The following is a 50,664-nucleotide window of genomic DNA, read 5'->3' on the forward strand; positions in this document are numbered from 1 at the left end:
TCCTGGACACCGCTGACGAGCTCCAGGCAGAAGCGCCGACCACGCGGGTGGGCGAGCAGGTCCGAGGCATCGATCACCGAACCAGGCTAGTGACGGCCGCTAACGCACCCGTCGCACCCGCCGATAGTCCTCCGTGCAGGCCCACGGACGGGCCCGCATCCCGCCCCACGGACGGCGGCGGGACGATCGAGAACCAGGACGGGCCATGATCGTCGTCACACGACTGAACGGCAGCGGATTCGCTGTGAACCCCGATCTCGTGGAGCGCATCCAGGAGACGCCGGACACGACGCTCATCATGGTCGACGGCGCGAAGTACATCGTGCGGGAGTCGATGGCCGACGTCATCGACCTGATCGCCGCGTACCGCGCACGCATCGTCGGCATGGCCTACGGCACCGACCAGGCCCCCCGCACGAACACCGGCCCGCAGCCGACGCTCGCCCCGGTCGCCGCGCTCCGCTCCACGCAGCACGGCCGCGCGCTGGACGGGGGTCGCTGACGTGGACATCGCAACGATCGTCGGCATCCTGCTCGCCTTCGGCGCCCTGTTCGGCATGGTCCAGATGGAGCACGTCGAGCTCGGGGGACTCTTCCTGCCCGCCCCGATGCTGCTCGTGTTCGGTGCCACCATCGGCTGCGGCATCGCCAGCACCACGCTGAAGGACGCGATCGCCAGCTTCAAGGCCGTGCCGAAGGCGTTCACCGGCAAGGTCACCCCGCCGGCGTCGGTCATCGACGACGTCGTCGGGCTCGCCGAGACCGCCCGCGCCAACGGCCTGCTCGCCCTCGAACAGGAAGCCGACAAGCACGACGACCCGTTCATGAAGAAGGCGCTGCAGAACATCGCGGACGGCACCGACGGCGACGAGCTGCGGATCCTGCTCGAGGACGAGATCGAGTCGAACGCGGCCCCGACCCGGAGCGCGAGCGCGTTCTTCATGGGCCTCGGCGGCTTCGCCCCGACCGTCGGCATCATCGGCACCGTGGTCTCGCTGACCCACGTGCTCGCGAACCTCGGCAAGCCCGACGAGCTCGGACCGCTGATCGCCAGCGCGTTCGTCGCCACCCTGTGGGGCCTGCTGACCGCGAACTTCATGTGGCTGCCGATCGGCGGCAAGCTCCGCAAGCTCGCCCAGCTCGAGTCGGACCGCCAGACGCTCCTCATGGAGGGGCTGCTCGCGGTGCAGGCCGGCAGCCAGCCCCGTCTGCTCGGTGAGCGGCTGAAGGCCATGGTCCCGCCCGCTGCACGCGCCGACACGGGCGGCAAGGGCGGCAAGGCCGGCAAGAAGGCCGACGCGGCCGACGACCAGCAGCTGGCGGCCTGACCGTGAGCGCCAACCCCCGGGGCCGCGGCCGCGGCCGCGCGAAGAAGTCCCACGACGAGGCCGAGCACCCCGACGAGCGTTGGATGGCGTCGTACATGGACATGATCACGGTGCTGATGTGCATGTTCCTCGTGCTCTTCGCGATGTCCACCGTCGACCAGGAGAAGTACATCCAGCTGAAGCAGTCGCTCGCCACCGGCTTCGGCGAGGTCGACTCGCAGAAGATCGACACCGCGAGCGGCACCGTCGTGACGAAGGACCAGGTCGAGGACGGCTCCGGCTACTCGACGGACGAGTCCCAGGCCGACCACTCGACCGCGTCGTCGGGCACGAAGGACACCAACGTCGACCCCGCGTCGACGGTGGTGCCGACGACGGCGAGCAAGCAGGACCTCGCCGAGGCGAAGCGCGAGCTCGACGACCTGACGAAGCTCGAGCGTGCGATCCAGCGCAACCTGGCGAAGGCGGGTCAGACCGAGAACGTCCAGTTCACCGTGGACGCCCGCGGTCTGATCGTCCGGCTGATCGGCAGCGAGACGTACTTCGGCACGAACAGCGCGGACCTGTCCGACCAGGCGCGGTCGATCATGGACGCCATCGCGCCGGTGCTGAAGACCTCCGACCACGACGTCAGCGTCGAGGGCCACGCCGACCAGCGGAACTCGACCGCGCCGTACGCCACCAACTGGGAGCTCAGCGCAGCACGGGCGACCGGGGTCCTGCGCGATCTGGTCGAGCGGGGCGGGATGCCCGGCGACCACGTGCAGAGCGTCGGGTTCGGGTCGAGCCGACCGCTGGCGAAGGGCGGCACCGAGCAGGACCTCGCCCTGAACCGGCGGGTCGACATCGTGGTCCTGTCGAACGCCGACCAGGACGTCAGCGCCCTCATGCCGGCGCTGGCGAAGGCGCAGGACGGAGCACAGCAGGGCTGAGACACGGAGCGCAGCAGGGCTGAGACACGCACCGTGCGGAGCGCACGAGCGCTGCCGCCACCGCCCCACTACGGGGTACAGCACTGACGGGTGCCCCACAGGTGACCGATAGACGCACCCGTGACCGAGACCCTGCCAGCGCCCGAGGTGTACGACTTCGCGCGCCCGTCGACGCTGGCCCGTGAGCACGCCCGGGTCCTCGAGCTCGCCTTCGAGACGTTCGCGCGCCAGTGGGGCACGCAGCTGACGGCGAAGGTCCGCGCGGTCAGCCAGGTCACCTGCGAGCAGGTGGAGATGACGACGTACGACGAGTACGCCGCGTCGCTGCCCGCGCTCACCGGCATGGTGCTGCTGCCGATCACCGGCCTGACCCCGAAGGGCGTGCTGCAGGTCCCGCTCGACGCCGCGCTGACGTGGGTGTCCCACGCGCTGGGCGCCTCGAAGCCGCTGCCGACCCCGGACCGCACCTTCACGCCCATCGAGCAGGCCCTGGTCCGCAAGATCGTCGAGGACGCCCTCGACGACCTCCGCTACTCGTTCGGCGGGCTGCTCGCGCAGGACGTCACGGTCGGCGGGTTCCAGTTCAACAGCCAGTTCGCCCAGGCCGCGCAGAAGGGCGACCTGATGATCGTCGCCTCGTTCTCGATCCGGGTCGGCGACCGCATCGCCCCCGGCACGCTGGCCCTGCCGGCCGAGGCCGTCCTGCCGCAGCTCGGCGAGGCCGCCGCGCACGTGTCGCCTGCCGACGCCCGAGCCCTGCTCGACGCGCAGCTCGAGAGCGTGCCCGTGGGCGTCAGCCTGCGCTTCGCCCCGGCCGCGGTCCTGCCGACGCAGGTCCTGCGGCTCGCCGTCGGCGACGTCCTGCCGCTGCCGCACCCGCAGCACCGGCCCCTCACCATCGCGGTCGACGGCGAACCCGTCGGCACCGCCGCGGTCGGCGCGAACGGCTCGCGCCTCGCCGGCATCGTCGTCACCACCACGAGCACGGAGCAGCACTGATGACCGAAACGACCACCCTCCACACCGCAGCGGCCGAGTCGCTCGCGGCGCAGCTCCCGACGGCCGCCCCCTTGACCGCGGTGCTCCTGCCTGGAGGCGCGACACCGGTCGTGCTCGACGCGGCGACGGACGCCGTGGTCGCCTCGTTCGTCGGCGGCCTGTCGGCCGACCTGGCGCTCGTGCTCACCGACCTCGAGTCGATCACGGCCGCCGGAGGCACCGACCACGGCATCGTGGCCGTCACGGACGTCCTGCGTCCGTCGCTCGAGGCCGCGGCCGGGGTCCTCGGCGTCGGGGTGCTCGGCGAGGCGAACCGCGAGTCGGCCGCGTCGCTGCTGGCCGACCCGGACACGGTCGTGTTCGAACTCACCGCCGGTGGCCTGCCCGCCGGGTGGTTCGGCATCCGGATCCGCGAGAACGGCACGGTGTCGGCGCCCGTCGTGGCGAACCTGCCCGCCGGCAACCTCGGCCGGATCAACAACGTCGAGATGACCCTGACGGTCGAGATCGGCCGCACCCGGATGTCGGTCCGCGACGTGCTCGGCATGGAGCCCGGCGCCGTCGTCGAGCTCGACCGCAGTGCCGGTGCCCCCGCCGACGTCCTGCTGAACGGCCGCCTCATCGCGCACGGCGAGGTCGTCGTCGTCGACCAGGACTACGCGGTCCGGATCACCCGCATCCTCGACGTCGCCGAAACGGTCTGACCCGCGCGTGGACACCCTCGTCGTCACCCTCCGCGTCGCGCTCTCGCTCGGCGTCGTGCTCGCCCTCATGTGGGTGCTGCACCGCGCGAGCCGCAAGCGCTTCTCGGGCAACCCGTCGGGCCGTCGTGCCGCGACCGTCGAGGTCGTCGGTCGGCAGGGCATCGGCGGCAAGGCGAGCGTCGTCGTGGTCGACGTCGAGGGGGAGCGGCTCGTGCTCGGCGTGTCCGAGCACGGGGTCAACCTGCTCACCAGCGGGCAGGCGCCCGCGCCGGAACTCACCATCGTGACCGGACCGGTGGCGCTGCCCGTGCGTCCCGCCCCGTCGGCCGACGCGTTCGGTCGGGAACTCGCGCAGCAGTCGGACGCCACCACGGGCCTCCCGGCAGACACGGACGACGTGACCCGCACGACCGACGCGACCAGCGCCGTCGCGCCGCTGCCGATGCGCCCGCGCAACCGTCGCCCGCAGCGCGCCGTGCCGAGCGCCCAGCAGCTGCAGGGCTCGATCCTGTCGGTCGACACCTGGCGCCAGGCCGCCGCCGCGCTGCGGAACCGGCGGGCCGGGTGACCGCGGCAGGGCCGCACCGGCTGGCACGGTCGGGTCGACTCGTCGCCCTCGTCCTGCTCGGCCTGGCGGTCGTGGCCGGGTTCCTGATGCTCACGACGACCGGTGCGCACGCCGCCGGTGTCGTCGAACCCACCGCCCCGGCGACCCCGACCGCCCCCGCGACCGGTGACTTCAGCGTCAGCGTGAACGGCCCGGACGGCACCCCGTCGTCGGCCGTGGTGACGCTCATCGGCATCACGCTGCTGAGCGTCGCACCCGCGCTGATGCTCATGATGACGTCGTTCACGAAGATCTTCGTCGTGCTCGCGATGACCCGGAACGCGCTCGGGCTGCAGTCCATCCCGCCGAACCAGGTGATCGCCGGACTGGCGCTGTTCCTGTCGCTGTTCGTGATGGCACCGGTGCTCGGGCACATCAACGACGACGCCCTGCAGCCCTACCTGGCCGGCCACCTCGACTTCAACCAGGCCGTCGAGATCGGCACGAAGCCCCTGCGGACCTTCATGCTCCACCAGACCCGCGACGAGGACGTCGCCCTGATCACCCGCGCCGCCGGGCTGGACAACCCGAAGTCGATGGCGGACGTGCCGATGACGACGGTGATCCCGGCGTTCATCATCTCTGAGCTCCGCAGCGCGTTCATCATCGGGTTCGTCATCTTCATCCCGTTCCTGGTGATCGACCTCGTCGTCTCCGCGGCCCTGATGTCGATGGGCATGATGATGCTCCCGCCGGTCATGATCTCGCTGCCGTTCAAGATCCTGCTCTTCGTGCTGGTCGACGGCTGGGGCCTCATCATCACGTCGCTCATCGAGAGCTACCACGTTGTCTAGGGGGCACGCATGAACCAGCAGGCCGTCATCGACCTCGTGCTCCAGGCGCTCCTGGTGTCCGGCAAGCTCGCCGCCCCGGTGCTCGTCACCTCGCTCGTCGTCGGCTTCGCGATCTCGCTGTTCCAGTCGGTGACGCAGATCCAGGAGGTCACGCTCTCGTTCGTGCCGAAGGCCGTCGCCGTCGCGATCGCCCTGGTGGTCTGCGGCAACTGGATGATCTCGGAGATGATCGCGTTCACGCACGTCGCTTTCGACATGATCCCGAAGCTGCTCGGGGCCGGTTGATGGAGCTCAGCATCGACGCCGACCGTCTGGAGGCGACCATGCTCGCCGGCGTCCGGCTCGTCGCGTTCTTCGTCATCGCGCCGCCGTTCTCGTACCGGGCGTTCCCCGGCACCGTCAAGGTGATCCTCGGGCTGGGGCTCGCCATCGGCGTCGCCCCGCGCGTCGCCGTCGGCTACGAGTCGCTCGAGACGGGGCCGTTCCTGCTCGCCCTGCTCACCCAGCTCGTCGTCGGGCTGTCCCTCGGGTTCCTGGTGTTCCTGGTGTTCGCCGCCGTGCAGTCCGCGGGTGCGCTCATCGACCTGTTCGGCGGGTTCACGCTCGCGCAGGCGTTCGACCCGCAGTCCCAGGTCAACGGCGCCCAGTTCACCCGCCTGTTCCAGATGACCGCGCTCGCGCTGCTCTTCACCTCGGGCGGCTACCAGCTCATCGTCGGCGGCCTGGTGCGGTCGTTCGACGCCGTGCCGCTCACCGGCACCTTCGCGGTGGACGGGCTCGCGTCGATGCTCGTGACCGCGATGTCGCAGATGTTCCTCGCCACCCTGCAGATCGCCGGACCGCTCGTCGTCGTGCTGTTCCTGGCCGACGTCGGCCTCGGGCTGCTGACCCGCGTGGCACCGGCGCTCAACGCGTTCCAGATGGGCTTCCCGATCAAGATCGGCCTGACCGTCCTGTTCGCCGGCGCGCTCTTCATGGCCCTGCCCTCGGTGGTGTCCTCGCTGACCGGCGACGCCGTCGAGGCGATCACGGGACGGGGGTGACGACGTGTCCGACAGCGGAGAACGTTCCGAACAGGCAACCCAGCAGCGGATGCGCGAGGTCCATGAGAAGGGCCAGATCGGTCGCTCGCAGGACCTCGGCGCGTGGATCGGGATCGCCGTCGCGGCGCTCATGATCCCGGCCGCGATCGGCAACGCCGCGGCCGCCGGACAGGACCAGCTGCTCGCCGTGCAGCGGGTCATCGAGGACCCCGAGCTCGGTGCCGTGCAGGCCCTGCTCGCCGACGCCCTCGGTTCGATGGGCGCGACCCTCGGCCCGATGCTCGCGGTCGTCGCGGTCGCGGTGCTCGCCGCCGCCGTCACCCAGGGCGGGGTGCACTTCCGCAAGATGACGCCGCAGCCCGACCACTTCGATCCCGTCGCCGGACTGAAGCGCGTGTTCGGCACCCAGGCGCTCTGGAACGGCGCGAAGGCGCTGCTCAAGACCGCCGTCGTCGGACTCGTCCTCTGGTTCGCGGTGCAGGGGCTCATGCCGGTCCTGATGACGAGCGGCTCCCTGCCGCTGTCGGCCGTGCTCGAGGCCGCCGCCGCCGGGTCCGGCACCCTGCTGCGCGCCGCGATCGTCGCCGGGCTCGTCCTCGCAGCCCTCGACGTGTTCGTGGTGATCCGCCGCAACCGGAAGCGCACGATGATGACCAAGCGCGAGGTCAAGGACGAGAACAAGCGGAGCGACGGCGACCCGCTGGTGAAGTCGCAGCGACGCTCCCGTCAGCTCGCGATGAGCCGCAACCGGATGATCCAGGCCATCGGCACCGCGGACGTCGTGATGACGAACCCGACCCACTACGCCGTCGCGATCAAGTACGAGCCGGGGAAGTCCGCGCCCCGGGTGGTGGCGAAGGGGGCCGGTCCGGTCGCCGACGTGATCCGCGCCCGTGCCGAAGAAGAACGCGTGCCGATCGTCCGCGACGTCCCGCTCACCCGGGCCCTGCACGCCGCGTGCGAGCTCGGGCACGAGATCCCCGTCGACCTGTACACGCCGGTGGCCCGCGTCCTGTCCTTCGTGATGGCGCTCAAGGCCCGTGGCACCGCTGCCGGCACGCACGCGCCGCCACGGCCGACCACCCCGGACGAGGTCGCGAGCGTCGTCGACCCCGCCACCCTGACCGGTGACCTCCGCCCCCGCAGGCTCCGCACACCGCGCACCGCAGAGAACCAGACCGAAGGACTCCCCGCATGAACCGCAAGGACCTGCCGAAGCTCGTCGTCCCGGTGTTCATCGTCGGCATCATTCTGCTGCTGATCCTGCCGGTGCCGTCGTTCCTGCTCGACTTCCTGATCATCATCAACATCCTGCTGGCGCTGGTGATCCTGCTCACGACGCTCTTCGTGAAGAAGCCGCTCGACTTCTCGGTGTTCCCGTCCCTGCTGCTCGTCGCGACGCTGTTCCGGCTCGGCCTCAACGTGGCGTCCACCCGGCTGGTGCTCGGCGAGGGCTTCGCCGGTGACGTCATCCAGGCGTTCGGCCACGTCGCCGTCTCCGGGTCGATCATCATCGGCGCGGTCATCTTCCTGATCCTCATCGTCATCCAGTTCGTCGTCGTGACGAAGGGTGCCGAGCGCGTCGCCGAGGTCGGGGCACGCTTCACCCTCGACGCGATGCCGGGCAAGCAGATGGCGATCGACGCCGACCTGAACGCCGGGCTGATCACCGACCAGGAAGCCAAGGAGCGCCGCGCCGCGGTGTCCGCCGAGGCCGACTTCTACGGCGCGATGGACGGTGCGTCGAAGTTCGTCAAGGGCGACGCGATCGCCGGCATCCTGATCATCATCATCAACCTGATCGGCGGCATCGCGATCGGCATGCTGCAGAACGGACTGTCCGCCACCGACGCTCTGTCGAAGTACGGCATCCTGACGATCGGCGACGGCCTGGTCACGCAGATCCCGGCGCTGTTGATGGCGGTGTCGACGGGCATGATCGTCACCCGGTCCGGCGCCGAGTCCGAGATGGGGTCTTCGGCCGCGACCCAGCTGTCGCAGTCGCGGAACGCCCTGATGATCGCCGGTGTCGCCGCGATCGCGATGGGCTTCATCCCCGGCATGCCGATCCTGCCCTTCCTGCTCGTCGGCGCGACCCTGCTCTTCACGGGCTGGCGCATCGGCCGGAACGCCGCCCGGGCCGAGGCCGACGCCGCCCAGCAGCAGGCACTCGCGGCCGCGGCACCGACCGGCGACACCCCGGAGGACCTGCTCGAGCAGATGCGCGTGCACGCCCTCGAGATCCTGCTCGCCCCCGACCTGGTCGACATGGTGTCCGGCGCCTCCGACGACCTGCTCGGCCGGGTGCGTGCGCTCCGCCGCAAGATCGCGATCGACATGGGGATCGTCGTCCCGCCGGTCCGCACCCGCGACTCGATCGACCTGCCGCCGTCGACGTACGCCATCCGGATCGCCGGGGTCGAGGCTGGTCGGGGCACCGCGCCCGCCCGCAGCGTCCTGGCGCTCGGCGACCACCTGGACGGCCTGCCCGGCACCTCGACCGTCGAGCCGGTGTTCGGCCTGACCGGCAAGTGGGTGCCCGCCGAACTCCGGCACGCCGCCGAGATGACCGGCGCGACCGTGATCGACCGGGTCTCCGTGCTCGTCACCCACCTGCAGGCGGTCATCGGCGACAACGCCGCGCGCCTGCTCACCCGCGAGGACGTCAAGGTCCTGACCGAGGGGGTCAAGCAGGTCAACCCCGCCGCGGTCGAGGAGCTCGTCCCCGGCATGCTCTCGATGGCCGAACTGCAGCGGGTGCTGCAGGGCCTGCTCGCCGAGCGCGTGCCGATCAACGACCTCGGCCGGATCTGCGAGGCCCTCACGCTCCGCGCCAAGGTGTCGACCGACCCCGAGGGGCTCGTCGAGTCCGCCCGTGCAGCCCTCGGACCGGCCCTCGCCGCCCGGCACACCGATGCCGGCACCCTCCGCGTCATCATGATCGACCCGATGCTCGAGCAGTCGATGCTCGAGGGGCTCCGGCCGTCCGAGCAGGGCAGCCAGATCGTGCTCGACGCGCACCGCATCGAGCAGGTCCTCGGCTCCGTCCGCGACGCCGTGCGCTCCGTGGAGGACCAGGGGCTCTCCGCCGTCCTGGTCTGCGCCCCGCAGCTCCGCCCGGCCGTGCACCGCATGGTCGCCGCCCAGTCGAACGGGCTCCCGGTGCTGTCGTACCAGGAGGCCACCGCCGCGGGCTCCACCATCGAGACCGTGGGAGTGGTCCGTGCCGCCGACCCGATTGCAGCGTAGCGGCGCCACGCTCGAGTCCGTCCGCGACGCGGTCCGGACCGAGTTCGGTGCGGGTGCGCGGATCGTCGCGGCCGAACGCGTGACCACCCCGGGCTTCGGCGGACTGTTCCGCAAGGCGCACGTCGAGGCCACCGTCGAGGTGCCGGAACCGGGGGACCAGCCCACCGCCCGGGTCGTCATCGCCGACTCGCCCGTGCAGCGCGTCGGCATCGCCGCGCTGCTCGCCGACGCCGAGGCGGCCGAGGCCCGCATCGCCGGCACCGACGGCACCGCGACGACGCGGGCCGACGCCTTCGCGTCGGTGCTCGACGGGTTCCAGGCGGACGGGATCACGCCGAGCGCCCCGCGCCCGACGCGCGCGCCGGCCGAGCCGGACGCGCCCACCGGGGTCGACCCGCGCCTCCAGGCCGCCGCCGACGCGCAGACGGTGGCCGACACGCAGGCGGTGGCCGTCGCGCAGCCGGTCGTCGAGACCCGGTCGGGAGGCCCGTCCCGCGTCCTCGACGCGCCCTCGCCTGCACCGGTGGGCCGGCCCACTGCACCGGCCGTGCGGTCTGCGGACGGCGACCTGGTGCTCCTGGTCGGGCGGCCGAACGACGTCGACGCCGCCGCCGGACTCTTCGCGGTGCGGCACGCGCTCCGCCCGACGGACGCCGCCGACCGCCGTGCAGCGATCCTGGCGCGGGCCGACGGTGTCAGGGACGGTCACGCGGTGCTCGCCGTCGCCGCGTGGGACGACCGGGCGACCGGCGACGCGCTGCAGGCCGACCAGGTGTGGGTCGTGGTCGACGTCGGGCGGAAGCCGGCGGACTCGGCCGCGATGGTGTCCTCGGTGGCCTCGCGGCTGCCCGTGGTCGGTGTCGTGGCGATCGGTGCGGGGGAGACCGCCACGCCCGGGTCGGTGGACCTGCTGGGGCTGCCCGTCGTGTCGCTAGGCTGAACCGGTGCTGGTACTCACGCGGAAGGTCGGCGAGCGGATCCTCGTCGGCGACGACATCGTCATCACGGTGCTCGACTCCCGGGGCGACGGCGTCCGGATCGGCATCGACGCCCCGCGCGGTGTGAAGATCCAGCGCGAAGAGGTCGTGCGTGCGGTCGCCGAGGCGAACGCCGAGGCCGCCGCCGCCGGTGACGACGCCGAGGCGCAGTTGCGCGCGGCGCTCGGGGCGCGTGGCGGGGCTGCCGCGGACGGCTCGACTCCGTCGGAGCCGACCGACTCCTAGCCGTCCGACGCAGCCACGCCCGTCACGGGCGCGGCTGCTCGTCGATCACGGCTGCGGCTGTGTGTCCGTCACGGGCGGGGCTTCTTCTCCTGTTCGGGCAGCCGGCCGGCGGCGGCCTCGGCGGCGAACCAGGCACGTGCCTCGTCCTGTCGGGCCTGCTCCGCACCGAGCGCGATCGGCGCCCGGACGTGACCGGGCTCGTACCCGAAGGTCTCGATCAGCTGCGGCACGATGGGCCGGACCCGGGCGACGAGCCGGTCGATGTACGCGGACACCGCACGGGCCCGCTGCGCCGACAGTCGGCCGTGCAGCAGGTACCAGTCCAGGTGCTGCTCGAGCAGGCCGAGCGCGAACAGGTCGCGCAGCCAGACGAGCACGCGTCGGGTGTCGCCCTCGGTGACCTCGTCGAGCGCCTCGGTGAAGGCGTCCCACTGCATGAGCTCGGCGTGCGCCTTCGACGCCTCGATGAGCTCGTGCTGCGAACGGTTCAGCAGTCGGGCGGCGCGGGCGCGGTCCTTGCCGGCCGACGCCAGGCGCATGCCGATCTCGGCGACCATGGTGTCGACCCGACCGGCGAGCAGCTCGCGCTGCGTGCGGGGGTCCTGCAGGTCGGCGACGCTGGCGGCCAGGGACCCGCGGTCGGCCACGGTCTGGCCGAGGCGGCGGATGCCGGACGCGTCGGCCAGCTTCGACGCCGCGACGGCCGCCACGAACTTCGCGGTGGAGGCCGGGTCCTTCGGGGCCTTCGCGCGGAACTCGGTGAGCAGGCGCTTGCCGACGAGCTGCAGCAGCACGGTGTTGTCGCCCTCGAACGTCACGTAGACGTCGAGGTCGGCGCGGAGCCCGGTCAGACGGTTCTCGGCGAGGAACCCGGCACCGCCGCAGGCCTCGCGGGCCTCCTGCAGGGTGTCGAGCGCCGACCAGGTCGACATCGACTTGAACGCCGCGGCCTGGGTCTCCAGGTCCTCCCGGCGCTCCGGGGTGTCCTCTCGCCCGCTGAAGACGTCGTCGAAGGTGCGCAGGAGCTTCTCGTGCGCGAACGACTGCGCGAACACCGTCGCCAGGCGCGGGATGAGCCGGCGCTGGTGCCGGCCGTAGTCGAGCAGCACACCCTCGGTGCCGTCACCGGTGGGGAACTGCCGACGCTGCATCGCGTACGTCAGGGCGATCTGCAGCGCGATCTTCTGGGCGACGACCGCGGCGCCGTCGAGCGACACCCGGCCCTGCACCAGGGTGCCGAGCATCGTGAAGAACCGGCGGCCCGGCGAGGCGATCGGTGACGAGTAGGTGCCGTCCGCGGCGACGTCGCCGTAGCGGTTCAGCAGGTTCGTGCGGGGGACCCGGACGTGGTCGAACGCGAGCCGACCGTTGTCGATGCCGTTCAGGCCGCCCTTGGGACCGTCGTCCTCGCCGCTGACCCCGGGCAGGAACGCCCCGTCGGCGTCGCGGAGCGGGACGTAGAACGCGTGCACGCCGTGGTCGACACCGGCGGTCACGAGCTTCGCGAACACGACGGCGGCGTGCCCGTGCAGGGCTGCGTTGCCGATGTAGTCCTTCCACGCACCGCGGAACGGCGTGTGGATCTCGAACTCCTCGGTCGCGGGGTCGTACGTGGCCGTCGTGGCGATGCTCTGGACGTCCGAGCCGTGGCCGGTCTCGGTCATCGCGAAGCAGCCGGGGACCTCGAACGAGACGATGCCCGGCAGGAACTCGCGGTGGTTCGCCTCGGTGCCCAGGTGGTGCACGGCGGACCCGAACAGTCCCCACTGCACTCCGGCCTTGATCTGCATCGACGGGTCGGCGACGACGAGCTCCTCGAACGCCGCCAGGTTGCCGCCGTGGTTGTCCTGGCCGCCGAACTCTGCGGGGTACGGGCGCTGGATCGCCCCGGCGTCGACCAGGGTCCGGAGCTGCTCGAGCACGCGTGCCCGGTGCTCGGGGATCGGCTGGCCCTCGATCTTCTGCATCGCGGGGTCGAGCGCGAGCCGCCGGGAGATCCGGCGGTCCTCGGCCCAGCGTCCGAGCAGGAGCTCCTGCACCAGCTCGACGTCGATGCGGACGTCGGTGTCCGTCCCGGCGGTCGGGGTGCCCGCTGCCGGGTCGCCGGCGGCGTCGGCGTTCGGCGCGGCGTGCTGCGCGGCGTTCTTCGCGTCGACGTCCGGCGCGGTGTCGCTGCCGCTGGCGGGGGTGGTGCGCTGGGCGGGTGCGGTGTCGACCATGGGCGGAGTCCTCCTGAACTGCGGTGTCCGTGTTGCACCGTCCACGCTAGACACCGGTGCCGACAGTGGCGGGAACGCCGTGCGGGCCGCACAACCCCGTGTCGCCGGTGCCGTCACGAGGTCGTGGGAACCCTCCAAAGACATGAGCGGGGTTCGACGATTGGGCGTGCCCACCCGGCCAGGGGCAGACTGGCCGCCATGTCACGTACCACCCCCGCGGACCGCGAAGGCCGTCCCGGACGCACCTTCTTCGGGCAACCGTTCGAGCTCTCCACACCGTTCGCCGTGGAGCTCTGGGAGCGATTCTCGTTCTACGGGATGCAGGGCATCGTCCTCATCTACATGTACTACACGGTCACGCAGGGCGGCCTGGGGATCGACAAGGGCATCGCCACCGGCATCATGGGTGCCTACGGCGGCGCGGTGTACCTGTTCACGATCATCGGGGCGTGGATCGCCGACCGGCTGATCGGTGCGGACCGGACCCTGTTCGGCAGCGCGATCGTCGTGATGCTCGGGCACATCGCCCTCGCGCTCATCCCCGGGGTGGCCGGGGTCGGGGTCGGCCTCGTGCTCATCGCGCTCGGCTCCGGCGGGCTCAAGGCCACCGCCACCACGATCGTCGGCGGCCTCTACAGCCGCGAGGACCCGCGCCGCGACGCCGGCTTCTCGCTCTACTACCTCGGCGTGAACCTCGGGGCGTTCTTCGGACCGCTGCTCACCGGGCTGCTGCAGAGCTCGCTCGGCTTCCACTGGGGCTTCGGCCTGGCTGCCGTCGGCATGGCCGCGGGCCTGGTGCAGTACGCGATCCGGCGGAGGAAGCTGCCCGAGGTCGTCCGCCACGTGGCGAACCCCGTCGACCGCCGCCGTCTGCCGCTCATCGGCGCCGGCGTCGTCGTCGCGCTCGTCGTCATCGTCGTCGCCGTGCTGACCGGCCTGCTCAACGTCGGCAACCTGCCCACCGTCGTGGTGGCGGTCGTCGTGCTGGCCACCATCGGCTACTTCGTCGTCATCCTGTCGAGCGGCATCACCCGTGACGAGCGGTCGCGGGTCTTCGCGTTCATCCCGCTGTTCATCGGCAGTGCCGTGTTCTGGTCGCTCTACCAGCAGCAGTTCACCGTCGTGACGGTCTACTCCGACGAGCGCCTCGACCGCTCGCTGTTCGGCTGGGAGATGCCGGTGTCGTGGGTGCAGTCGATCAACCCGGTCTTCATCATCGTGCTGTCCGGCGTGTTCGCGGCGCTGTGGACCAAGCTCGGCGACCGCCAGCCGTCCACCCCGACGAAGTTCGCCCTCGGCACCGGGATCATGGGGCTCGCGTTCCTGCTCTTCCTGCCGTTCACCGGCTCGGGCGAGAACGGCACGCCGCTGCTGGCGCTCGTCGGCATCCTGCTGGTCTTCACGCTCGCCGAGCTGCTGCTCTCGCCGGTCGGCCAGTCCGTCGCCACGAAGCTCGCGCCGCCGAAGTTCCAGACCCAGATGGTCGCGCTGTTCTTCCTGTCGGTGTCGCTGGGCACCGCCGTCACCGGGGTGCTGTCCCGCTACTACGACCCGGCGAACGAGGCCCCGTACTTCACGATCCTCGGTCTGGTCGCCGTCGTGGTGGGCGTGGTCCTGCTGCTCCTGGCCAAGCCGGTGCTGCGGCTCATGCGCGGCATCCGGTAACCTGAGCGGAGCCACACGCCGACGCAACCAAGGAGTCACCACCCATGCTCGAACTCATCGCAGGGATCATCATCGGCGTCGGCGTCCTCGGTGGCGTCGGGTGCTGCATGGCCGTCGCGGCCATGATGAAGAGCGGCTCCGAGGAGTACTGAGTCCCTGACCCGGACTACTCGCCGCTGTCGGTCGTGACCGGCACCAGCTGACGACTCAGGACGGTCGCGCGCTCGAAGGGGCCGCGGCCGTCCTTCGTGTACGCGGGCTCATCGAAGGCGACGGTCCACGTGCGCGGTGTCCCGCCGATCTGACTCCCGCCGGGAGCCACGATCACCCCGATCGGCTCGTCGGCCCACTGCTCGCCACCGCGATCGGTGTCGATGACCTGCACGAGGGCACCGATGCCGAGACCGGGAGCGTCGTCGGGGCGGGGACTGGGGGAGCGGCGGCGTCCGAACACGCCATCACCGTAGCGGCGAGTGGTCATGGAACGTCTGTGCGGCACCTGTCGACACGCTGACGGCCCGGCCGCCGGGTGGTCAGGACGCCCCGCCTGCGGCGCGTCGAGTGGCCACGAACCGTCGGCTGCGGCGCCGCCAGGCGACGCGTCGTGACCGCTCGGCGGAGGTGAGCGGGGTGTTGCGACCGGCGGAAGGGCGGCCGGGAGGCCCGTGGCGGGCCCGCACCGCGCCTCCAGGCCGCTGTCGGTCGCGACCAGAGCGCGGGCCGGGTCGTCAGGACACCCCGCCGACGACGCGTCGAGTGGTCACGAACTGTCGGCTGCGGCGCCGCCATCCGACAGTTCGTGACCCCTCGGCGAACCCGAGCGGGGTGTCTTGACCAGCCGACACGCGCGACCAGACCCAACCCGCGTCAGACGGCGGCCGGCTCCACCCGGGCGATCTCGGTGATGGACGAGTGGCCCGTCTCGGGGTGCTTGCGCATCGACAGGAGCCGCTCCATCGACGGTTCGAGTGCCGTGACCTTGTCGAGCGGCGCGCTCACGACGAGCTGGAACCCGAGCCGGAGCCACGCGGTGACCGCACGGCCGGCGAACTCCGAGTCCGCCTTGATGAACGCCTCGTCGAGGAACACCGGCGCGAACCGGGGCCGTGGGCGGGTCTCGTCACCGAGCTGGTAGCGCAGCGCGGCGCCGACGATGAACGCCACGAGCTCCTGCGTCTCACCACCGGACTTGTCGCCGAGCGACGAGTACACGCCGAGGTCGTTGCCGTCGGTGTCGTACCGAACGGCCGTGATCTCCATGTGCCGCCGGACGTCGAGCACCGCGTCGCGCTGGGTGGTGCGGCCCCGGGCGGCGTCCGGGTCGGGCCGGATGACCGCCATGAAGCGCCGGAGCCGTCGGAACCGGGTCTCGAGCACGTCGTCGGTCAGCTCGGTGTCGACCGAGGCCGACAGCGCGCGGAGTTCCCGACGGAAGGCGGTGACGTCCTCGCGGGTGACCCGGCGGATCTGGATCTTCAGGCGGTCCCGGTTCGCGCCGAACGGCAGCTCCCGCAGGATCTCGTTCACCGGCTCGAGGCGCTCCTCGATCTCGACGACGGCGCGGTCGAAGGCGCCGGCGAGCGGGACGAGGTCCTCGCCGCTCCACTGCGACAGGCGTCGACGCCACTCGCTCCGACGCGCGTGCAGGCCGGTCGCCACGATCTGGTCGAGGATCGCGTGGTAGTCCGGGTACGACGCGACGCCCGTGCCGAGGTTCGGGTCGGGCCAGGCGTCCTGGTACCGCTGGAACGTCAGCGTCAACGAGGTCGAGGCCGCCGCGGCACCGTCGAGCGCCTGCGTGAGGCGCTCCTCGAGCCGGCGCTTCAGCCGTCGGGTCGCGTCGTCGAACCCGTCGACGCCGTCCGGGGCGCCGATCTCCTCGAAGGTCTCCTCGAGCAGGCGGGCCTGCTGGTCGTCCGGCAGCGAACCGGGCGAGGAGTCGAAGCGCTCCAGGATCTCGGCGGCGGCGTCCTGGCCGTCGACGAGCACCGCGTGGCGCTCCTCGAGCCGCTGGACGGACAGCCGTGCGGCGGAGCGACGGTCGGCCGCCTCGTCGAGGGACTTCCGGAGCCGGGCGACCGAGGCCCGGAGCGTCCGCAGGCCGTCGTCGGCGGCGAGCAGCGCCTGCCGTTCCTCGTCGAGCCGGGCGAGGGAGGTCCCGAGCCCGTCGACGTCGATCGCGGCCCACGTGACGTCGACCACGTGCTGGTGCGCGGCGCGGAGCACGTCGAGCGCGGTGAGGTCCTGCGCGACGTCGGTGCGGCGGGCCTCGAGCGTGGCGAGGTCCTGCGCGATCGAGGCGAGCTCCTGCTCGACCGCGGCGACGCGGGCCTCGTTCGTGAAGCCGATGACGTTCGACTGGCGGCGGTCACCGTGCGCGCCACGACGGCCGTCGCGGAGCTGCCCGGACTCGGTGACCCGGCGGCCACCTCCGCCGAGGTCCGACGCCGAGGCGACGCAGCGGGCGTCGGTGCGGTCGGACTCGATCCGCTCGCGCACCCAGGTGCTGAACGGGGACGGCTTGATGGCGAGCTTGCCGGAGACCATCGCCGGGTCGCCGTCGAGGTCCAGGTGCGGGCCGGTCGGCACACCCTCGAACTGCACGCGGACGGGCAGGCGGAGTGCGTCGATCGCCTCGCTGAAGTCGCCGAGGCGGTCCTGGTCGACGAGCAGCGTGCGGGCGACGGGCGCCAGGACGGACTCGATGGCCGTGCGCCAGCGCTCCTCGCCGGGCAGCACGTCGAGCAGTTCCGCCACGAAGGGCAGTTCGGCCGGGTCGATGCCGGTGGCACGGGCCATCGCGAGCCGGGCCTCGTGCATCGGCAGCGGCATGGCGCCCTGCCGGTGCTCGAGCGACTGGCGCTCCTGCCGCAGGGACCGCTCGCGGTCGAGGAGCGGGTACTCCTCGCGGGTCAGGGCGTCGCGGCGCTCGTCGAGGGCGGTGCGCGCGTCGGCGTACGACCCGAGGAACTCGTGCGAGGCGCGCTGCGCGGCGGTGAAGTCGGCCTCGGTCGCGACGGACGTGCCGAGCACCGCCGTGCGCTCGTCGAAGGTGCCACGGGTGCGCACCACGGCGTCGCGCTCACGGGTGAGCCGTTCGATGCGGTCCTCGAGCTGGGCGAGCGCGTTGCCGCCCTGGTCGCGGAGCCGGGCCTCGGCGTCGCGCAGCTCGATCTCGACGGCGGCGTGCCGGGCCTCGGCCGCGGCGACCTCGGCGCGCGATGCCGTGCGCTCCCGGGCGTTGCGCGCGACCTCGGCGTCGAGCAGATCGCGCTTCCGCGAGGCCGTCCAGTGTGCGAACGGCGACACCTCGGCGCCGGTCGCGATGCCGTCCAGGGCCGCTGCGGCCTCGGTCGCTCGCGAGATCTCGCCGTGCAGGTCGGTGATGGGGGAGAGGATGCGGACCTTGCGCTCCTCGGTGTCCATCGCCTCGTACGCCTCGTCGAGGGCGGAGAAGTGCGCGAGGGCCCGGTCGGCCGCCTCGTACGTGCCGGGGGTCTCGAGCACGAGCGACTTGTACAACGCGTCGACGGTCGGCAGGTGCTGGCCGGCCTGGATCCGGGCGAGCAGGCGCATCGCCCGGTTGCCGCCGCCGGAGTCGCCGATGCCCAGCCGGGTCTGCAGCGTGTACGCGAGCTCCTGGTAGGTGTCGCGGATGACGAGCCCCGGCACACGGCCGGTCAGCTCGAGGTGGTGGAACCGCGACGGCACGAACTCCTCGAGCCGGCGCAGGTCGAAGGTGTCGTCGACCGTCGCCATGGTCATCTGGATGTCGCCGACCCCGCGGGCGCGCTTCGGCACGATGTACGCACGCAGCACCGTGAAGCGCCGCTCGTCGTCGTTCCGGAACGTGACCGCCGCCGCGCCCCAGGTGGTCTGGTCGTCGCCGCGCAGGTTCACGTCGCGCAGGCTGCCGGTCTCCGGGTCGCGCCGGGTGTCGACCTTGCCGCGCAGGTACGTGAGCAGGTTGCGCTGGTCGGCGCTGCGGGCGCGGCCGGTGGTGGCGTCGTTCGAGGCGCCGTTGAACGGCACGTCGGACGGCATCATCACGGCCAGGTAGGCGTCCATCAGCGTGGACTTGCCGGTGCCCGAGGCGCCGGAGATGAGCGTCGCCGTGCCGGACAGCTCGACCTGCCGGTGGCCGTGGAACCCACCCCAGTTGACGACCTGCATCGACTCGGCGCGCCACTGCGCGACCGTGTCGAAGAGCGCCGGGATCTCGAACGTGTCGGTCACGCTTCCGTCTCGCCTTCGTCGTCGGTGTCGGTCTCGGCTTCGCCGTCAGTCGGGAGGCCCGGGTCGTCCCCGTCCGTCGGCTCGCCGCCCGGGTTGGTCGCGTCACCCTGCGCGGTGGTGGTCCGCAACCAGGTGTCCAGTTCGAGCAGGCGCTCCAGGGGGAGCAGCACCTCGACGACGCTCGCCACCCGGAAGCGGTCCGGGTCGGAGGTGCGGATCAGGATGCGTGCTGTGACGAGACGCTCGATGGCCTTCGCGACCCGGCCCTCGTCGCGGGTGCGGTCGGTCGCGGTCGCCGGACGGAAGCCCGCCACGTGCCCGAGGATCTCGGACCGGTCGACGACGACCTGGTCCGGGCCCGGTCGGGCGTCGGCGCGCAGGCGCATCCGCAGGTAGACGAGGACGATCGTCTCCTCGCGGGTGTACGGCAGGTCGCGGAGCAGGGTCGGGAACGTGCGGCGCTGGCTCTCCGACCGGGCCTGGCGCTTCCAGGCGACCTCGCGGTCACGGTCGACGTGCAGCTCGAGGAACAGGTCGTTCAGGCGGGACCGCAGCTGGTACTCGGCGTCGAGCACCGCGCGCCACTCGTCGGGGTGCGTGCGGGAGCTGACGTACGAGTGCCGCAGCAGTGCCACCAGGGCGCGTCGCTGGTGCTCGTCGAGCCGGCCCTCGTCGCCCTCGAAGAGGGCGAAGCTGGACTCGTCACGCTCGTCGTCCTGCATCACGGATGCGGGGTCGTCGTAGGGGACCGTGTCGTCGACCGGTGCCGGCGTCGTGTCGCTCACCGTGCCTCCTGTGCGTTCTCGTCGTGTGCGTCGCCGACCGGACGGTGCTCGTCGTCGAGCGCAGCGGTGGGCATGTGGAAGGTGATCGCGGTGCCGTCGGGGCGGACCGTGCGGTGCTCGGCGACGTGCGCGGCGGACTCGAAGTCGTCGCGCCCCGTCAGCAGGTGCGCGAGGCCGAAGAGCTCGACCGGTCGGCGCTGCTCGGGCGGCAGCCCGTGGAACGCGTCGACGCTGGAGTCGGCCTCGGCGAAGCGGAGTGCCGCGCGCAGCTCGGTCAGGAGCGGCCCGCCGTGCATGCGGAGCATCTCGACGTCGAGGTCCTCGAAGACGTCGTCGTCGGGTTCCTCGATGGGCGGCGGCACGGACTCGGCGTCCGGGTCGTAGAAGCGCTCGCGCAGCGTGCCGACCTCGGCGGCCGCCGGTAGCAGCGGCAGCGGGATCCGGTCGCGTGCGCCGCCCTGGTCCATCAGGGTGGCGAGGCCGCGGTTGATCGAGCGGAGCACGGCGTCGAGCTCGCGGTCGCGCACGACGTCGTGGGCCACGATCTGGTCGCGGAGCGTGGCGGTGAGCTGACGGCGCTGGGCGAGGACGTCCTCGATGCCCTGGCGCAGGATCGTCACGGTGTTGCGGAAGGCCCGACGCTCGCCGGCTCCGAGGCCCTGCGCGAACGGGTGCGCCAGGATCGTCGCGATGTCGTCGCGGAGCCGCAGGAGCAGGGCGTCGTCGCGGAGGAGCTCGAAGGCGCCCTCGAAGGCACGGCCCTCGGGCGTCGCTTCCATCAGGTTGTCCGTGCGCGCCAGGTAGTCGTCGAGGATCTCGCCGATGGGGCGGACCTCTTGCCGGAAGTCCTCGACGATCGAGCGGTGCATCGTCGCGACCGCCTCTTCCACGCGCTTGAAGTCGCTCGGCAGCTGCCGGATCAGGTCGGAGATGTTCGTGTACCCGTCGCGCATCCGGTCGTCGTCGACGGCCACGACGTCGTCGCCGTGCTCCAGGCGCTCCCGTTCGGCCTGCAGCTCGGCGATCTGGGCGTCGATCCGGCGGATCTGCACGTCGGGGTCGGGTTCGGCCCGGGCGGCCCACCGGTGCACGGCGTCGACGATCATCGCCAGGCGGCTCTCGCTGATCAGGGCGCGGTCGGCCGACAGCGCGTCGACGATGCTCAGGGCTTCGAGGGCGTGGCTCGTCAGGGAGTACTGCTCGTCGCCGTCGGGGGAGTTCGAGCGGACGAGCCACTGGGCGCCGACCCACTCGCGGCACAGGGCGCGGCCGTTCGGGCGGGCCTCCTGCTCGCCCTCGGTCTGCTCGCTGTCGGCCTGCGCGCTGGCTGCCGGCACCGGCTGGTCGCTCGCGGGCACACGGGCACCCGCAGCCTGCAGGCGCGCGACGTGTTCCTCGACCTGCAGGTGCATGCGGTCGGCGGGGACGTACTGCACGTCGCGATCGAAGACCGTGCGGAACACGGCCAGGACCGTGGCGCTGGTCGGCCGGGACATGAGCCGCAGGGTCGGACGGTCGAGGACCGCTCGGACCCGGGCGAACTCGAGGTCGACGTCGGTCATGCGCCCCTTCGTCCGATCGTGCTGGTGGTCTGGCCCGCGTGCTGCGGCCTGATGAGATGACAAGAGCCCGACGCTGCTGCGTCGGGCTCTTGTCGGTGGTGTGTGTTGCTGTGTGGGCGATACCAGACTCGAACTGATGACCTCTTCGGTGTGAACGAAGCGCGCTACCAACTGCGCCAATCGCCCCCTGCACTGTTCGTGCGGATCGATACTAGCGGAAGTCCGGCGGTGCATCGAACACGTCGCGCGGCCCGGGTGTGGCGCGCTGCCCGCAGGGGGTGTCGAACCGCCCCGATCCGCATGAACTCGGGGGACACGCCCGGTGAACGGGGAGGATTTTGGTGGAAGTGCCCCGGTGCGTATAGAGTTTACGTCGTCGCCGCGACAGCGGAACGACAAGTGCGGATGTGGCGCAGTGGTAGCGCATCACCTTGCCAAGGTGAGGGTCGCGAGTTCGAATCTCGTCATCCGCTCGAGTGTGGGTCTTCTCGAAGGCCCGCGACTCACCAGAGGGTATCCCACCGTTCGGGTACTCACGGAGACGTGAACCTCGATGGTGGGGTGGCCGAGAGGCTAGGCAGCGGCCTGCAAAGCCGTCCACGCGGGTTCGAATCCCGTCCCCACCTCCAGATCCACCCTCCAAGACCTTGATGGACTCCGGTCCACGCAGGGACTTGGGCGATTGGCGCAGCGGTAGCGCGCTTCCCTGACACGGAAGAGGTCACTGGTTCGATCCCAGTATCGCCCACCACCACGAAGCCCCCGGCAGGACCACCAGGTCCGGCCGGGGGCTTTCTTCGTTCCGGTCTGCTCGTCGTTCCCAGTCCGCCAGGACCGCGATGTTCCGTGGACCCCGCCCGGTACGGTGGTGGTCATGCAGATCGGCCGGAGGCGGAAGCGTGCCCGACGCGGCACCACGCCGGTGCTGTTCCACAAGGTCTGCGAGTGGCAGCGGGACGATCGGGACCCCGGTGACGTCGTCGTCGAACGAGGAGTCTGGCTGGCGTTCACCGCGCGCCGAGTCGCGGTCTACGAGTTCGACGGCCGTGACACCCACGCTGCCGTGCTCGAACTGGACGAAGTGCTCGGTCCGACGTGGCAGGAGATGATCGACGAGGCGCCGGCAGAATGAATGGCTCCTGACACACCTGGAACGATTCGCGAGCGGTGTGGACGTCCGCCGGGCGGTGTTGGACGACTACGCCCTCCGACACGGCGGCGGAGCACCGCCGACCATCGAGTGGGCGATCCGGCTGTAGCGACGGAGTTCCCTCGACGGCGACTGGAATGGCCCAGATCGAGTCAGCCGGCCTCGTCGCAGGGCGCGCGGCGTTCGCTGGCCCGCGTGTCGACCACGAGGGGCTGGTGGACCAGAGCGCGGTCGGCCAAGGTGAGCACGTGACCGCCTCGTCGACGACCACTGCCCCTCGGCTCGCTCCGCTGTACGCCGCGGGGTTCGTGACCGCCTTCGGGGCGAACGGCATCGCCGCGGCTGTCGGCGGCGAGCACCTCGAACTGGGCCTGACGCTCGCGTGGCTGGGGCTCTTCCTGGCGCTCTACGACGTCGCCGAACTCGTCCTCAAGCCGGTCTTCGGCGCACTGTCCGACCGCATCGGCCCGCGACCGGTGATCGTCGGCGGACTCGTCGTCTTCGCGGCAGCTTCACTCATCGGCGTCTTCGGGACCGGTCCGTTCTGGCTCGGGCTCGCCCGTCTGCTGCAGGGTGCCGGCGCCTCCGCGTTCTCGCCCGCATCGTCCGCCGCAGTTGCCCGCCTCGTGCCGGCGCACCGTCGCGGGACGTACTTCGGTCGGTACGGCTCGTGGAAGGGTCTCGGCTACGCCGGGGGACCGGTCATCGGTGCACTCGTGGTGCAGTTCGGCAGCACGCAGTGGCTCTTCGGGATCCTCGTCGTGATGGCCCTCGTGACGGCGGTGGCGGTGCTCGTCGCCGTCGAGGCGATCGTGCCCCTGCCCCGGCAGCGGGCCACGCTCGCCGTGATGGTCCGAGCGGCCACGGACCGCCAGTTCCTGATCCCGGTCGTCGTTCTGGCCGTCGGCAGCGCTGCGATCGGCGCGCTGACCGGGATGCTCCCGGCGCTCGGCACCGAGGTCGGTATCCCGCTCCTGGTGTCGACACTCGCGGTCGCCGTCCTCGCGGTGACGTCGTCGCTCGTGCAGCCCGTCGCCGGGCGGCTGCACGACGCCGGGCGCCTCGGTACCGGGGTCGCGGGGGTGGCCGGGACTGCCGCGGTGGCCGCTGCGTTCCTGGTGGTCGCCGTCGCACCCTCGGCGGTGGCCGTCTTCATCGCGGCGCTGCTCGCCGGGGCCGGTGTCGCCATGCTGACACCCGTCGCGTTCGCGCACCTCGCCGGGACGACTCCGCCGGATCGGCTCGGTCGCACCATGGGTTCAGCGGAGCTCGGGCGTGAGACCGGGGACGCCGTCGGACCACTCGTCGTCGGTGGTGTCGGCAGTGCGATCGGGCTGCCGTTCGGGTTCGCGGCCTTCGCGGTGGTGGCGCTCGTCGGGACGCTCGTGGCATCGCGGTTGCCGTCGAAGACCAATTCGGCACAGGACGCGTAGGGGATCGACGAACCCCATCGGGCGCTACGCGTACGGGTCAGCCGACACCGTCCCGTAGGCATTCGTCCGACGTCGACGATCGCGGCGCGCAGCGACCCAGCGAGCCACCGCGAGCGCGAGCAGCGCGGCGGACACCCCGGCGAGCAACCACAACCACCCGTCGTCGTCCTCGATGAGCAGGCGCAGGGCCAGCACTCCGAGCGGTGCTGCCACAAGGATCCGTCGGAGCTCGCGCCACGACGGCTTCCACAGCGTGGTGAGGCCCTTCTTCCACCGACCGACCACGACGTACGCGATCACACATCCTGGGATGCAGAGGGCGAGCCAGTTCGCGACCGCCCGCACCCCGTCGTCGTAGAACGGATGCGCCACTTCGCGGAGGACGCCGCCAGCAGCAGCCGCAACGAGCAGCCCCCACATCCGCGCCTCCCAGCGGCGAGGGTGCCACCAGGGTGTGCGCCACAACGGCACTCGCTCACGGACCTCCGGCATCGCGACTCCTCCCCGGTCGGGCGTCCAGCCTATGCGCGACGTCGATCGACGACGGGACCGAGAGTCTGCCGTCCCTGGCGGGAATCCGGCCCTCCGCGTACGGTGTGACGGGACGAGGCCGACACCGCAGGTCGGTCCGACGAGGGGGCACCATGAAGATCTTGAGCATCGTGGCACGGGGACTCGGAGCGTTGCTCACGACGGTCGCCAAGACGATGGGCGGGATGCTGGGCGCGAAGCCGTACATCGATTCCCACGCGGCGGAGCTCTTGCCGCGTCGTGAGGACTACCGCCCGTAGATCGTTCGCGCCGGGCCACTGGTTGGATGGGCGCATGACGATCGCTCCCGGGACGGCTCCGCACCGGGGCGCAGTGGTCCTGCTCACCGTGCTGGTGATCGCCTCATGGACAGCGTCCGTCGTGGTGCCGGTGCTGATGCTGCGCCTGCTCCTCGGTGTCGACGCGCCGCACGACCGGCTGGTGACGATCGTGTTCGCATCGTTCCTGACCTTCGCCTTACTAGCAGCCGGGCTGACCGTCGGACTGGTCGTCCTCCGCCGATCGCGCAGGGCCGAAGCGCGTCAGCCGTCACCGTAGGATCGTCGAGCCGCATGCAGCGGAACGACGGGGGAGCACCTGATGGAACAGCACACTGAACAGCGCACGCGACCGCGGGTCGTCACGATCGCCGTGGCGCTCTGGTGGGCGTCCGTCGTCATCAGCCTCGTGGCCGCCGCGCCCGGCATGGTCGTGTCCATGCGCGAAGCCGGCGGTGCGATCATCGGGGCGTCGCTCGGGCTCGTCCTCGTCCTCGCCTGGTCGGCACTGTTCGTGTGGCTGGCAACGCGGATGGGACGAGGCTCCGGGAACGCGCGTCTCTGGCTCGCGATCATCGCCGGGCTGAGTGCCTGCAGCACAGTGTTCGCCATCGCCACCGACGGCGTGGACTGGAGCTTCATCGACGCCGTCTGCGTCGTCGTCGCCGCGGTGCTCAGCTACCTGCCCAGCGCCCGTCCGTTCTTCCCGCGGGACGAACGACGCCCGCGATCAGCGGAACCCCGCACCATCGGGTGGGACCCGACGACGGGCGAGCGCATCTTCGAGACGCCCCCGTCGGGCGACCGCGCGAACTGAAGCGAACCCCCAGGAACAGCCGGAGAACGCCCGTTCCCCATTGTGGGGGTACCGCCGGACTCGGACAGATGGTTCCATTCAGAGGTCGGCATCCTCCGGGTGCCGAACAGCCACGGACCGTCTTGCGTCGCAGTGAAGGTGGTCGCCGCTGGTTACGGTGACCACGAGGTGCCGTCGAGTCGATTCGGGTTCGACACGGCGGCGCCTCCCACACACCGGGGGACCGTCCGACCAGGAAGCAGCACCATGCGATCGCTCGTCTACACCAGCACCCAGACCCGTCCGATCACGGATTCCGAACTCGCCCAGATCCTGGCGGTCGGTCGCGAGAAGAACACCCGGCTTGGCATCACCGGCATGCTCGCGCACCGCGATGACAACTGCATCGGGATCATCGAGGGCGAGGATGACGTCGTCCGGGAGCGCTTCGACCAGGTCCGGGCCGACCCGCGGCACACGAACGTCCGGGTGCTGCTCGACGAGCCGATCGCCCAGCGCTCGTTCCCGGACTGGTCGATGGCGTTCCAGTCCCTCGACCCGCTGATGCACGACGTTCCGGGGTTCAGCGACCTGTTCAGCCAGGGTCGCCCGACTGATCCTGCGTTCGGGGCCTCCCGCGCTCGCGCCCTCCTGGACTGGTTCCGGAAGCACCCGCTGGCACCACTGACGAACCAGAACGCCGCCGACGAGGAAGTCCCGCGCACGCGGGCGATCAACGGTGCGATCGCGGTCATCCACGACGGGGGACTGTCACGCTTCTCGCTCGAGGGCGTCGCGTCCCGGTCGGGGATGCGGCAGGCCGAGATCCTCGAGCTCTTCCCCTCCGAGCACGCACTGCTGGCCGCCGCGGTGATGCGGTGGACCCGCGCGGTGTCGGCACCGCTGCTGCCGCTCGCCGGTGAGAAGGGCACGGTGGCGTTCCTGCACGCGCTGCTCTCCGCTCACGCCGAGGACCCGTCCCTCATGCGCCTGATCGCCGCGACGCTGGCCATCTCGACCGACCCGTCGACGGACGGCGCCGACTACTACCGGTCCGCGTACCTGCAGTTCCGCGAGACCGTCCGCACCGCGCTGCAGGAAGACGTCCGCGCCGGCCGCGAACCGGCGACGATGGACCCGATCCGCGGGGCACAGCAGCTGCTCGCCCTCTACGACGGCATCCGCCTGCAGGCGCTGCTGACGCCGGACACCGACGTCGTCGACGCGTTCGACCGTGCCGCCGCCCGCATGCGCCGCGGCTGGTCCGAGCAGTACGAGGAGACCACCGTGTGGGACATCTCCGCGCCGGCCGCGGACTGACGTTCAGCGCACCAGACGCACGGTCCGGGGGATGGGTCCGAACGCCGACTCGGCACCGTCGGGCGTGAAGCCGTTCCGCCGGTAGAAGGCGTGCGCCCGCGGGTTGTCCGCGGCCACCCACAGTGACGCCGGACGATCGGCGAGCACGGTGTCGAGGAGTGCCTGGCCGGCTCCGGTCCCGTGCGCACGTGCCAGGACGTAGAGCGTCGTCAGCTCCTCGGGGCGGACGGCATCCGGCTCGGGGGTCGTCTGCGCCGCGGCGAAGCCCACGACGCCGGTGCTGTCGAGGGCGACCCGGACGGCTCCTCGGGCGTCAGGGCTCGCGAGCGTCGACCGCCACATGTCGACCCGGCGACCCGCGTCGAACCACGGGCTCGTGTCCGGGTCGTCGACGAACCGGCCGTAGGTCTCTCGCCACGACACCGTGTGCACGTGGGCGATCGCATCCGCATCAGCGAGCGTGGCCGGGCGGATCAGCGTCGAGACATCAGCATCGTTCCCCACTCGATCAGGGTAACGACCGGCGTCCGGTGCTCAGAGCTGGAGGTCCAGGTCGAAGAACCCGGCACCGCCGAGGAACAGCGGCACGATGACCCCGAACAACGTCAGCGTCGCCCCGATCAGGATCGCCGCGAACGCGATGCCGTCACCCCGCTCACCGGTCAGTCGCACGTCCCGGCGCGCGATGAACCCGACGACGAGGCCGCCGATCGGTGCCACGAACGCGAGGGCGATCGCCACCACCGCGAGCAGGCTGAGGGGCGGGAGCGGCACGGCTGCCGATGCGGGGGACCCGGCGGCGCTCGGCGCGGTCTGGTCAGGAGCGAGGTCGGTCACGCCGGTCAGCCTAGGGGCGACGAGGATCCCTCTGCTCACCCCTGACCGAGGTTCGTCACCAGGTTGATGGCGACCGCGATCAGCACCGTCCCGAAGAAGTACGACAGCAGCGCGTGCGGCAACGCCTTCCGCCGGGTCTCACTGTCATCCGGCTCGATCTCTGGTGCCGCGTACGACATGCCGATCGTGAAGGCGAAGTAGGCGAAGTCGCTGTAGGTCGGCCGCCCGTCCTGCTTGACGTCGAACCCACCGCCCCGGTGGTCGAGGAAGAACATCCGGGCGTACTTCAAGGCGTAGACCGTGTTGACCAACGCCCACGCCACCATCGTGCCGAGCACACCCAGCATGACCGCCGCGACCGAGGCCGGATCTCGCGCCTGGCTGGCTTCGCTCAGCGCGAGGACGACGGCGGCGAGACTCGCGAAACAGGCCACGATGAGCGCGTTGTCACTGACCCGTGTCTCGGACTCCTCGCGTGCGAGACGCTCGGTGCCGTCGGCGTCCTGGCGCCAGCACTTGTGCCAGACCTGGACCAGCGCGATCAGGCCGGCCGTGCACCAGGCGGCGAGCGGCCCGAGGGACGGAGCCCCGGTGAAGGTCAGCGCGACCCCGACCAGGACCCCGATCCCCACGATGACGAGCGCCCGACGCGTGGAGAGAATCCGATCGTTCATCGTCGTGCCTTCACGATCGTTCCTTCCCCCTGTCCGCTGCGTGGTCGGTCGTCACACGCCGGGGGTGAAGACGGCGCGGACGCAGCCGTCGTCCTTGTTCTTGAACATCTCGTACCCGCGCGGCCCTTGCGACAGTGGCATCACGTGCGTGGCGAGGTGCTCGGTGCTGATCTCTCCCGCGGCGATGCGGTCGAGGATCATCGGGATGTAGCGGTGCCCGTGCTGCTGAGCGCCGCGGACCGTCATGCCCTTGTTCATTATCGCGCCGAACGGGAACTTGTCGACGAGCCCACCGAAGACCCCGAGCGAGAACAGGCTGCCGCCCTTCCGGCAGGCGTAGATCGCCTCGCGCAGGGCGGTCGGCCGGTCGGTCTGCAACCGCAGCTGCTGCTTGGCCTGGTCGTACAGGTACAGCGGTCCGGTGCCGTGCGCTTCCATGCCGACGGCCTCGATGCACACGTCGGGACCCCGACCGCCGGTGCGTTCCTTGAGTTCCGGGAGCACGGCGTCGCTCGTGTAGTCGAGCGTCTCGGCACCGATGTGCTCGCGCACCTGTCGCAGCCGTTCGGGCAGACGGTCGATCACGATCACCTGCTCGGCGCCGAGGAGCATCGCTGCACGAGCGGCCATCTGGCCCACACCACCGGCGCCCCACACTGCGACGGTGTCACCCGGTGTGATCCCGGCCAGGTCGGCTCCGGTCCACCCGGTGGGTGCGGCATCGGAGGCGAACAGGGCGGCCGTGTCGGACACGCCGTCGGGGACCGTGAACGCCCCCTGATCGGCGTAGGGCACGCGGACGTACTCGGCGTGGCTGCCTGCGAACCCGCCGAGCGCGTGGCTGTAGGCGAAGCAGCCGCCGATCGACGACCCCCACATCGCCTCGGTCAAGCCCGGGTTCGGGTTGCCGTTGTCGCAGAGTGAGAACCGTCCGTGGGTGCAGTACCAGCACTGCCCGCAGGCGATGAACGAGCAGACGACGACCCGGTCGCCCACCTTGTGCTTCGTGACGGCCGATCCCGTCTCGACGACCTCGCCCATGAACTCGTGCCCCAGGACGTCACCGGATCGCATGGTCGGGATGTACCCGCCGAGCAGGTGCAGGTCCGAGCCGCAGGTGGTGCTCAGACGCACCTTCAGGATCACGTCGTGATCGTTGAGGATCTTCGGGTCCTCCACCGTCTCCACCGTGGTCTCGTTGACCCCGGTCCAACAGAGCGCCTTCACAGCACACCCTCCTCGTTGCTCCGTTTCGTCGCCACGTCCACCAACGCGCCGGTGGGTGTGGCCTTCCGTCGGCCGTGGGGGACCGGATCCACCCGGAGCACCTCGCCGACCTCGATGAGTTGCTTCGCCTCACGCAGAGCGGCCCGCAGCCGACCCTGAGAATCCGGGCCGCCGCCTCGGAACCGGGCACGGAGCTCGGTGCCACGATCGCCGGGCGCGGGACGGGCCTCCACCTCGACGTCCTGCCCGAACGCCGTGAGCGGCGCGGGGATCCGCCCGCCTGGCAGCACCGCGTCCTGCCCGCGGTTCACCGTGACCGCGTGCCAGCCGGAACGCGGTTCGGCCAGCACCTTCCGTGCGGGCCCGGGTGCGCCGCGTCGGCGGCGCGAGACGACGACGCCGACGGCGGCCGTGACCATCGCAGCGGCGGCGAGGTTCCGGGCCCTCATCGTGGTGTCCCGGCGAGGAGTCGGTGGGCAGCGGACGCGTTCGCGCCACACCGCCGGGGATTCGTGTGTTCCATCGCGGCCTCCTTGAGTCGCATCGGTGCGGATCAACGGGACGGGAGCGACGACCGCGCGATCGTGCCGGTCGGGACCACGGAGTCGCTCCTGTCGATCCACGATGAGCGTGGCCTCCCTGGCGCCGTCCCGGGTTGTCCGTGATGCGCTGCGGCAGGTGACGGCAGTGAGACGGACGGGAGGCCCGGTGCCAGCTGGCACCGGGCCTCCCGTCCGTCCTGGGGTCGCGTCTCAGACGCGCACGGCGCGTTCGTCGGGAACGCAGTGCGTCATCATCAGGCCCTCGACGTCGCGGGAGCCGTTGTGACCGAGGTTCGCCAGGCGGGCGAGCTCGTCGTCGCTGAGCGTCTGTGACTGCAGCGGGGGCAGGTCCTTGACCTCGTCGAGGGTGATGCTGAGCCCCTCGCCCACGCGACGACCCAGGTCGTCCTCGACCATGTAGAAGTGCCAGAGCATGCGCTCCTGCACCGGACGGGCCGCCTGCGAGATGAGGTCGACGAAGTTCGCGACGAGGTCGTCGCGCTCCCAGTCCTGCAGGAGCAGGTACCGCTGGCCGGCCTGGGTGTAGTCGTTCGTCCGGGGGATCCGCTTGCGGGTGAGACGCCCGACGATCTCCGGTCCTTGGTCGTCGTGGGTCGGGTACTCCGCCTCGCGCAGGCCGCCGGTGATCGACGGCTCGTAGTTGACGTGCGGGTTCTCGCCGCCGTGGTCCTGGTGGTACACCATCTGTCCGTCGCGCTGGTTGGTCGCGACGGCACCGTTCTTCGGGGCGTTCACCGGCAGCTGCAGGTAGTTCGGGCCGACGCGGTAGCGCTGGGTGTCCGAGTACGAGAACGTGCGGCCGACGAGCATCTTGTCGTCGGAGAAGTCCAGGCCGTCGACGAGCACGCCGGTGCCGAAGGAGAGCTGCTCGTTCTCGGCGAAGTGGTTCGTGACGTTGCGGTTCAGGACCATCTTGCCGACGGCCTTCGGCGGGAACTCGTTCTCCGGCCACACCTTCGTGTCGTCGAGCGGGTCGAAGTCGAGCTCCGGGTGCTCGTGGTCGTCCATGATCTGCACACGGAGCTCCCACTCGGCGTACTCACCACGCTCGATCGCCTCGTACAGGTCCTTCGACGCGTGCCCGAGGTCGCCGGCCTGCACGGCGGCGGCGTCGGCCTCGGTCATCGAGGACACGCCCACCGACGGGATCCAGTGGTACTTGACGAGCTTGGTGTCACCGTCCGCGTTCACCCACTTGTAGGTGTTCACGCCGAAGCCCTGCTGGGTGCGGTAGTTCGCGGGGATGCCGCGCGGGCTGAACAGGTTGACGAGCATGTGCATCGACTCGGGGGTCTGCGACATGAAGTCGAAGATGCGCGCCGGCTCCTGCCGGAAGGTCACGGGGTCGGGCTTGAGGGAGTGGATGACGTCGGGGAACTTGATGGCGTCGCGGATGAAGAAGACGCCGAGGTTGTTGCCGACGAGGTCCCAGTTGCCGTCCTCGGTGTAGAACTTCACGGCGAAGCCGCGCGGGTCGCGGGCAGCCTCGGAGGAGTCTCTGCCGCCGATCACGGTGGAGAACCGGATCGCCAGGTCGGTGCGCTTGCCGGGCTCCTGGAACAGCTTCGCGCGGGTGTATTTCGCGATGGGTTCGTCACCCCACGTGCCGGTGGCCTCGAAGTACCCGAAGGCGACGGCACCGCGGGCGTGCACGACCCGCTCCGGGATCCGTTCGCGGTCGAAGTGGCTGATCTTCTCGAGGAACTGGTAGTTCTCGAGCGTCGCCGGGCCACGGGCCCCGACGGTGCGCTGGTTCTGGTTGTCGGAGACGGGGTGGCCCTGGCGGTTCGTCAGGATGCGGCGGTCGTCGCCCTCGGCGGGCGGTTGGCTGGAGACGTCGGTCATGTCTCGTCCTCTCTGCGGTCGCGGTCGGCTCGGGTTCCCGACCGAGTGTGGACCGGGGCGCGGGCACGCCCTCTCAGCGGCGTCGAGGACGCGGACGAGGACCGGTCGCCGGTGCGGCCGCCGCTGACGACCCGTCAGTACTCCGCCGCTGACGGCCCGTCAGTACGAGGTGCGACCGGTGGCTGCTTCGCCGAGCACCGCGGCCGCGCCGTGGGCCAGCAGGGTCCCGTCGGTGACGACGGCGACGCGGTCGAACCCGAGCGCGCGGAGCCGTTCGGCGCGGGCCAGGTCACCGGCGAAGGCGCCGGTGTGCTTGCCCGCGCGGCGGGCTGCGGCGACGATCGCGGGGAGGGGGTCCGTGGCGCTGTCGGCGTCGAGCAGCTCGCGCAGATCCACGCCGAGTCCGATCGACAGGTCGAAGGGGCCGACGAACACCGCCGAGACGCCCGGGGCCGCCAGGATCTGCTCGGCGGCACGGAGGCCCTCGGGTGTCTCGAGCATCACCCACACCTCGGGGTCGGCAGCGGCGGCGGATGGTGCCGCACCGCCCCAGAGTCCTGCCATCGGCCCCCAGCTCCGTCGGCCCCGCGGTGGGTAGTGCGCGGCGCGGACGGCGTGCTCGGCCTGCTCGACGGTCTCGATCATCGGGACGATCACGATGTCGGCACCGAGGTCGAGCGCACGGCCGATCGCGGCGTCCGAGCCCTCGGCGACGCGAATCGCGACGGGGACCTGCGGAGCGACCGCGGCGAGCGCCGGCATCGTCGCCAGGAGTGTGGCGTCGTCGAAGGCGCCGTGCTGGGCGTCGAGGCCGAGCCAGGCGAACCCGTTCTGGGCGATCTGGGCGGTGGTGCGGGGTTCGCCGAGCGTGCACCACACGCCGTCGGCGCGGCCGTCTCCGAGTGCTGGCACCGTGGTCCTCCGTCTGGTCTGCCGTCGCGATCGCCGGTGGTTCGTCGTCCGGCGCGTCAGGCTACCGCCCGCGGAGCGCTCGTCGCGCACGCGGCGTCGCCGGGGACATGGCCGGGCCGGGGGATGGCCTCATGCGCACGCATGGGACATGGACAAGTGCTCACCTTCGGGTGTAGTCCTGTGCGCAGGACGCACCGCACGGGCGATCACAGGTCGCCAGCACCCACCAGCACCACAGCACCAGTCGGGACCTGCAGGGAGGTCGGACGGACATGCGTGACGAACGTGACGTCGGCCAGCGGACTGGCTCGCTTCCGCAGGGCGGCGACCGGATCCGGGTGGCGTTCGGGATCGTCGGCGCGGTGGGCGTGCTCGCCGGACTGGCTGCGATCGTCCTGCCCCACGCGACGCTGTTCGCGGTGTCGTGGGTCTTCGGGATCTACCTGGTCGTGTCGGGGGCGGCGCTGGTCGTCCGGGGACTCCAGGTGCACCCTCGGGTCTGGTGGCGTCAGGCCGGGCTGGTGGTCCTCGGGGCGCTGGTCGTCGCAGGCGGTGTCGTCGCGATCGTGTTCCCGCCGATCGGGGCGCGGTGGGTTGCGCTTCTGCTCGGGTTCGCCTGGATCCTCGAGGGCATCGCACTCATCTACGCACCGTGGGTGGGCCGCCGTGCGCTGACCGTGGTGCTCGCCGTGCTCAGTGTGCTGAGCGGCATCCTGGTGATGAACCTGCCGGGCCTCGGCGCGCTGGTGACGGTGGCCGCGGTGGGGAGCGTGCTCATCGTGTTCGGTGTCGTCCAGCTCGTCGTCGCGTTCAGCTGGCCGCGTCCGGAGGGGGAGCGGACCGGCCTGCCGGTCCCCGGCCCCTGATGCTCGCCGTCCGCTGGGAGCAACAGGGACCGAAGTCGTGGGTGGCGCGCGACCACGGGACCAGCCTGGGGCTCGTGCTGCACGTGCGTGAGCGGTTCCTGGCGTTCGACCAGGACGACCGCCCGCTCGGGAGCGCGGCGTCCCTGGCGGCGGCCCAGCAGCTCGTCGCCGGTGCCGTCCGCGCGAGTGCCCCGGCCCGGCGGGACACCGTCGCGGTCGTGCTGTCGGTGCTCGCGGCGCTGACCGTCGGGGGAGCGGCCGTCGTGCTCGCCGCCCGCGCCCTGATCTGAACGGCGCCGTGCGGGTCACTCCGAGCCCACCGGACGGTGTACCCACTGCCGGAGTGCGGCCGTGACCGCGACGGGGTCCTCCCACGGCGCGAGGTGCCCGACGTCGTCGAGCACGATGACCTCGGGGTGCCCCGGCAGCGCCGTCTGCAGGTCGTACGCCTGGCGCAGGGGGATCCAGGGGTCCTGCCGCCCCCACCCGATCCGGGTCCGGCACCGCACGGAGCCCAACAGCTCGGCCACAACCCGGGTGTCGTCGGGGGTCAGCGCGGCGATCTGGAGTGAGAACGCGACCTGCCCCTCGGGGCCGGCCCACGGCCGCGCCAGGGCCTCGAGGTCCACCGGCGAGAAGCCCCGCGCCGAGGCACCGTCGATGTACTGCCGCACCAGGGCGGCGTGCAGGTCGCCGGGGAGTCGGTCGAAGACGTCACGGTGCTCCGCCACCAGCCGGAAGAACGGAGACCCCCACGGGTCGAGCACGACGGCGTCCCAGAGGAACAGGCTCGCGTACTCGGCACCGTGCAGCAGGTGCGCCCGGAGTGCCACGGCGCCGCCCACGTCGTGTGCGACCAGGTGGGGTCGGTCGAGGCCCCACCGGTCGAGGAGCGCGCCGAGACGGGTCGCCTGCGCTCGGAGCGTGGCGTCCACGGTCGGCCCGCGGTCCGAGTCGCCGTACCCGGGCATGTCCCAGACGAACACCCGGTGGTCCTGCGCGAGCGCCCGGCCGACCTCGGCCCAGACCGCCGACGACCAGGGGGTGCCGTGGCACAGGACGACGTCGCCGCGTGCCGGTCCTGCCGGCTCGAGGACCCTCGTGGCGATGGTCGTGCCATCCACGACGACCGGGACCGGAGCGGGGAGGCGGACGGGGACGGGGAGGGGCGCTCGGCGTGGCAGCATGGTCGCACGCTAGGACCTCAGGTCGACCTGAGGTCAAGAGGAACGAACGGGGCACGGTGCGGATCGGTGCAGCAGCTCGGCGGGTCGGCGTCGAGGTCCACGTGCTGCGGCACTGGCACGACACGGGGGTCGTCGTCCCCGATCGAGCGCCGTCGGGTCACCGGGAGTACTCCGAGGAAGACGTCCGTCGCCTGCAGGTCGTCCGGGCCTGCCAGGGCGTCGGCATGAGCCTGGCGGAGATCCGGCTGGTGCTCCGACGCAGTGCACCCGACCGGTCCGGCGTGATCACCGAGCGTCTCCGTCAGATCCGGGCGCAGCGTGACCAGCTGGCCGATGCCGAGCGGTTCCTCGAGCACGTGATCGACTGCACCCACGACCTGCTGACGCGGTGCCCGTCGTGCTCCGCCTACGCCTCCTCGGGCACGCGGCTCCGGTCGGTGCCCTCCGCACCGGTACCGTTGCGTCCGTGAACGACGACCCCGATGCCGCCATCGCCCAGCACGTCCACGACGCCTGGGACGGTTCCCTGCGCCTGGTGCACATCACGATCTCGGACGAGGACGGTGACGCCTACCCCGGGCAGGACGTCGACCGGTGGGTGATCGACGTCCGCGTCCCGATCACCGACGACGACGAGACCGAGGCGGTCTCCGTCGCCGAGGTCACCGCCTTCACGAGCCGTGCACCGGAGTCGCTCGAGGCCCTGGTGCTCGGCTACCAGGTCTCCGACGTCGCGGGGTCCTTCGCGTCCGCCGTCGCCGCGCAGGACGCGACGGGGGAGACGTTCTTCTCGCTGCAGACCCACGCCGCCGAGATGCTCGGCAAGCCCGACCTGCTCGCCGTCGACCGGCTCACGGTCCGTCCCGCGTACCGGGGGCTGCCCGGACTGGTGCCGGCGATCGTCGACGCCGTCCGCCACGGACCGGCCGGTCGCACCGCATCGTGGGTGCTCACGGACCCGACGGTGTGGGACGTGCCGTTCGGCGAGGACGACCGGTCCGCCGGCGCGTTCGTGCAGTGGGCCGACACCGCGGTGCTCACCTCGATGAACGCCGCGCCGGACGACCTGGAACACCTGTCGCTCGTGCCGCCGGCCGGTGGCATCGTGATGGGGTCCCGGGCGGACGAGGTGCACCTCGGCGACGCGATCGACCACGCGATGACGCAACCCGCGATCGCGGTGCCGTTCGACCTGCCGCCGAAGCTCCCCGCCAGCATCTGGGCCGCCGCGCCCGAGGACGTCCACGGCGTGCACCCGGACGAGACCACCGGGTCGATCACGGTGGAGACGCACGACGAACAGCTCGAGGTCGTCGGTTCGCCCGGCACCGCACCGCAGCTCGTGGGGATCTCGGCCTCGGCCGACGCCGCGACCCAGGAGTGGCTGCGCACCGTGCACCAGCGCTGGTGGCAGTACGAGCCGGACCTGCACGCCCGCATCCACGACGTCGTCGACGAGTACCTGTCCACCGGACACATCGAGTCGGCGTCGGACGAGCTCGCCGGGCACCTGCACGCACCCGACCTGCCGCCGTACCGGACGGAGTGGCCGGGCACCGGCACCGTCCTGCTCGAGGAACTCGGCGAGGACACCGAACCCATCGTCTTCGACGCCGTGCTCGAGGACGGCACCCGGCACGAGCACATCGGCGTGGTCGTCGTGCACGAGTCCGGACACGTCCGCGCGTTCCTGCACGACGAGTGGGAGCCCGGGTTCCCGGCCGCCGAGGCCGCGGTCGCGCACCTCATCAGCCTCGGTGCTGGCGAGTTCTTCGCGGACGCCCTGCACGACGAGCTGTCAGCGGGTGTCGAGCACGCGATCCTGACGGGGGACGTCCGCGGTCACTGACCGGGCCGCCCTGGGTCGGCTCAGACCGGGCGGTAGATCGCGATCGGCGGGGTGTCGTCGTCGCCGGCGTCGTGGGCGTCGCCCGTCGCGAGCCAGGTGCGACCCTCGTGCTCGATCGTGGTCGGCAGGTCGCCGTGCACCAGGATCCGGATCGCGGGGGCGTCGCCGTCGACCAGGTCGACGCCGTGGGCCTCGGTCCCGCCGGGATTGTCGTGCACGTAGCTCATGGTCCGATCGAACTCCGTCGACCTGACGGACCGCCCGCGCCGCGCCGGACACGCCCGGAACCTTCACCGGAACCGGTGATGCCGCCCTTCTTCGGGTAGAGTCATCTCCGCACGGCCAGGACGGCGTGTGAATGCGGATGTGGCGCAGTGGTAGCGCATCACCTTGCCAAGGTGAGGGTCGCGAGTTCGAATCTCGTCATCCGCTCAGAACAGGAAGACCGGAACCCCCGTCGCTCGGAAGAGCGGCGGGGGTTCCGTCGTTGCGGGGCGTCGCGGCACCGAAGGCGTGGGGGCCCAGCGGGCGCAGGCTTCGGGTTCCCGCGCCCACCGGGCGCGGAGGCGACCCTGCCCCCACTGGCACGCGCCGGGTGGGTGGCCCGGCGCAGTTCCGAGGATGTATCCGGAGCCGTCCCCCGTTCGGGTGGGAACCGGATCCAGGGTTGCGGGAACCCGCAAGAAACCCGCACGACCCGCCGCGCGAGCCTTGTGCTACTCGATGCTGCCCGGTATAGATGCCGACATCGTGCGGGCGCCGGGCAACCCGACCCACCGCCGGGCCCCGGATTCCACGACCGTGACGAGCACCGTGTCGCACCCGCGGCAGCGCGCCACCGACCCCATGGCGGTGCGGTAGACGGTGGTCTGCCCGAGCACCCCGAGCGACCCGCACCCGGCGCACAGCAGGGCGACCACGGTCGGCTCGGGTCCCAGGCTGTCGGCCAGTGTCCCCGCCAGCGCGTTGCCGTCCACGACGACCATCAGTTGCCCCCGAACCGTTCGGCGCGCACGTCGCTGGTGTCGTGCCCGAGCTCGGTGAGCCAGCGCAGCACCTGCTCGACGAACGGCGTCGACCCGCACACGTAGACCAGGGCGCCCGCGTCCGGCGGGAACACCGCGGCAGCGAGGGCGTCCCGCGTCAGCCGACCGGCCGGCACGGTCGAGCCGGGAGGCGCGGTGCGGCTGTACACGTGGGTCACCTCGAGCGGTGCCCGGCTCGCGAGCGCCTGGTCGAGTTCCGCAAGGAAGAACACGTCGTCCGGTGTGCGGACGGCCGCGAGGAGCCGGAAGGGCGCCGGGTCGTCCGCCTCGGCGTGGGCGGTCACCATCGCGACGAGCGGCACGATGCCGGAGCCGCCGGCGATGAGCTGCACCGGACGGGTGGACCCACCCGGCCGCCAGACGAACCAGCCGCCCAGGGGTCCGTGGACCTCGAGCGCGTCGCCGACCTCGACGGCGTCGACGAGGAACGGCGAGACCTCGCCGCCGTCCACCCGGTCGACCGCGAGCACGACGTCGGTCGCGGGGCCGGCCGACGCGATCGAGTACGAGCGCTGTGCCTGGTAGCCGTCCTCGGCGGTCAGTCGCAGGTCCAGGTGCTGCCCGGGGTCGTTGCCCGGCCAGGTGGGGACGTCGAGGACGATCCGGCGCGCGTTCGTCGTCTCGCGGCCGACGGACGCGACGGTGGCGGCGTGCCAAGCCGGCCGCCTGCGGGTGGCGGGACGAGCGACGGGGGTGATCCGTGCCTCCAGGCCGGTGTCGGGGAGCGTCACCAGTACCGCTCTTCCTTCCACGGGTCGCCGTGCAGGTTGTAGCCCGCGTTCTCCCAGAAGCCGGGCTCGTCGTCGGACTGCATGACGATGCCGCGCACCCACTTGGCGCTCTTCCAGAAGTACAGGTGGGGGACCAGCAGGCGGGCGGGCCCACCGTGCTCGGGCGTCAGGGGCTCGCCGTCGGCCTCGAAGGCGATCCAGGACTTGCCGTCGAGCAGCTCGTCGAGCGGGACGTTGGTCGTGTAGCCGCCGTAGCTGTGCACCATGCAGTAGTCGAGTTCGGTCTCGACGTCCTCGAACAGGCGGTCGAGCGGGACACCCCGCCACGGCATGTCGAGCTTGGTCCAGTGCGTGACGCAGTGGATGTCGACGGTGACGTCCTCGACGCCGAGTGCGTGCACCTCGTCCCAGGTCCACTGGTGCAGGCCGGACTCGGTGCGGATCGAGAAGGCCCAGTCGGTCGGCTCGATGTCGGGCGTCGCCCCGGCGGACAGGACGGGCCAGTCGCGGACCAGGGTCTGACCGGGCGGGATGCGGGTGTCGTCGCGGTCTTCGCGGCGACCGCCGAACCCGCGGGTGAACGTGGCCATGGTCCTCCTCGGGGACGTCGGTGCGTTCCCGATCATGCCGTGTGCCGGGCGGTGCCGTGTAACGGGTTGGTAAACGTTCCACCCGTGTACGGAACGGTCGTGCGCGGCGGCGGATCCGCGCGGGCTCGCCGATCGGGTCGGACGCGGTGGTGACCCACGCGTCAGGAGCGGGCTTGGGGGATCGGCCGAGGACCTCTATCGTTCACCGGAACGATTACAGGAGGGGTCACCCCGAATGCAGCCCATCGTCCCCGAACCCCGCAATGCCCACGGTCCGAGCCGTCGGGCGCTCATCACCGGCGCCGCCGGTCTGGCCGGCCTCGGCCTGCTCACGCTCGCCGGATGCAGCTCCGGTGCGACCGCCGGCACCCCCACGATCCCCGAGGCCGCGGCCACCGGCGTCGCCCGTCGCGGCGGACGCCTGCGCATCGCGCGACCCGCCGCGTCCGCCGCCGAGACCCTCGACTCCGCGAGCTCGCTGTCGGCCTACGAGTACCTCGGCGCGCTGTACAACCGGCTCGTCAAGCTCGACCAGCAGGGCACCCCGGTACCGGACCTGGCCGAGGAGTGGTCCGCGAACGCCGACGGCACCGAGTGGACCTTCGCGCTCCGCCGGGGCGTGACCTTCCACGACGGCTCCCGCTTCACCGCCGACGACGCCATCGCGAGCATCCGGCACATCCTCGACGAGAAGACCGGCAGCCCGCAGGCCGGCGTGCTCGGCGAGGTCATGGACGCCGACTCGATGCGCGCCGTCGACCCGTACACGCTCCGCTTCTCGCTGACGAAGCCGAACGCCGAGTTCCCGTCGCTGCTCACCGCCTACCAGTGCTACATCGTGCCGGCCGACGCCATCGCCGACATCGGCCGCACCGGGATCGGGACAGGGCCGTTCCGGCTGTCGTCGTTCACCCCCGCCGGTGCCGGCAGCGTCGAGGCGTTCCCGGACCACTTCGCCGGCCGCCCGGCGCTCGACGGCATCGACTTCTACTCGATCCAGGACACCACCGCGCGGGTGAACGCCCTGCTCGCCGGGCAGATCGACCTCATCTCGCAGACCAACCTGGACTTCGCGACCGCCCGGGTCGTGTCGGCGTCCGACCGCGCCACCGTCGCCCGGTCGAAGAACGCCCAGTGGTACACGATCCCGATGCTCGCCACGAGCGACGAGTTCAGCGACCCGCGGGTGCGCCAGGCGATGAAGCTCGCCTACGACCCCCGGAAGATCGTCGACACCGCGCTGCAGGGCACCGGTTCGGCAGGCTGGGACAACCCCGTGCCGCCGCAGCTCGCCGCGTTCGTCGACGACCATCGCGAGTACGACCCGGACAAGGCCCGGGCGCTGCTCAAGCAGGCCGGGCGCGAGGACTTCCGCGCCGCGATCTACACGTCGAGCTACGAGTCGGTGTTCACCCCGATGGCCGTCGCCTACCGCGACGCCGTCGCCGACGCGGGCATCCGTCTGACCGTCCGCAACGCGAGCTCGGACTCGTACTACACGCAGATCTGGATGCAGAAGCCGCTCATGGTGAGCTACTGGTTCACGGGGCGGCCGATCGACCAGCTGCTCAACCAGATCTTCCGCTCGGGGTCGTCGTACAACGAGAGCGCCTGGTCGAACGAGACCTTCGACGGGCTGCTCGACGACGCCCGCGCCGAGATGGACGACGCCAAGCGGCTCAGCCTGTACCAGGACGCCCAGCGGCTCGTCGTCGAGGACGGTGCCGACATGACGCCGATGTTCGGCGACCGGCTCGTGGGGTTGTCCCGCGACGTCGTGAACTACTCGGAGTACGGCTTCGAGTTCGACTACCTGCGGATCGGACTGCGCCGATGACGACCACGAACACGCCGTCGGACGTCCTCGTCCCCGTCCTCCGCCGCGTCGGCATCGCCGTGCTGACGGTGGTGCTCGCCTCGCTCTTCGTGTTCCTCGCGGTGCAGGCGCTCCCCGGTGACGTCGCCCAGCAACTGCTCGGGCAGAACGCCACCCCCGACGCCGTCAAGCAACTGCGCGAGACCCTCGGCCTCGACCAGAACGTCTGGCTCCGCTACCTGCAGTGGCTCGGCGGCGCCGTGCACGGCGACTTCGGCACCTCGCTCGTCAGCGGCGAACCGGTCGCCCCGACGCTGTTCACGGCCTTCCGGAACAGCATGCTCATCGCCGTGCCCGCGATGCTCGTCGGCGTCACGGTGTCCCTGACGCTCGGTGTCGTCGCCGGTGTCCGCCGCGGCCGTCCGAGCGACAAGGTGATCTCGATCGTCAGCCTGGTCGTGATGAGCGTGCCGGAGTTCATGGTCGCCACGGTGCTGGTGCTGCTGTTCGCGATCGGCCTGCCGGTCTTCCCCGCCGTCGTGCTGCGGGGGAGCGACGCCACCGTCGCCGAGCTGCTGCCCACCATCTGGCTGCCGATCATCGTGCTGACGCTCGCGATGGCCGCCTACATCGTGCGGACGGCCCGCTCGTCGACCATCGACGTGATGGCGTCGGAGTTCGTCACGACGGCCGAGCTCAAGGGCCTGACGATGCGCCGGGTGGTGTGGAAGCACGCGGTCCCGAGCGCCCTGCTGCCGACGCTCAACGTCGTCGCGCTCAACGTCGCGTGGCTGCTCGGCGGTGTCGTGGTGGTCGAGAACGTCTTCAACTACCCGGGGATGGGCAAGCTCATGCTCGAGTCGGTGTTCAACCGCGACCTGCCCACCATCGAGGCGATCGCCCTGCTGAGCGCCCTGATCTACGTCGTCTGCAACCTTGCTGCCGACCTCGTCGCGCTCGCACTCGACCCGAAACTGCGGACCCGCCAGCGACGACCGCGCACGCGCACCCGCAGCGCCCGCAGCACCAGGAAGGCCGCCGCATGACCGCCACCGCACCCCGCCGCCGCGTCGGACGCGACGTGCTCGCCGGCGCGATCGCACCCCTGCGCGGGTCGACGGCGCTGAGCATCGGCCTCGGCCTCATCGCCCTGCACGTCGTCCTCGCCCTGCTCGCGCCGGTCATCGCCGGGCACGACCCGGTCGCCACGAACGCGGGTGACGTGCTCGCCGGTCCGACGTGGACGCACTGGCTCGGCACCGACCAGTACGGGCGTGACGTCCTCTCCCGCACGCTGAACGGCGGCCGGTACGCGCTGTCCGTGACCTTCCTCGCCACCACGATCGCCGTCGCGGTCGGCACCGTGCTCGGCTGCGTCACGGCCTACGCCGACAACTGGTTCGACGAGGTCGTCATGCGCGTCGTCGACGCCCTGCTCAGCGTGCCGTCGATCCTCGCGCTCCTGGTCGTCGTGACGGTCTTCGACGCCGGCCTCTGGGTCATCGTCCTCGCCGTCACGGTCGTCTACGCCCCCGCGGTGACCCGGGTCGTCCGCGGCGCCGCCCGCACCGTGATCACCCAGGACTACGTCACCGCGGCCCGCGCCCGGGGCGAGCGGCCGCTGTCGATCGTGTTCCGCGAGATCCTGCCGAACGTGCTCGACGTCGTGCTCGTCGAGTACGCGATGCGGGCCTCGTGGATCGTGCTGCTCGTCGCGTCCCTGTCCTTCCTGGGCTTCGGCGCGAACCCACCGACCCCGGACTGGGGCCTGATGGTGCAGGAGAACCGCACCGCGCTCACCGTGGTGCCGCTCGGCACCCTCGCCCCGATCGTGGCCCTCGCCACGCTGGTGATCGGACTGAACCTCGCGGCCGACGGCCTGAGCAAGTCGCTCGGCGTCGACCGCGCCAAGCAGGGAGTCAGCGCATGACCCGCACCGACACCGGCACGACGTCCGCCGCGACGGCGACCGTGCCCGACGCGATCGTCCGCGTGGACGACCTGTCCATCTCGTACGCCGCCGGCAAACGGCGCGTCACCGTCGTCCGGGGCGTCTCCTTCGCGATCGAGGCCGGTCGCACCCTCGGCCTGGTCGGCGAGTCCGGCAGCGGCAAGTCGACCGTCGCGCGGACGCTCCTCGCACACCTGCGCGCCGGGTCGGCGATCGACGGCGGGACGGTCCGCGTCGACGGTGCCGACGTGTTCGCCCTGTCTCCGGCCGGCCGCCGGGCGCTCCGCGGCGGCACCGCCTCGGTCGTCGCCCAGAACGCCGGACAGGCGCTCACCCCGTCGATGCGCGTCGGCGAACAGATCCGCGAGGCCCTCCGCGCCCACGGCGAGCCCGACGGCCCCGAACGGGTCGCCGAGCTGGTGCGGCTGGTCCGGCTGCCGGACCCCGACGGGATCGTCCGCCGGTACCCGCACCAGTTGTCCGGCGGGCAGCAGCAGCGCATCGCGATCGCGATGGCCGTCGCCGCCCGGCCGCGCGTGCTCGTCCTCGACGAGCCGACCACCGCCCTCGACGTGGTCACGCAGGCCGCGGTCCTCGACCTGGTCGCCGACCTCGGTCGGCAGCTCGGCATGGCCGTCCTGCTCGTCAGCCACGACCTCGGGGTGGTGTCCGCCATGGCGGACGAGATCGCCGTGATGCGCGACGGCGAGGTCGTCGAGCACGCCGCCACCGCGGCGCTCTTCGCCGCGCCGCAGCACGAGTACACGCGCGCCCTGCTGGCCGCGGTGCCGGACGGGCGACGGCCTGGGCCCACGTCGCCGGTTCCGGATCGACGCGCCAGCGGCGAGTCGGCCGTGCCGATGGGGAGAGGAGCGGATCGCGACGCCCTGGACGCGACCGCCCCCGGGACGGTCGGCTCCACGGCCACCGGCACCGTGCCTCCCGAGCGCGCAGCCCGCCCCGTGGTGACCGCGGACGACCTGGTGATCCGCTACGGCCGCGGCCTGCCGGCCGCCGTCGACGGGGTCTCGTTCACGATCGCCGCGCACGAGACGCTCGCCGTCGTCGGCGAGTCCGGCAGCGGCAAGTCGACGCTCGCGACGGCGCTGGCCGGCCTGGTGCCGGCCGAGTCGGGGACGTTCACGTACGACGACGGCACGACGAGCGGCGACCTGCGCGAGCCGATCGCCGGCCGCGCGCCCGCCCTGCGGCGTGCCGTGCAGCTCGTGTTCCAGAACGCGGACACGTCGCTCAACCCGCGGCGCACCGTGGGTGCAGCCGTCGCGCGGCCGCTCCGGTTGTTCAGCGGCTCGTCCTCGCGCGAGCGCGTCGGGGCACTGCTCAGCCAGGTCGGGCTCGGGCCGGAGTTCGCCGACCGGCTGCCCGCGCAGCTGTCCGGTGGGCAGCGGCAGCGCGTCGGGATCGCGCGCGCACTGGCGGCCGAGCCGTCGCTCGTGATCGCCGACGAGATCACCACCGCGCTCGACGTGCAGGTGCAGGCGGGGATCCTCGCGCTGCTGGCCGACCTGCAGCGCGAGCGGGGCCTCGCCTGCCTGTTCATCAGCCACGACCTCGCCGTGGTGCGGGGTGTGGCGGACCGGGTCGCGGTGATGACCGGTGGTCGGATCGTCGAGATCGGACCGACCGAGCGGGTGTTCACCGGCCCGAACCACCCGTACACGTCGACGCTGCTCGCGGCGACGCTCGAACCCGGCAGCACGACCCTGCCCGACGTCGGTGACGGGGTGCCGCGCTGGCGGCACGCCGACGGCTGGACCGACCACGGCGACGGACACCGCACCCGCAACTGGGAGGACGCATGACCACCGACGACGGCACCGACCACGGCACCGCCGCCACCACCTTCACCGCCATCGGCGACCCTGGCTCGCTGCCCGCGGGCGTGACGGTCCGCGACGAGTGGATCCCGATGCCCGACGGTGTCCGGCTGCACGCCCGGATCTGGGCGCCGTCGCAGTCGCCGACGCAATCGGGTGCGCCCAGCGACCCGACGCCGGTGCTGCTCGAGTACCTGCCGTACCGGCTCGACGACTGGACCGCACCGCGCGACTCGGAGCGGCACCCCTGGTACGCCCAGCACGGGTACGCCTCGGTGCGGGTCGACATCCGCGGCACCGGTTCGTCCGACGGGTTCTTCGACGACGAGTACAGCGAGCAGGAGCTGCTCGACGGTGAGGCCGTGATCGCCTGGCTCGCCGAGCAGCCGTGGTCGACCGGCGCCGTCGGCATGTTCGGCATCTCGTGGGGCGGCTTCAACGCGCTGCAGCTCGCGGCCCGGGCACCCGCCGCACTCAAGGCCATCGTGACGGTCTGCTCGACGGACGACCGGTACGACAACGACGTGCACTACGTCGGCGGCGCCGTGCTCGGCATCGACATGGCGGCCTGGGGCGCGACGATGTTCGCCTTCAACTCCCGGCCGCCCCGGCCCGAGGTCGTCGGCGCCGGGTGGATCGACCGCTGGCGGGAACGCCTCGAGGCGAACCGCCCGATGACGCCCGTGTGGCTGGCGCACCAGGAGCGCGACGACTACTGGCGGCACGGCAGCGCGGCCGAGGACTACGACGGCATCCGCGCCGCGGTGCTCGCGGTCGGTGGCTGGGCGGACCCGTACCGGGACGCCGTGCTCCGGCTCGTCGACCACGTCAGCGCCCCCGTGAAGGGCATCGTCGGCCCGTGGTCGCACCAGTACCCGGACCGTGGGCTCGCGCCTGGTCCGTCGATCGGGTTCCTGCAGGAGACCCTGCGGTGGTGGGACCGCTGGCTGCTCGGGGTGGACACCGGCGTCGAGGACGACCCCGCACTGCGGGCCTGGATCAACGAGGGCGAAGCCCCCGCGCCGTACTACGCCGGTCGCCGCGGTCGCTGGATCGGTGCCGAGGCGTGGCCCTCCGCCGCGACCCACGAGCGCGTCCTGCCGCTCGCCGCCCTGCGGGGCGGTGACCTCGGACCGGTCGTGGTGCGGTCGCCGCAGCACACCGGCGTGGACGCCGGTCGGTTCTTCCCCTTCGGCAACGCCACCGACCTGCCGCCGGACCAGCGCGCCGAGGACGGCCGGTCGGTCACCTTCGACCTGCCCGTCGGCAAGGCGTTCGACCTGCTCGGCAACGTGCTCGTGCGGTTGTCCGTCACGAGCGACCAGCCCCGGGCCACCCTGACCGTCCGACTCTGCGACGTCGCACCGGACGGTTCGTCGACGCTCGTCACACGCGGGGTGCTGAACGCCGCGAAGCGCGACGGCATGGACCGCGACGACGTGCTCGTACCCGGGACGCCCGCCGAACTGCCCGTCCGCCTGGTCTCGACCGGACACCGGTTCGCCGCCGGACACCGGCTGCGCATCGCGGTCTCCTCGTCGTACTGGCCGTGGGTGTGGCCGCACGGCGTCGAGGCCACCGTGACGATCGACCCGACCGCCTCGAGCGTCACCCTGCCCACCTGGACCCGGTCGACCGACGACGGGGTGGTCTTCGCCGAGCCCGAACGGTCCGAGCCCCTCGTGATCGAGCGCGTCGCGCCGGCCGACCCGCTGCCGCAGCGCACGGTGACGCACGACGTCGAGACGGGGGAGTGGACGCTCGACGTCGACCCCGGGTACGGCGGCGGGCGCGTCTACCCGGACGGCCTCGTGTTCACCGAGGACGCCCGCGAGACGTACCGGATCCGCTCCGACGACCCGACCAGCGCACGGGCGAGTTCCCGTTGGGCGATCGGGCTGGCGAAGCCGGAGTGGGCCGCGCGCCTCGAGACGACCTCCGAGGTCACCGCCGACGCCGACACCTTCCACGTCGTCAACACCGTGCGCGCCTGGGCCCGCGACGGCGGACCCGAAGAAGCCGAGGTGCTCGTCACCGAGCAGACCTTCGTCGACGACGTCCCACGGACGTCGGCGTGACCGCGGCGGCACGGGTCCGGCAGCGGCCGGAGGTCCGACGCGCGATGATCGTCGAGGCCGCCCGCGCGGTGATCGTCCGGAACGGCGTCGGTGCCACCGGGCTGCGTGACATCGCGGCCGAGGCCGGCGTCTCCGTCGGCACCGTGACGTACCACTTCGGCAGTGTCGCGGAGATCCTCAACGAGGTCGTGGTGCTCGAGACGGAGCGCTTCTACGGCGCCATCGTCGCGGCCGTCGACGCCCAACCCGACGTGCTGGTGGGGCTGCGGATGCTCGTCGCACCGCTGTTCGGCGACACCGAGCAGGTCCGGCAGCACTGGCGGATCTGGTCCGACTACTGGACCGCGGTGGTGCGACGGCCCGAGGTCGCGGCCGAGTACGCCGAACGCATCCGCGTCTGGGAGGCGTGCCTGGTGCGGGTCATCCGGCGCGGGGTGGAGGCCGGGGTGTTCGTCGACGTCGATGCCGACACCGTCGCGCTGCAACTCGCCGCGTACAGCGACGGCGTCGCGACGCAGATCGCCCAGGGCGTCCCGGGGCTCACGAACACCGTCGCCCTGTCCTGGATGTGGCGGTTCCTGTCGCACGAACTCGGTGTGCCCGCTGTGGACATCGCCGGAACCGGTCGTTCCCCCTTGTGATGAGGTAAGGCTTCCCTTACCGTTGCCACATGGCACGGACCCGGCGACAGCCCAGCGAACGCATCCTCATCGCGGGCGGTGCCGAGGACCTCGTCGAGATCCACCGCCAGCTCGAGGAACTCCCCGAGAACGCGTACGGGCAGGTCTTCGTCGAGGTCGCCCTCGACGAGCAGATCCGCATCCTGCCGGCTCCGCCGCGCGTCACCGTCACCTGGCTGGTCCGGAGCGCCCGCAGCTCGGCCGTCGCCCCGCTGGTCTTCGCGGACCACGGCGAAGCCCTGGCACACGCCCTGACCGGCTGGGCCGCCGAGTGGTGCGTGACGGGCTGCGAGCCCCGCACCTCGGTCTGGATCGGGTGCGCGGACAGCCCGTGGACCGAGCGCGCACGGTCCATGGTGCAGCTCGAACTCACCGACGCCGGCCAGCAGGTCCAGGTCGAGTACGGCGGGTAAGGGCAGCCTGCTCTTCCTTGCGGCATGCAAGAGAGGCGGGCATGGTTGTGACCATCGGCAGCACCGCGCCGGTCCGGACAGGGCCAGGCACGCGGGTGTAGCCACGACGGAGGAGGAAACGACATGACCACGCAGAGCAGCACCACCACCACCAGCACCAGCACCACGTCCCCGTTCTCGACCACGCCGGAGCTCGCAGCCGGGGTCGCGCAGTTCCTCGCCCCCGTCGTCATCGACCTCGAGGCGCTCGTCGTCAACGGCAAGCAGGCCCACTGGCACGTCCGTGGCCGCAACTTCGTCGGCGTGCACGAGCTCCTCGACGAGATCGTCGAGCACGCGCAGGACTACGCGGACAAGGCTGCGGAGCGCATCGTCGCCCTCGGCCTGCCGGTCGACTCGCGCATCGCTACCGTCGCCGCGAACACCACCCTGCCGCCGCTGTCGCAGGGCTTCCAGAACTCGGACGTCACCATCACCGAGGTGATCGCCCAGATCGACGCCGCGCTGCTGCAGGTCCGCCGTGCGGTCGACGGCCTCGACGAGGTCGACCTCAACAGCCAGGACGTCGCGATCGAGATCGAGCGCGCGCTGACCAAGGACCGCTGGTTCCTGCAGGCGCACCTCGCCGCCTGAGTCGCGACCACACCTCTGACGGGAGGCCCGGTGCCACTGGCACCGGGCCTCCCGTCCGTCTGCGGTCACATCTCGGGCCCGCACCTCACGCGGACGGCGTGACCAGCCCGCTCTCGTAGGCCAGCACGACGGCGTGCACCCGGTCCCGCAGCTGCAGCTTCGCCAGGACCCGGCCGACGTGGGTCTTCACGGTCTGCTCCGCGATGAACAGCTCCGCCGCGATCTCACCGTTCGACCGCCCCCGCGCCATCAGCAGGAACACGTCGCGCTCCCGGTCGGTCAGCACGTCGAGCACCTCGGTCCGCGGGGCCGTCGGCTGCGGACCGGCGACGAAGGCCTCGACGAGGTGCCGGGTCACCCTCGGTGCGAGCAGGGAGTCGCCGGCTGCGACGGTCCGCACGGCCTGCACGAGCTCCTCGGCGCTCGCGTCCTTGAGCAGGAACCCGCTCGCCCCGGCACGGAGCGCGTCGAACACGTAGTCGTCGATGTCGAACGTCGTGAGCATCACCACGCGGACGGGCGACTCCGCGGGCGCCGCGGTGATCCGCCGGGTCGCCTCGATCCCGTCGAGCTCCGGCATCCGGACGTCCATCAGGATCATGTCCGGCCGGAGCCGGATCGCCATCACGACCGCCTCGGCCCCGTTCGCGGCCTCGCCGACGACCTCGACGTCGTCCTGGGCCTGGAGGATCGCCCGCAGTCCGACACGGAACATCTGCTGGTCGTCGACCACCATCACCCGCGTCATCGCGTTCCCCCGTCGCCCGTCGGCTGCGACGTGGTCGCGGCGGGCCGGGTGGGCAGGCGGACGGCGACGCGGAAGCCGCCGTCCGGGTCCGGCCCGTGGTCGATGGTGCCGCGGAGCGCGGCGACGCGCTCGCGCATCCCCGCAAGGCCGAAGCCGCCGTCGTCCGGCGGCGCACCGGGCACGCTGCCGACCGGTGGCGCGGTGTTGGCGACCTCGACAGTGAGGGCCGGCCCGTGCCTCCCGACCGTCACGACGGTGGTCGCACCGGGCGCGTGCCGGGCCACGTTGCCGAGAGCCTCCTGCACGACCCGGTACACGGTGAGCTGTGCGAGCCGGTCGACGTCGTCGAGGTCTGGGTCGAGCCCCTCGTCGAGTCGGAGCTCGACGGGGATGCCGGCCGCGCGGGTGGCCTGCACGAGCGCGTGCAGGTCGGCGAGCCGCGGCTGCGGTGCGCGCTCGGCGTCGGCGTCGCCACGCAGCGTGCCGAGCAGCTGCCGCATCTCCCGCAGGGCCGTGCGCGAGGTCTCGGCGATCGCGGCGAACTCGGTTCGGGCCTCCGGCGGCAGGTCCGCGACGCGGTACGGGGCGGACTCGGCCTGCATGTGCACGACGGACATGCTGTGGGCGACGACGTCGTGGAGCTCACGGGCTATCCGGGAGCGCTCCTCGACCGTCCGGCGTCGGGCCTGCTCGAGCTCGGTGTCGCGGCGGGCGGCGGCGAGCTCCTCGCGCACGGTCCGGCGCTGCCCGATGACCACCGCAGCGGCCGCCACGACGAGGGTGTCGCCGGCACTCACCACGAAGCTCGTCGCCCAGACGTCGACCTGCCCCCACCGGTCGGGCGTCACGCCGGTGAGCAGCAGGGTGAGCAGCGTCGCCGCGACCCAGACCACCGCGGTGAGCAGCCAGGTGGTGCGGACACCCAGCACGACGAGCAGCACGCTCAGGCCGATGATGCTCGTGACCGAGACCGGCCAGGGCCCGACGGTGCCGGGTGCCGTCAGGATGCCGAGGCCGGCGAGGGCGGCGAGGTGCGCGACCGACGCCGTGCGGGGGACGAGCGGTGCGAGGCCGATGCTCGCCGACAGCACGGCGGTCGCGAGCATCGCGAGCGGCACGGGGACGCCGTAGAACACCGCGGTCACGGGTGCGGCGACGGCGAACAGGGACACCACGACGACGACGAAGCCGATCTGCACGGCCGGCCGGACCCAGGCGGGTCGGGGCTTCGGGACGACGGTCACGGGCGGGCGGTCTCTCCGGTTCGGACGAGGCAGGGCTCGGGGGCGATGGCGATGGCGGTGGCTGTGGCGGGTGTGGCTGTGG

The 50,664-nt window shown here is 71.8% G+C and carries 53 protein-coding genes and 5 tRNA genes (1 of these 58 cut by a window edge); 36 read left to right on the forward strand and 22 right to left on the reverse strand.

The features are described from left to right. Window positions 1-77, reverse strand: the 5' end (the start) of a protein-coding gene (locus DEJ06_RS12850; protein ID WP_111039552.1) for a hypothetical protein. The gene continues 1,003 nt to the left of window position 1, outside the view; 77 of the gene's 1,080 nt are visible here — the first part of the coding sequence; it begins with the start codon at window positions 75-77; its stop codon lies off the left edge, out of view. 128 nt (window positions 78-205) lie between these two features. Between DEJ06_RS12850 and DEJ06_RS12855 the strand changes: the two genes are divergently transcribed. The 13 genes from DEJ06_RS12855 to csrA all read left to right on the forward strand — a co-directional run bounded on the left by DEJ06_RS12855 (window position 206) and on the right by csrA (window position 10,879). Continuing rightward, complete coding sequence (locus DEJ06_RS12855; protein WP_027465534.1) at window positions 206-502, forward strand: flagellar FlbD family protein; 297 nt, start codon at window positions 206-208, stop codon at window positions 500-502. A 1-nt stretch (window position 503) separates the two neighbouring features. Then, window positions 504-1,328: a motility protein A gene (locus DEJ06_RS12860; RefSeq protein WP_111039553.1), complete on the forward strand. Its 825-nt coding sequence runs from the start codon at window positions 504-506 to the stop codon at window positions 1,326-1,328. Between the two features lie 2 nt (window positions 1,329-1,330). Further along, entirely contained in the window at window positions 1,331-2,260 is a 930-nt protein-coding gene (locus DEJ06_RS12865; protein WP_111039554.1) for a flagellar motor protein MotB, read from the forward strand. Between the two features lie 120 nt (window positions 2,261-2,380). Continuing rightward, window positions 2,381-3,259 (forward strand): flagellar motor switch protein FliM, encoded by an 879-nt coding sequence (locus tag DEJ06_RS12870; protein WP_084740413.1) that lies wholly within the window; start codon window positions 2,381-2,383, stop codon window positions 3,257-3,259. After that, on the forward strand, window positions 3,259-3,963 hold the full coding sequence (gene fliN, locus DEJ06_RS12875) for a flagellar motor switch protein FliN (protein ID WP_111022848.1): 705 nt from the start codon (window positions 3,259-3,261) through the stop codon (window positions 3,961-3,963). The genes DEJ06_RS12870 and fliN overlap by 1 nt, the downstream gene beginning before the upstream one ends. Window positions 3,964-3,970: 7 nt before the next feature. Then, window positions 3,971-4,531 (forward strand): flagellar biosynthetic protein FliO, encoded by a 561-nt coding sequence (locus DEJ06_RS12880; protein WP_111039555.1) that lies wholly within the window; start codon window positions 3,971-3,973, stop codon window positions 4,529-4,531. Beyond that, window positions 4,528-5,364: a flagellar type III secretion system pore protein FliP gene (fliP, locus tag DEJ06_RS12885; RefSeq protein WP_027465540.1), complete on the forward strand. Its 837-nt coding sequence runs from the start codon at window positions 4,528-4,530 to the stop codon at window positions 5,362-5,364. Before DEJ06_RS12880 ends, fliP begins: the two co-directional genes overlap by 4 nt. A 9-nt stretch (window positions 5,365-5,373) precedes the next feature. Continuing rightward, on the forward strand, window positions 5,374-5,649 hold the full coding sequence (locus DEJ06_RS12890) for a flagellar biosynthetic protein FliQ (protein WP_017887433.1): 276 nt from the start codon (window positions 5,374-5,376) through the stop codon (window positions 5,647-5,649). After that, window positions 5,649-6,407, forward strand: a complete 759-nt coding sequence (locus tag DEJ06_RS12895; RefSeq protein WP_110894673.1) for a flagellar biosynthetic protein FliR — start codon at window positions 5,649-5,651, stop codon at window positions 6,405-6,407. Before DEJ06_RS12890 ends, DEJ06_RS12895 begins: the two co-directional genes overlap by 1 nt. Before the next feature lie 4 nt (window positions 6,408-6,411). Then, window positions 6,412-7,605, forward strand: a complete 1,194-nt coding sequence (locus DEJ06_RS12900) for a flagellar biosynthesis protein FlhB (protein WP_111039556.1) — start codon at window positions 6,412-6,414, stop codon at window positions 7,603-7,605. Next, complete coding sequence (locus DEJ06_RS12905) at window positions 7,602-9,656, forward strand: flagellar biosynthesis protein FlhA (RefSeq protein ID WP_027465543.1); 2,055 nt, start codon at window positions 7,602-7,604, stop codon at window positions 9,654-9,656. Before DEJ06_RS12900 ends, DEJ06_RS12905 begins: the two co-directional genes overlap by 4 nt. Continuing rightward, window positions 9,631-10,596 (forward strand): hypothetical protein, encoded by a 966-nt coding sequence (locus DEJ06_RS12910; protein ID WP_111039557.1) that lies wholly within the window; start codon window positions 9,631-9,633, stop codon window positions 10,594-10,596. Before DEJ06_RS12905 ends, DEJ06_RS12910 begins: the two co-directional genes overlap by 26 nt. 4 nt (window positions 10,597-10,600) lie before the next feature. Then, the gene (gene csrA, locus DEJ06_RS12915; protein ID WP_111030047.1) at window positions 10,601-10,879 is read left to right on the forward strand and encodes a carbon storage regulator CsrA; all 279 of its coding nucleotides are present in this window, start codon (window positions 10,601-10,603) and stop codon (window positions 10,877-10,879) included. A 68-nt stretch (window positions 10,880-10,947) separates the two neighbouring features. Here the strand turns inward: csrA and DEJ06_RS12920 are convergent, their stop codons facing one another. Then, complete coding sequence (locus DEJ06_RS12920; RefSeq protein WP_111039558.1) at window positions 10,948-13,098, reverse strand: acyl-CoA dehydrogenase; 2,151 nt, start codon at window positions 13,096-13,098, stop codon at window positions 10,948-10,950. Window positions 13,099-13,296: 198 nt separating this feature from the next. Here DEJ06_RS12920 and DEJ06_RS12925 point away from each other — a divergent pair, with 198 nt between their 5' ends. After that, window positions 13,297-14,763: a peptide MFS transporter gene (locus DEJ06_RS12925; protein ID WP_181436843.1), complete on the forward strand. Its 1,467-nt coding sequence runs from the start codon at window positions 13,297-13,299 to the stop codon at window positions 14,761-14,763. A 166-nt stretch (window positions 14,764-14,929) separates the two neighbouring features. Here the strand turns inward: DEJ06_RS12925 and DEJ06_RS12930 are convergent, their stop codons facing one another. From DEJ06_RS12930 to DEJ06_RS12950, 5 genes are all read right to left on the reverse strand, one after another. Continuing rightward, a complete protein-coding gene (locus DEJ06_RS12930; protein ID WP_111039559.1) occupies window positions 14,930-15,244 on the reverse strand; it encodes a hypothetical protein in 315 nt (104 codons plus the stop codon). Between the two features lie 386 nt (window positions 15,245-15,630). Continuing rightward, window positions 15,631-18,999, reverse strand: a complete 3,369-nt coding sequence (locus tag DEJ06_RS12935; RefSeq protein WP_111039560.1) for an ATP-binding protein — start codon at window positions 18,997-18,999, stop codon at window positions 15,631-15,633. Next, the gene (locus DEJ06_RS12940; RefSeq protein ID WP_111039561.1) at window positions 18,996-19,784 is read right to left on the reverse strand and encodes a DUF4194 domain-containing protein; all 789 of its coding nucleotides are present in this window, start codon (window positions 19,782-19,784) and stop codon (window positions 18,996-18,998) included. Before DEJ06_RS12940 ends, DEJ06_RS12935 begins: the two co-directional genes overlap by 4 nt. Beyond that, window positions 19,781-21,346, reverse strand: a complete 1,566-nt coding sequence (locus tag DEJ06_RS12945) for a DUF3375 family protein (protein WP_111039562.1) — start codon at window positions 21,344-21,346, stop codon at window positions 19,781-19,783. Before DEJ06_RS12945 ends, DEJ06_RS12940 begins: the two co-directional genes overlap by 4 nt. Window positions 21,347-21,459: 113 nt before the next feature. Beyond that, window positions 21,460-21,532, reverse strand: a tRNA-Val gene (locus tag DEJ06_RS12950). 215 nt (window positions 21,533-21,747) lie between these two features. On the opposite strand from DEJ06_RS12950, the gene DEJ06_RS12955 reads away from it, so the two are divergent. The 5 genes from DEJ06_RS12955 to DEJ06_RS12975 all read left to right on the forward strand — a co-directional run bounded on the left by DEJ06_RS12955 (window position 21,748) and on the right by DEJ06_RS12975 (window position 23,929). Further along, window positions 21,748-21,819, forward strand: a tRNA-Gly gene (locus tag DEJ06_RS12955). Window positions 21,820-21,901: 82 nt separating this feature from the next. Further along, a tRNA-Cys gene (locus tag DEJ06_RS12960) sits at window positions 21,902-21,975 on the forward strand. 47 nt (window positions 21,976-22,022) lie between these two features. Then, window positions 22,023-22,097: transfer RNA gene (locus DEJ06_RS12965), tRNA-Val, on the forward strand. A gap of 123 nt (window positions 22,098-22,220) precedes the next feature. Then, the gene (locus DEJ06_RS12970; protein WP_146245859.1) at window positions 22,221-22,478 is read left to right on the forward strand and encodes a hypothetical protein; all 258 of its coding nucleotides are present in this window, start codon (window positions 22,221-22,223) and stop codon (window positions 22,476-22,478) included. A 266-nt stretch (window positions 22,479-22,744) separates the two neighbouring features. Further along, on the forward strand, window positions 22,745-23,929 hold the full coding sequence (locus DEJ06_RS12975) for an MFS transporter (RefSeq protein ID WP_181436844.1): 1,185 nt from the start codon (window positions 22,745-22,747) through the stop codon (window positions 23,927-23,929). 24 nt (window positions 23,930-23,953) lie between these two features. On the opposite strand, the gene DEJ06_RS12980 is transcribed toward DEJ06_RS12975, so the two are convergent. Beyond that, entirely contained in the window at window positions 23,954-24,349 is a 396-nt protein-coding gene (locus DEJ06_RS12980) for a hypothetical protein (RefSeq protein ID WP_111088041.1), read from the reverse strand. A 224-nt stretch (window positions 24,350-24,573) separates the two neighbouring features. Here DEJ06_RS12980 and DEJ06_RS18340 point away from each other — a divergent pair, with 224 nt between their 5' ends. The 4 genes from DEJ06_RS18340 to DEJ06_RS12995 all read left to right on the forward strand — a co-directional run bounded on the left by DEJ06_RS18340 (window position 24,574) and on the right by DEJ06_RS12995 (window position 26,854). Further along, the gene (locus DEJ06_RS18340; RefSeq protein ID WP_181436845.1) at window positions 24,574-24,720 is read left to right on the forward strand and encodes a hypothetical protein; all 147 of its coding nucleotides are present in this window, start codon (window positions 24,574-24,576) and stop codon (window positions 24,718-24,720) included. Between the two features lie 34 nt (window positions 24,721-24,754). Further along, window positions 24,755-25,018, forward strand: a complete 264-nt coding sequence (locus DEJ06_RS12985) for a hypothetical protein (protein ID WP_146245860.1) — start codon at window positions 24,755-24,757, stop codon at window positions 25,016-25,018. A gap of 42 nt (window positions 25,019-25,060) precedes the next feature. Continuing rightward, window positions 25,061-25,555, forward strand: coding sequence for a hypothetical protein (locus DEJ06_RS12990; RefSeq protein ID WP_111039565.1), 495 nt, complete (start codon window positions 25,061-25,063; stop codon window positions 25,553-25,555). A 246-nt stretch (window positions 25,556-25,801) separates the two neighbouring features. Next, window positions 25,802-26,854, forward strand: a complete 1,053-nt coding sequence (locus DEJ06_RS12995; RefSeq protein ID WP_111039566.1) for a BLUF domain-containing protein — start codon at window positions 25,802-25,804, stop codon at window positions 26,852-26,854. 3 nt (window positions 26,855-26,857) lie between these two features. Here DEJ06_RS12995 and DEJ06_RS13000 read toward each other — a convergent pair whose 3' ends face one another. The 7 genes from DEJ06_RS13000 to DEJ06_RS13030 form a co-directional block, all read right to left on the reverse strand. Next, on the reverse strand, window positions 26,858-27,358 hold the full coding sequence (locus DEJ06_RS13000) for a GNAT family N-acetyltransferase (protein ID WP_111039567.1): 501 nt from the start codon (window positions 27,356-27,358) through the stop codon (window positions 26,858-26,860). 30 nt (window positions 27,359-27,388) lie between these two features. Next, on the reverse strand, window positions 27,389-27,691 hold the full coding sequence (locus tag DEJ06_RS13005) for a DUF4190 domain-containing protein (protein WP_111039568.1): 303 nt from the start codon (window positions 27,689-27,691) through the stop codon (window positions 27,389-27,391). 35 nt (window positions 27,692-27,726) lie between these two features. Next, window positions 27,727-28,365: a DUF1345 domain-containing protein gene (locus DEJ06_RS13010; RefSeq protein ID WP_111039569.1), complete on the reverse strand. Its 639-nt coding sequence runs from the start codon at window positions 28,363-28,365 to the stop codon at window positions 27,727-27,729. A gap of 51 nt (window positions 28,366-28,416) precedes the next feature. Then, window positions 28,417-29,592, reverse strand: a complete 1,176-nt coding sequence (locus DEJ06_RS13015; protein WP_111039570.1) for a zinc-dependent alcohol dehydrogenase — start codon at window positions 29,590-29,592, stop codon at window positions 28,417-28,419. Continuing rightward, window positions 29,589-30,041 carry a hypothetical protein gene (locus tag DEJ06_RS13020; RefSeq protein WP_146245861.1) on the reverse strand — a complete coding sequence of 151 codons (453 nt, stop codon included), beginning with the start codon at window positions 30,039-30,041 and terminating at the stop codon, window positions 29,589-29,591. Before DEJ06_RS13020 ends, DEJ06_RS13015 begins: the two co-directional genes overlap by 4 nt. A 303-nt stretch (window positions 30,042-30,344) precedes the next feature. Continuing rightward, window positions 30,345-32,000 carry a catalase gene (locus tag DEJ06_RS13025; protein WP_111039572.1) on the reverse strand — a complete coding sequence of 552 codons (1,656 nt, stop codon included), beginning with the start codon at window positions 31,998-32,000 and terminating at the stop codon, window positions 30,345-30,347. A gap of 159 nt (window positions 32,001-32,159) precedes the next feature. Next, window positions 32,160-32,912: an HpcH/HpaI aldolase/citrate lyase family protein gene (locus DEJ06_RS13030; protein WP_181436846.1), complete on the reverse strand. Its 753-nt coding sequence runs from the start codon at window positions 32,910-32,912 to the stop codon at window positions 32,160-32,162. A 272-nt stretch (window positions 32,913-33,184) separates the two neighbouring features. Between DEJ06_RS13030 and DEJ06_RS13035 the strand changes: the two genes are divergently transcribed. Both DEJ06_RS13035 and DEJ06_RS13040 read left to right on the forward strand, forming a co-directional pair. Then, complete coding sequence (locus DEJ06_RS13035; protein ID WP_111039574.1) at window positions 33,185-33,778, forward strand: HdeD family acid-resistance protein; 594 nt, start codon at window positions 33,185-33,187, stop codon at window positions 33,776-33,778. After that, the gene (locus DEJ06_RS13040; protein WP_111022873.1) at window positions 33,778-34,068 is read left to right on the forward strand and encodes a hypothetical protein; all 291 of its coding nucleotides are present in this window, start codon (window positions 33,778-33,780) and stop codon (window positions 34,066-34,068) included. The genes DEJ06_RS13035 and DEJ06_RS13040 overlap by 1 nt, the downstream gene beginning before the upstream one ends. A gap of 15 nt (window positions 34,069-34,083) precedes the next feature. On the opposite strand, the gene DEJ06_RS13045 is transcribed toward DEJ06_RS13040, so the two are convergent. Further along, window positions 34,084-34,965 carry an alpha/beta fold hydrolase gene (locus tag DEJ06_RS13045; RefSeq protein ID WP_111039575.1) on the reverse strand — a complete coding sequence of 294 codons (882 nt, stop codon included), beginning with the start codon at window positions 34,963-34,965 and terminating at the stop codon, window positions 34,084-34,086. 56 nt (window positions 34,966-35,021) lie between these two features. Between DEJ06_RS13045 and DEJ06_RS13050 the strand changes: the two genes are divergently transcribed. Both DEJ06_RS13050 and DEJ06_RS13055 read left to right on the forward strand, forming a co-directional pair. Then, window positions 35,022-35,435, forward strand: coding sequence for a MerR family transcriptional regulator (locus tag DEJ06_RS13050; protein WP_111039576.1), 414 nt, complete (start codon window positions 35,022-35,024; stop codon window positions 35,433-35,435). Continuing rightward, window positions 35,432-36,814, forward strand: coding sequence for a hypothetical protein (locus tag DEJ06_RS13055; protein WP_111039577.1), 1,383 nt, complete (start codon window positions 35,432-35,434; stop codon window positions 36,812-36,814). Before DEJ06_RS13050 ends, DEJ06_RS13055 begins: the two co-directional genes overlap by 4 nt. Window positions 36,815-36,834: 20 nt before the next feature. Here the strand turns inward: DEJ06_RS13055 and DEJ06_RS13060 are convergent, their stop codons facing one another. Continuing rightward, entirely contained in the window at window positions 36,835-37,041 is a 207-nt protein-coding gene (locus DEJ06_RS13060; protein WP_027465565.1) for a hypothetical protein, read from the reverse strand. Between the two features lie 133 nt (window positions 37,042-37,174). Between DEJ06_RS13060 and DEJ06_RS13065 the strand changes: the two genes are divergently transcribed. Further along, a tRNA-Gly gene (locus DEJ06_RS13065) sits at window positions 37,175-37,246 on the forward strand. Window positions 37,247-37,530: 284 nt separating this feature from the next. Here DEJ06_RS13065 and DEJ06_RS13070 read toward each other — a convergent pair. Genes DEJ06_RS13070 through DEJ06_RS13080 form a run of 3 tightly spaced genes read right to left on the reverse strand, consistent with a single transcriptional unit; the run spans window position 37,531 to window position 39,181 of the window. After that, window positions 37,531-37,800 carry a DUF6510 family protein gene (locus DEJ06_RS13070; RefSeq protein WP_111039578.1) on the reverse strand — a complete coding sequence of 90 codons (270 nt, stop codon included), beginning with the start codon at window positions 37,798-37,800 and terminating at the stop codon, window positions 37,531-37,533. Beyond that, window positions 37,800-38,591, reverse strand: coding sequence for a ferredoxin reductase (locus tag DEJ06_RS13075; RefSeq protein ID WP_111039579.1), 792 nt, complete (start codon window positions 38,589-38,591; stop codon window positions 37,800-37,802). The genes DEJ06_RS13070 and DEJ06_RS13075 overlap by 1 nt, the downstream gene beginning before the upstream one ends. Then, window positions 38,588-39,181: a molybdopterin-dependent oxidoreductase gene (locus DEJ06_RS13080; protein WP_111039580.1), complete on the reverse strand. Its 594-nt coding sequence runs from the start codon at window positions 39,179-39,181 to the stop codon at window positions 38,588-38,590. Before DEJ06_RS13080 ends, DEJ06_RS13075 begins: the two co-directional genes overlap by 4 nt. Window positions 39,182-39,416: 235 nt before the next feature. Here DEJ06_RS13080 and DEJ06_RS13085 point away from each other — a divergent pair, with 235 nt between their 5' ends. From DEJ06_RS13085 to DEJ06_RS13120, 8 genes are all read left to right on the forward strand, one after another. Then, entirely contained in the window at window positions 39,417-41,018 is a 1,602-nt protein-coding gene (locus DEJ06_RS13085) for an ABC transporter substrate-binding protein (RefSeq protein ID WP_111039581.1), read from the forward strand. Then, the gene (locus DEJ06_RS13090; RefSeq protein ID WP_111022881.1) at window positions 41,015-42,043 is read left to right on the forward strand and encodes an ABC transporter permease; all 1,029 of its coding nucleotides are present in this window, start codon (window positions 41,015-41,017) and stop codon (window positions 42,041-42,043) included. The genes DEJ06_RS13085 and DEJ06_RS13090 overlap by 4 nt, the downstream gene beginning before the upstream one ends. After that, window positions 42,040-42,927, forward strand: coding sequence for an ABC transporter permease (locus tag DEJ06_RS13095; protein WP_111039582.1), 888 nt, complete (start codon window positions 42,040-42,042; stop codon window positions 42,925-42,927). The genes DEJ06_RS13090 and DEJ06_RS13095 overlap by 4 nt, the downstream gene beginning before the upstream one ends. Continuing rightward, a complete protein-coding gene (locus DEJ06_RS13100) occupies window positions 42,924-44,771 on the forward strand; it encodes an ABC transporter ATP-binding protein (RefSeq protein WP_111039583.1) in 1,848 nt (615 codons plus the stop codon). The genes DEJ06_RS13095 and DEJ06_RS13100 overlap by 4 nt, the downstream gene beginning before the upstream one ends. Next, window positions 44,768-46,864: a CocE/NonD family hydrolase gene (locus DEJ06_RS13105; RefSeq protein ID WP_111039584.1), complete on the forward strand. Its 2,097-nt coding sequence runs from the start codon at window positions 44,768-44,770 to the stop codon at window positions 46,862-46,864. The genes DEJ06_RS13100 and DEJ06_RS13105 overlap by 4 nt, the downstream gene beginning before the upstream one ends. After that, the gene (locus DEJ06_RS13110; RefSeq protein ID WP_111039585.1) at window positions 46,861-47,505 is read left to right on the forward strand and encodes a TetR/AcrR family transcriptional regulator; all 645 of its coding nucleotides are present in this window, start codon (window positions 46,861-46,863) and stop codon (window positions 47,503-47,505) included. Before DEJ06_RS13105 ends, DEJ06_RS13110 begins: the two co-directional genes overlap by 4 nt. A 29-nt stretch (window positions 47,506-47,534) precedes the next feature. Beyond that, the gene (locus tag DEJ06_RS13115) at window positions 47,535-47,957 is read left to right on the forward strand and encodes an SIP domain-containing protein (protein ID WP_111039586.1); all 423 of its coding nucleotides are present in this window, start codon (window positions 47,535-47,537) and stop codon (window positions 47,955-47,957) included. Between the two features lie 123 nt (window positions 47,958-48,080). Continuing rightward, a complete protein-coding gene (locus tag DEJ06_RS13120; protein ID WP_111039587.1) occupies window positions 48,081-48,590 on the forward strand; it encodes a Dps family protein in 510 nt (169 codons plus the stop codon). 85 nt (window positions 48,591-48,675) lie between these two features. Here DEJ06_RS13120 and DEJ06_RS13125 read toward each other — a convergent pair whose 3' ends face one another. Both DEJ06_RS13125 and DEJ06_RS13130 read right to left on the reverse strand, forming a co-directional pair. Next, window positions 48,676-49,338, reverse strand: coding sequence for a response regulator transcription factor (locus DEJ06_RS13125; RefSeq protein WP_111039588.1), 663 nt, complete (start codon window positions 49,336-49,338; stop codon window positions 48,676-48,678). Then, window positions 49,335-50,582 (reverse strand): sensor histidine kinase, encoded by a 1,248-nt coding sequence (locus DEJ06_RS13130; protein WP_111039589.1) that lies wholly within the window; start codon window positions 50,580-50,582, stop codon window positions 49,335-49,337. The genes DEJ06_RS13125 and DEJ06_RS13130 overlap by 4 nt, the downstream gene beginning before the upstream one ends. Between the last annotated feature and the right edge of the window lie 82 nt (window positions 50,583-50,664).

The organism is Curtobacterium sp. MCLR17_051, from assembly GCF_003234395.1.
Classification (GTDB): domain Bacteria; phylum Actinomycetota; class Actinomycetes; order Actinomycetales; family Microbacteriaceae; genus Curtobacterium; species Curtobacterium flaccumfaciens.

Excerpts from the sequence above, each read along its gene's own strand:
- DEJ06_RS12920 (WP_111039558.1), bottom strand. The coding sequence starts at position 13,098 with ATGGTCGACACCGCACCCGCCCAGCGCACCACCCCCGCCAGCGGCAGC.
- DEJ06_RS13105 (WP_111039584.1), top strand. The coding sequence starts at position 44,768 with ATGACCACCGACGACGGCACCGACCACGGCACCGCCGCCACCACCTTC.
- DEJ06_RS13040 (WP_111022873.1), top strand. The coding sequence starts at position 33,778 with ATGCTCGCCGTCCGCTGGGAGCAACAGGGACCGAAGTCGTGGGTGGCG.
- DEJ06_RS12945 (WP_111039562.1), bottom strand. The coding sequence starts at position 21,346 with ATGACCGACGTCGACCTCGAGTTCGCCCGGGTCCGAGCGGTCCTCGAC.
- DEJ06_RS12855 (WP_027465534.1), top strand. The coding sequence starts at position 206 with ATGATCGTCGTCACACGACTGAACGGCAGCGGATTCGCTGTGAACCCC.
- DEJ06_RS12930 (WP_111039559.1), bottom strand. The coding sequence starts at position 15,244 with ATGACCACTCGCCGCTACGGTGATGGCGTGTTCGGACGCCGCCGCTCC.
- DEJ06_RS13060 (WP_027465565.1), bottom strand. The coding sequence starts at position 37,041 with ATGAGCTACGTGCACGACAATCCCGGCGGGACCGAGGCCCACGGCGTC.
- DEJ06_RS13070 (WP_111039578.1), bottom strand. The coding sequence starts at position 37,800 with ATGGTCGTCGTGGACGGCAACGCGCTGGCGGGGACACTGGCCGACAGC.
- DEJ06_RS13095 (WP_111039582.1), top strand. The coding sequence starts at position 42,040 with ATGACCGCCACCGCACCCCGCCGCCGCGTCGGACGCGACGTGCTCGCC.
- DEJ06_RS12995 (WP_111039566.1), top strand. The coding sequence starts at position 25,802 with ATGCGATCGCTCGTCTACACCAGCACCCAGACCCGTCCGATCACGGAT.
- DEJ06_RS13115 (WP_111039586.1), top strand. The coding sequence starts at position 47,535 with ATGGCACGGACCCGGCGACAGCCCAGCGAACGCATCCTCATCGCGGGC.
- DEJ06_RS13100 (WP_111039583.1), top strand. The coding sequence starts at position 42,924 with ATGACCCGCACCGACACCGGCACGACGTCCGCCGCGACGGCGACCGTG.
- DEJ06_RS13010 (WP_111039569.1), bottom strand. The coding sequence starts at position 28,365 with ATGAACGATCGGATTCTCTCCACGCGTCGGGCGCTCGTCATCGTGGGG.
- DEJ06_RS13045 (WP_111039575.1), bottom strand. The coding sequence starts at position 34,965 with ATGCTGCCACGCCGAGCGCCCCTCCCCGTCCCCGTCCGCCTCCCCGCT.
- DEJ06_RS12925 (WP_181436843.1), top strand. The coding sequence starts at position 13,297 with ATGTCACGTACCACCCCCGCGGACCGCGAAGGCCGTCCCGGACGCACC.
- DEJ06_RS12890 (WP_017887433.1), top strand. The coding sequence starts at position 5,374 with ATGAACCAGCAGGCCGTCATCGACCTCGTGCTCCAGGCGCTCCTGGTG.
- DEJ06_RS13125 (WP_111039588.1), bottom strand. The coding sequence starts at position 49,338 with ATGACGCGGGTGATGGTGGTCGACGACCAGCAGATGTTCCGTGTCGGA.
- DEJ06_RS12980 (WP_111088041.1), bottom strand. The coding sequence starts at position 24,349 with ATGTGGGGGCTGCTCGTTGCGGCTGCTGCTGGCGGCGTCCTCCGCGAA.
- DEJ06_RS12905 (WP_027465543.1), top strand. The coding sequence starts at position 7,602 with ATGAACCGCAAGGACCTGCCGAAGCTCGTCGTCCCGGTGTTCATCGTC.
- DEJ06_RS12895 (WP_110894673.1), top strand. The coding sequence starts at position 5,649 with ATGGAGCTCAGCATCGACGCCGACCGTCTGGAGGCGACCATGCTCGCC.
- fliN (WP_111022848.1), top strand. The coding sequence starts at position 3,259 with ATGACCGAAACGACCACCCTCCACACCGCAGCGGCCGAGTCGCTCGCG.
- DEJ06_RS13020 (WP_146245861.1), bottom strand. The coding sequence starts at position 30,041 with ATGAGGGCCCGGAACCTCGCCGCCGCTGCGATGGTCACGGCCGCCGTC.
- DEJ06_RS13090 (WP_111022881.1), top strand. The coding sequence starts at position 41,015 with ATGACGACCACGAACACGCCGTCGGACGTCCTCGTCCCCGTCCTCCGC.
- DEJ06_RS13080 (WP_111039580.1), bottom strand. The coding sequence starts at position 39,181 with ATGGCCACGTTCACCCGCGGGTTCGGCGGTCGCCGCGAAGACCGCGAC.
- DEJ06_RS12985 (WP_146245860.1), top strand. The coding sequence starts at position 24,755 with ATGACGATCGCTCCCGGGACGGCTCCGCACCGGGGCGCAGTGGTCCTG.
- DEJ06_RS12970 (WP_146245859.1), top strand. The coding sequence starts at position 22,221 with ATGCAGATCGGCCGGAGGCGGAAGCGTGCCCGACGCGGCACCACGCCG.
- DEJ06_RS12990 (WP_111039565.1), top strand. The coding sequence starts at position 25,061 with ATGGAACAGCACACTGAACAGCGCACGCGACCGCGGGTCGTCACGATC.
- DEJ06_RS13035 (WP_111039574.1), top strand. The coding sequence starts at position 33,185 with ATGCGTGACGAACGTGACGTCGGCCAGCGGACTGGCTCGCTTCCGCAG.
- DEJ06_RS13025 (WP_111039572.1), bottom strand. The coding sequence starts at position 32,000 with ATGACCGACGTCTCCAGCCAACCGCCCGCCGAGGGCGACGACCGCCGC.
- DEJ06_RS13085 (WP_111039581.1), top strand. The coding sequence starts at position 39,417 with ATGCAGCCCATCGTCCCCGAACCCCGCAATGCCCACGGTCCGAGCCGT.
- DEJ06_RS18340 (WP_181436845.1), top strand. The coding sequence starts at position 24,574 with ATGAAGATCTTGAGCATCGTGGCACGGGGACTCGGAGCGTTGCTCACG.
- DEJ06_RS13120 (WP_111039587.1), top strand. The coding sequence starts at position 48,081 with ATGACCACGCAGAGCAGCACCACCACCACCAGCACCAGCACCACGTCC.